The following is a 57,671-nucleotide window of genomic DNA, read 5'->3' as shown; positions in this document are numbered from 1 at the left end:
GCGGCGCACCGCATCCATAAACAGCTGGCCGGTGACGACCAAGGCTTCTTTGTTGGCCAGCAGCACTCGCTTGCCAGCTTCTACTGCTGCCAGTGTTGGGCGCACACCGGCAGCGCCGACAATGGCAGCGACGACCACATCCACGTCCGCATCGGCCGCCACCTGCGCCATGGCTGCTGCGCCGGACAAAACCTCGGTGTCTGACCCAGCGTCACGGAGATGGTTCCGCAGCGCCACCGCTGCCACGTCGTCTGCCAACACCGCAAACCGCGGCTGCCATTGCAGGCATTGCTGCGCCAACAGCTGCCACTGGCTTCCGGCCACCAACGCGAACACCCGGTACTGTTCCGGATGCTCCGCCAGCACTGCCAGCGTCTGGGTACCGATACTGCCGGTGGCGCCCAGGATGGTGACCGATTGCGCCGTCATGGCCTCACACTCCCGCCAGGCCTGCCCACAGCAGCGCCATGGCTGCCACCGGCAACGCGGCGGTGATGCTGTCGATGCGGTCGAGCATGCCGCCGTGGCCTGGCAGCATAGTGCCGCTGTCCTTCACGCCGCGCAGGCGCTTGACCATGCTTTCGAACAGGTCGCCGAGCACCGACGCCAACACCGTCACCAGCGCCACCGCCAACAACTTCGGCAGCTGCGCCTGCACCGGCGCAAAGTGATGCACCAATGCCACGATCACCAGCGCCAACAGCACACCGCCGATCAGGCCTTCAATAGTCTTGCCCGGCGATACCGCCGGTGCCAGCTTGTGCTTGCCAAGCGTGCGGCCAGCAAAGTAGGCACCGGTGTCCGCCGCCCACACCCAAAACAGGATGAACAGCAACGCCCAAGGGCCGGCCAGACCGAGTGCGCCTTGGTCCTGCACCGCCACCACCACCGCAAACGACGGCACCAGCAGCGCAACACCGATCAACGCCATCACCGGCGCTGCCGACCACAGGGCCGTGCTACGCGGGTAGCGCAGCACCCAGAACGCGGCCAACAACCACCACAGCGGCGCCCAATGGAACAGCCACAGCGGCTGATAGTGCTCTGCCGCCGCCAGCAATACTGCCATCAACGCCACATAGCCAACCCGCAGCAGCCGCGTCAAACCACCGACCAGCGCTGACCATTCCCAGGCTGCGGCCAAGAAGAACACGCCGGCCACCGCTGCGAACGCGGTGCGCTCCAGCAGGAACAGTGCGGCCAGCACGATGGGCAGCAGCACCAGTGCCGTGATCACCCGCAGTTTCAACATGTTGTGTCTCTCCCATTGAGCGCATCAATCTGGTCGCCACTGCGGCCGAATCGGCGTTGACGCCCAGCATAGGCGGTAATCGCCTCCGCCAGCGCCTGTTCGTCAAAGTCCGGCCACAATGCCGGACTGAAATAGAGTTCGCTGTAGGCGGCTTGCCACAGCAAGAAGTTGCTCAGGCGGTACTCGCCCCCGGTACGGATCAGCAGATCCGGCGGCGGCAGGTCACCGAGCTCGATTTCGGCTTGCATGGTGTCGGCGTTGATGTCGTCCAGTGCCAAGCTACCGGCCGCCACTTGCTCTGCTAGCCGGCGCGCAGCACGGGCCATGTCCCACTGGCCACCGTAGTTGGCAGCCACCACCAAGGTCAGCGCCTGGTGATCGGCGGTGGCCGCTTCAGCCACCGCCATGGCGTGCTGCAGGGGCTCACTGAAAGCACTGCGCTCACCAATGAAACGCAACCCCACCCGGTGGCGTTGCAACTCCCCGACTCGCTCGGACAAGGCATTGAGGAACAACGCCATCAGATGGCGCACCTCGTCTTCCGGGCGGCGCCAGTTCTCGGAGCTGAAGGCAAACAATGTCAGGATTTCGACACCTTGGTCGAGACAACCGCGGATCACCCGCTGCACCGCCTTCTCGCCGGCGCGATGGCCCTCATGGCCCGGTAGGCCACGGTGTTTGGCCCAGCGGTTGTTGCCATCCATGATGATCGCCACATGGCGGGGCGTGCCACCGTTGGCACTGTCTCCGACATCCGGCGCGCTGGAATTGGGTTGCTGCATGCTCTCCACCCCGGGCCGGGGTCCGTCGGTTGCGGATGTGAATTGAGATGGGACACGCCGTGCGTGCCCTGCCAAGGCTGTCAGCCTGCCACAGGCGCACGCACGGGTGAATGACCCTGGCCCGCAGTCGGCGGGCCGGCAGGGTCAGATCTGCATCAGTTCGTCTTCCTTCACCTTCAGCTGCTTGTCCACTTCCGCGATCATGCGGTCGGTGAGCTGCTGAATCAGGTCTTCGCCACGGCGGGCATCGTCCTCGGAGATTTCTTTTTCTTTGAGCAGGTCTTTCAGGTCGCCGTTGGCATCACGACGAATGTTACGGATCGACACCCGCGCCTGTTCGCCTTCGCCACGCACCACTTTCACCAGGTCACGGCGGGTTTCCTCGGTCAGCGCCGGCAGCGGCAGGCGGATCAGGGTGCCAGCGGTGGACGGGTTCAGGCCGAGATCGGACTTAAGAATGGCGCGCTCGATATCCGGCACCAACTGCTTGTCGAACGGCGACACCATCAGCGTGCGGCCTTCTTCCACGGTAATGTTCGCCAACTGCGACAGCGGCGTATCGCTGCCGTAGTAGGACACGTAGATGGTGTCCAGCAAGCTCGGATGGGCACGACCGGTACGCACCCGGCGCAGTGCGGTCTCCAGCGACTCCAGGCTCTTCTTCATGCGGCTTTCCGCATCTTTCTTGATATCGTCAATCACCTTCACAGTCCTCGTGCTATTCGGTGTCAGCGCGACCGGCTTCCACCAGCGTGCCTTCGCTGCCGCCCAACATCAGGTTGAGCAGCGCACCGGGCTTGTTCATGTTGAACACGCGCAGCGGCATGTTGTGGTCCTGGCACAGGCAGATGGCGGTCAGGTCCATCACGCCCAGCTTGCCGGCCAGCACCTCGTCGTAAGACAGGCGATCATACTTGATCGCTTGCGGGTTTTTCACCGGATCGCTGTCGTAGACGCCATCGACCTTGGTCGCCTTCAGCACTACCTCGGCATTGATCTCGATGCCGCGCAGGCAGGCGGCAGAATCAGTGGTGAAGAACGGGTTGCCGGTACCGGCACAGAAGATCACCACTTCGCTGTTTTTCAGGTAGCGGATCGCATGGCGGTGGTCATAGTGCTCTACCACACCGCTCATGGGAATGGCCGACATCAGCCGGGTGCGGATGTTGGAGCGCTCCAGCGCATCGCGCATGGCCAAGCCGTTCATCACGGTGGCGAGCATGCCCATGTGGTCGCCCGCAACGCGATCGAGGCCGGCCGCTTGCAGCGCCGCACCCCGGAACAGGTTGCCGCCGCCGATCACCAGACCGACCTGCACACCGATGCCGACCAGTTGGCCGATTTCCAGTGACATGCTGTCCAGCACTGCTGGATCGATGCCGAACCCTTCTTCACCTGCCAGCGCTTCGCCGCTCAGCTTGAGCAGAATGCGCTTGTAACGCGGTGACCTGTCCTTGCCTGCATTGACCATGTCCGCTGCTCCACCTGTCATTGTTCGTCAACTTTCGCCGTCATCGTGATTCGGAACCGACGCCTCGGCTCCACCGGATCGGTGCGCCCGTTCGGGCGCCGGTTACAAAAACGCCTTGCCGGGTTCCCGGCAAGGCGTTGTTGCGACGCGGAAAAACGCTGCTCAGCCCTTGAGCTGGGCCGCCACTTCAGCAGCGAAATCCACTTCTTCCTTCTCGATGCCTTCGCCCACTACCAGGCGCTGGAAAGCCACTACGTCGGCGCCGGCGGCTTTCACCAGAGCACCCACAGTTTGGTTCGGGTCCTTCACAAACGGCTGTTCCAGCAGGCTGACTTCCTTGAGGAACTTCTGTACCCGGCCAACCATCATCTTCTCGACGATTTCTTCCGGTTTGCCCTGCATGTCAGGCTGTGCGCGGATGATGTCTTTCTCGCGCTCCAGCTCTTCAGCCGGCAGTTCGTCCGGGCGCACCACGGCCGGCGCAATCGCCGCCACGTGCATCGCCACGTCCTTGCCCAGCGTCTCATCGCCAGCGGTCATGTCGACCAGCACGCCGATTTTGCCGCCGTGAACGTAAGCACCGATCACGCCTTGGCTGTCCACGAAGGCGCCACGACGAACCTGGATGTTCTCACCGATTTTCTGCACCAGCGCCTGGCGGGCGGCTTCCACGGTGGTGCCGTCAGCCATGGCCAGTTCGCCGATCTTGGCCGCGTCGCTTTCACCGGCTGCCAGCGCTGCAGCAGCTGCGGCTTGGGCGAAGTCGAGGAAGTTGCTGTCGCGGGCAACGAAGTCGGTTTCGGAGTTCACTTCCAGCAGCACACCGCGCTTGCGATCGTCGCTGACCAGAGCAATCACGGCGCCTTCAGCGGCGGTGCGGCCGGCTTTCTTGGCGGCCTTGGCCTGACCGGATTTACGCATGTCATCAATTGCACGCTCGATGTCGCCTTCGGCCTCTACCAGCGCCTTCTTGCACTCCATCATGCCAAGACCCGTGCGCTCACGGAGTTCTTTCACCAGAGCAGCGGTAATCGCAGCCATGAACTTCACCTCGTTATGCAGCACCGGGATGCGCTAAAACGGCACCCCGATATCAAAAGGAGCAAGGCGAGGTTTCCCTCGCCTTGCAGCGTGGATTACTGAGCGGCTTCTTCAACTTCAACGAAGCCGTCAGCGTCGGCAGAGCCCGGCGCTTGGGTAGCCGCGTATTCGCGACCTTCCAGAATCGCGTCAGCCATGGCTTGCACGTACAGCTGAATGGCGCGGATGGCGTCATCGTTACCCGGGATCAGGTAGTCAACGCCGTCCGGGTTGCTGTTGGTATCAACCACTGCGATCACCGGAATGCCGAGCTTGCGGGCTTCCTGAACAGCAATGTCTTCGTGGTCCACGTCGATCACGAACAGTGCGTCCGGCAGGCCGCCCATGTCCTTGATACCGCCGATGGAGCGCTCCAGCTTCTCCATCTCGCGACGACGCATCAGCGCTTCTTTCTTGGTCAGCTTGTCGAAGGTACCGTCGGCAGCCTGGGCTTCCAGGTCGCGGTAACGCTTGATGGACTGACGGATGGTTTTCCAGTTGGTCAGCATGCCGCCGAGCCAACGGTGGTCAACGTAGGGCATGCCGCAACGGGTGGCTTCTTCAGCAACTGCTTTCTGCGCCGCACGCTTGGTGCCGACGAACAGGATTTTGTTGTTGCTGGAGGCCAGCTTGTTCACGAACGTCAGCGCGTCGTTGAACAGCGGCAGGGTTTTTTCCAGGTTGACGATGTGGATCTTGTTACGCGCGCCATAGATGAAGGGCTTCATTTTCGGGTTCCAGAAACGGGTCTGGTGACCGAAGTGCACGCCGGCTTGCAGCATGTCGCGCATTGTGACTTTAGGCATGGTGTTGTCCTTTGATATTTGGGTTAGGCCTCCATGTTCCCGCACCCGCCAACCCCAGCGCGCCGAAGCACAAAGGGGGCACCCAGGAAGGTGTGTCGGAACATGTGTGGATTTCCCTTGCTCCGGCCCCTGCGAGTACACTGTCGTGCCTCGAGGCCGGTCAAGGCGCGCGCTTTATACCACAGCCGCCGCCCGACAACAATCTGTCAGCCCGCCCGCGATCGTTTGCCGCGCCCCTGTCGGAGCCCGCAAACGCCTGTAATCAATGGAGTTTCCGAACACCCATGGCTATCACACTGAAAACCCCTGAAGAGATTGAGCAAATGCGTATTGCCGGCCGCATGGCCGCGCAGGTACTGGAGATGATCGGCGAGCACGTGCGCCCGGGCGTCTCCACCGAGGAGCTGGACCAGCTGTGCCACGAGCATATCGTGTCAGTGCAGCAGGCCATCCCGGCGCCGCTCAACTACAACGGTTTCCCGAAGTCGATCTGCACCTCGGTCAACCAGGTGGTGTGCCATGGCATTCCCAGCCCCAAGAAGATCCTCAAGAAGGGCGACATCATCAATATCGATGTCACCGTTATTAAAGACGGCTGGCACGGCGACACCAGCAAGATGTTCTTTGCCGGCGAACCCTCAGTGTTGGCACGCCGGCTGGTGGAGATCACCCGCGAGTGCATGATGATCGGCATCGAGATGGTGAAACCCGGCGTGCGCCTCGGCGACATCGGCCACGCGATCCAGCAACACGCAGAAAAGAACCGCTTCTCGGTGGTACGCGACTACTGCGGCCACGGCATCGGCCGCATCTTCCATGAAGAGCCGCAGGTGCTGCACTATGGCAAGCCCGGCACCGGCACGGTGTTGGAAGAAGGCATGGTGTTTACCATCGAGCCGATGCTCAACGCCGGCAGCTACCACACCAAGCTGCTGCCGGACGGCTGGACTGCGGTCACCAAGGACCACAAATTGTCGGCGCAGTGGGAACACACCCTGGCGGTGACTAAGGATGGTTTCGACATCCTCACTCTGCGCGACGAAGAAATGAACGGCTGACGCCCCTCTAGGGCGTCGCCCCATGCAGGACCGGCACACCCGGCGCCGCCTGCATGGGCCACCGCGGTCGGGCTGCTAACACCCCACGGACCCCGATGCCCAACATCTTCTCCCCCGCATTCACCCTCGACCAGGCCTGTAGCGCGCTGGCCGAAGCGCCGTTCCCCGGCAAGGCCGCCCGCACCCTGCTGGCCGACGGTCAAGCGCGGCTGGAAGCACTGTTTCCGCAAGCCGATGTGCGCAAGCTGATTGCCGGCCGCGCGCGCTTGGTGGACCGGGTGCTGAAAGCCGCCTGGCGCCACTTTGGCCTGCACCAGTTGCCCGGCATCGCGCTGGTGGCGGTGGGCGGTTATGGCCGCTCCGAACTGTTCCCCCATTCCGACGTGGACCTACTGGTGCTGCTGAACGACAGCCCGGACGCTGACTGCTGCGGGCGTATGGAGTCATTCGTGGCGTTTCTGTGGGACACCGGACTGGAAATCGGCCACAGCGTGCGCACCTTGGACGAGTGCGTGGCGTTGGCGGCTGACGACCTCACCATCGCCACCAACCTGATGGAAAGCCGCACTCTGGCCGGCGACGACCAGCTGCGTGCCACGCTGATGACCCGCACCGGCCCCGATTGCATCTGGCCCACCGATGCGTTCTTCGCGGCCAAGTGGCAGGAGCAGCAGGCGCGCCACCGCAAGCACAACGACACCGAATACAACCTGGAGCCGGACCTCAAGAATGCCCCCGGTGGCCTGCGCGATCTGCAGATGGTGTCGTGGGTGGCGCGGCGCCATTACTACACCGAGGACGAACATTCCGGCCTCGCGCAGCTGGTGTCGGTGGGCTTCCTGCGCCAGCGCGAGTTCATCGCCCTGCAGCGCTGCCAGGTGTTCCTGTTCAAGGTGCGCTGGGCCTTGCACCAAGTCAGTGGTCGCAACGAAAACCGGCTGCTGTTCGATTACCAACGCCAGGTCGCCACCCTGCTCGGCCATGAGGATTCCAACGCCAACCTGGCAGTGGAACTGTTCATGAAGGAGTTCTATCTCGCCGCGCTGGTGATGTCGGTGATGAACGAAATGCTGCTGCAGGTGTTCGACGAAACCTTCCTCGAACAGGACACCGAGCAGGTGGTGAAGCCGCTCAACCGCCGCTTCCAGATCCGCAACGAATATCTGGAAACCACCCACGACAATGTGTTCGTCGAGCACCCGTCAGCGCTGCTGGAAATGTTCCTGCTGCTGGCCCAGCACCCGACTCTGAAGGGGCTTCGCGCCCATACCCTACGCGCCTGCATCGGCCATCGCCGGCTGATCAACAAGGCATTCCGCAATGACCCGGCCAACACTCACCTGTTCATGGAGCTGCTGCGCGCACCTCACGCACTGTTCAGCCAACTGCGGCGCATGAAGCGCTACGGCGTGCTCGGCCGCTACCTGCCCGAGTTCGGCGCCATTACCGGGTTGATGCAGTACGACCTGTTCCACCGCTATACCGTGGATGCGCACACATTGCTGGTGGTGAAGAACATGCGGCGGCTGTCGCGCGATGACCACCGCGAGAAATTCCCGCTCGCCTGCGAGGTGTTCTACCGGTTGCCGAAACCGGAGCTGTTGTATGTGGCTGGCCTCTACCACGACATCGCCAAAGGACGCGGCGGCGACCACTCAGAGCTGGGCGCCGAAGACGCGCTGGCGTTCTGCCAACGCCACGGTCTGACCAGCTGGGATGCCAAGTTGGTAGCGTGGCTGGTCCGCCATCACCTGATCATGTCGGTGACGGCGCAGCGCAAAGACATCGCCGATCCGGAAGTAGTGCATGACTTTGCCCGCCAAGTGGGCGACTTGGTGCACTTGGATTACCTCTATGCGCTGACGGTGTGCGACATCAACGCCACCAACCCGGCGCTGTGGAACACCTGGCGCGACTCACTGCTGCGCCAGCTCTACATGGAAACCAAGCGCGCACTGCGGCGCGGCCTTAATAACCCGATTGATAAGCAAGACTGGATCGATGACACCCGCCACGATGCGCTGAAAATCCTGCACTCACGGCAGCTGCCGCTGGAGCAAGTGGAAGCACTGTGGGCTGGGCTCGGCGATGAATATTTCCTGCGCGAGAACGCCCGCGACATCGCCTGGCACACCGAGGCGCGGCTGCGCAGCGACAGCGACCAGCCGCTGGTATTGATCAAGGAAACCGTGGGCAACCAATTTGCCGGCGGCACGCAGATTTTTATCTGCAGCCCGGACCGCGAAAACCTGTTTGCCAGCACCGTTAATGCACTCGACCAGCTCAACCTGACCATTGTCGATGCGCGCATCATCACCAGCACCACCGGCTTCAGCCTCGACACCTACGTGGTGCTGGATGAGCACGGCACACCGATCGGCGATGACCCGGAGCGCATTGCACAGATGGAAGCCACGCTGCTGGCGGCGCTGCGTGACCCGTCGGCGTTCCGCGACAGCGTGCAGCGACGGCTGCCGCGCCAAGTACAGCACTTCCACTTCCCGACGCGGGTGGTCATCAGCAACGACATCATTAACGACCGCACCGTGGTGGAGGTGCAGACGCTCGACCGCCCTGGCCTGCTGGCGCGTATCGGTGCGCTGTTCATGGAGTTCGATCTGGTGCTGCAAAACGCGCGCATTGCCACCCTTGGCGAGCGCGCCGATGACATCTTTTTCCTCACCGGACGTGGTGGCCAGCCGGTGTCTGACCCGGACCTGTGCCGCAGTTTGGAACAGCGTATGAAAGACGTGCTCGACGACGACAGCCGTGACCGGCTCACCGTTCAGCCGCAATTGATCTGACCCCGGCGCGGGCCGGCCCGCGCCCCGTACCAGGACTCACCGATGAACCCTGATCTGCAGCGGCTGCATCCGTACCCGTTTGAGAAGCTCAGCCAACTGTTCCACGGCCTGCCGGCCGCCACCCTGGAGCCGATCGCATTTTCCATCGGCGAACCGCAGCACGCGGCACCGGAGTGTGTGCGCGACGCGCTGGTGGCGGCACTCGATGGGCTGTCGCGCTACCCCACCACCGCCGGTATGCCAGCGCTCAACGCCGCCATCCGCGCCTGGCTGGAGCGTCGCTTCAAGCTGCCGCCGCTCAGCGCGGGCCACGTGCTGCCGGTGAACGGTACCCGCGAAGCGCTATTTGCCTTCACCCAAGTGGTGGTGGACCGCACCCAGCCCGGCGCACGGGTGCTGATGCCGAACCCGTTCTACCAGATCTATGAGGGGGCCACGCTGCTGGCCGGCGCTACCCCGACCTATCTACCGTGCCTGCCGGAACACGGCCTGCAACCGGATTTCGATGCCGTACCGGAGTCGGTGTGGCGCGAATGCCAACTGCTGTTTCTGTGCTCACCCGGCAACCCCACCGGCGCGGTGCTGGATCTCGCCACCCTGCAGCGGCTGATCGCACTGGCGGATCAGCATGATTTCATCATTGCTTCCGACGAGTGTTATTCGGAAATTTATGACCACACCCCGCCCATCGGTTTGCTGGAAGCCTGCGCCGCACTGGGGCGCCATGACTACCGCCGCTGTGTGGTGTTCCATTCGTTGTCGAAGCGCTCCAACCTGCCGGGGCTGCGTTCCGGCTTTGTCGCCGGCGACGCACAGGTGCTGGACGCCTTCCTGCGTTACCGCACTTACCACGGCTGCTCAATGAGCCCCTACCACCAGCTGGCCAGCATTGCCGCCTGGCAGGACGAGGCCCACGTTGAGCACAACCGCGCCCGCTACCGAGAAAAATTCACCGCGGTGCTGTCGATATTGGAAGAGGTGTTGCCGGTATCCGCCCCGCAGGCGGGCTTCTATTTATGGCCGCAGGTGCCCGGTTCCGATGAGGACTTTGCTCGCGCGCTCAAGCAGCGCCAGAATGTCACCGTGTTGCCGGGCCGCTATCTGTCGCGCCCGGTGGACGGCCTCGACCCCGGCGCCGGCCACGTGCGCATGGCGCTGGTGGCGACACTGGACGAATGCGTGGAGGGCGCGGAGCGCGTCCGCCGCTTTCTCAGAGCCGGCTGACCCGGCACTGCACTGACCAAGGACCTGACAGCATGACGGTAACCATTTACGGCATCCGCGCCTGCGACACCATGAAGAAGGCGTTCACCTGGCTGGATGAAAAAGGCATCGCCTACCAATTCCACGACTACAAGAAGTCCGGCGTGGACGCCCGGCAGGTGGCGCACTGGATCCAAGTGTGGGGTTGGGAGAAGGTGATCAACCGGCGCGGCACGACTTGGCGCAAGCTGCCAGAGGCACAGCGCGACGCCATGGACGCCACCAGCGCGGTAGACGCGGCGGTGGCGAACACCTCGCTGTTGAAACGACCGCTGGTGGAAATCAGTGGCACCCCGATTCTGCTCGGCTTCGATCCCGAGCTGTGGGCGGCCACCCTGTAAGCACAAGCGCCGCTGTCAGTCCTGCGCGTCGGACGGCGGCGTGGCATTCAGCCGCGCACGGCGATGACGCCACCGGCGGATACCCCACACCAGCAAGCCCACCACCACCAGCGTGCCGAGAATAGTCAGCTCGTAGCGCTTGATGTCGCCGAGCACCTCCTCCAGTACTGCACCGAAGATGTAGGAGGTGTAGCCCAGCACCGTGGCCCAGATCGCCGCGCCGATACCGTTGAGCACCAAATATCGCAGCGGTGGGTAGCCGGACATGCCGATCGCCACCGGCATCACCGTGCGCAGCCCATAGACGAAGCGGAAACTCAGCACCCACAGGTCCGGGTACTTGTTCAAGTAACGCAGCGCTTTGTCCGCCAGTAGCTTCAGCTTCGGCTTGCGCTCCAGCAGGCTGTTGCCCTTCCAGCGACCGAGATAGAACCAGGTCTGGTCACCGGCGTAGCTGCCGATGAATGCCACCAGAATCACCATCCACAGTTCCAAGTATTCGCGGTATGCGAGAAATCCCGCCAGCACCAGGATGGTCTCGCCTTCGAAATAGGTACCCAGGAACAAGGCCAAGTAGCCGTAATCTTCGAGCAAACGCTGCAGCATGGAAGGAGCCGATACACTGACGGGGCGCCAAGGATAACAACAGCACTCTTTACTGGCGACCTGCATGAAAGCCAAACCGCATTTGTGCCAATGGCACCGATCGCCTGTTCAGCCGCGCTCGACACTGTCCACAATGGCACGCAGCGGCCAGGCACTGGCCGGCCCTATCCACCGCCCGCCGGCTGCGGGCGTCTGCTGACAGGATGTCGCTATGGATATCACTCTCTATGGCTTTGGCAGTTGCCGCCATTTGAACAAAGCCCACCTTTTTCTCACTGCGGCCGGCATACGCCACCGTATCCACGACCATTACCGCGACGGTGTTGACATCGCGCAGGTTCAGCGTTGGTTCGATACTTTCGGCTGGCGTACGGTGATCTATCGCTATGGAACCGGGTGGCAATGCGTACCGCCGCTACATCGTATGGTGATGGATGAGCAGCGCATCATGCGCTGGATTCCTGAAGAGCCACGCTTGGTGCGCAGTCCATTGGTGGAGTTCGATGGCGAACCGGTACTGCTGGGCTTTCATCCCGATGCCTGGCGGCTGTTCTTCGGCCTCGATTCAATGCAAAAAAGCCGTCAACTGCCGGGTTAAACGCTGCCATGGCCGCCGCGCCACTGTCATACTGCACGTCCGTTTGAGCTGCTGCAGGAGGCACTACCATGAGCGCGCTGTTCGCCCTGGCATTGGGCTGTGGAACGCAAAACCGTGACGGCGACTGGCTGGAACTGTTCTTCCCAGCGCCGCTGCTGGAACCTGCTGCGGCGTTGGTCAAACCGGTGCGCGAACTGCTCGGCGAACGACGCGGCAACCAAGCGCTGGCGGTGACCACCCGCCAACTGCGTACCCTCGCCCGCGCGTGGCGTGAGGCCGGCCATGAAGACCAGGCCAGCTATGCCATCGCGTTGCAAGAGTCCGACCAGCCGTGCGTGCTGGTGGCGCTGCGTGAGGACCTGCCGCCGACCAGCACGCCGGAGGCCTACCTGAAATTGCACTTGCTGTCGCACCGGCTGGCGCGGCCACACCAACTGAATCTGGAGGGCCTGTTCGACCTGCTGCCGAACGTTGCTTGGACCAGCGACGGCGCCATCGACCTCGACGAACTGCCGGAGAAACAACTGTTAGCACGCCTGGACGGTCGCATGCTGACGGTGTTCTCGGTGGACAAATTCCCGCGCATGGTGGACTACGTGGTACCCGAGGGCGTGCGCATCGCGGACACTGCCCGCGTGCGCCTCGGCGCCTACCTGGGGGCTGGCACCACGGTGATGCATGAGGGCTTCGTCAACTTCAACGCCGGCACCGAAGGCCCGGCGATGGTGGAAGGCCGTATCTCCGCCGGCGTTACCCTCGGCCGCGGCGCCGACCTCGGCGGGGGCGCCTCGACCATGGGCACGCTGTCCGGCGGCGGCGAACTGCTGGTGCATATCGGCGACAACTGCCTGATCGGCGCTAATGCCGGCACCGGTATCCCGCTCGGCGATCGCTGCACCATTGAGTCGGGACTCTATATCACCGCCGGCACCAAAGTGGTGCTGGTGGACGCCGAAGGCCTGCCCAGCGAGCAGGTGAAGGCGCGCGATTTGGCCGGCCAGCCGGATCTGCTGTTCCGCCGCAACTCGCTCAGTGGCGCGGTGGAATGCCTGCGCAGCAGCCAGCACCACCTGCTCAACAGCAGCTTGCACGACCACAACTGAACGGACCGCTCATGTCTCTTACCGACCGGGTGCTGGCCCACGCCAGCGCCCTGATTGCCCGCCCCTCGGTCACCCCGGACGACCAGGGTTGCCAACAGTGGCTGACGGCGCGCCTGCAGGCGCTCGGTTTCCACTGCGAATCGATGCGCATCGAAGACGTCGACAATCTGTGGGCGGTACGCGGTGACCAGGGCCCGCTGCTGGTCTTCGCCGGCCATACCGACGTGGTGCCAAGCGGCCCGGAAGCGGCGTGGCAGAGCCCGCCGTTTGCGCCTCAAGTGCGCGACGGACTGCTGTATGGCCGCGGCGCCGCCGACATGAAAGGCTCGATCGCCGCATTCCTAGTGGCACTGGAGGAGTTTCTCGCCGAACAACCGCAGCCCAGCGGCCGCATCGGCCTGCTGATCACCAGTGATGAGGAAGGCCCGGCGCTGCATGGCACCCGCGCGGTGATTGAGCGCTTACAGCAGCGCGGTGAGCAAATTGACTGGTGTTTGGTGGGCGAGCCGTCTTCCAGCGCGCGCGTTGGCGATGTGATCAAACACGGCCGGCGCGGCTCGCTCAGTGCTCGCCTGACGGTGTACGGGGTGCAAGGCCATGTGGCCTACCCACAACTGGCCGACAACCCGATCCATCGCATCGCCCCCGCGCTGGCCGCCTTGGCGGCCGAGGTCTGGGACCACGGCAACGACGCCTTCCCGCCCACCACCTTTCAGGTGTCCAACTTGCATGGTGGCACCGGTGCCACCAATGTGATCCCCGGTGACTGCGTAGCAGACATCAATTTCCGCTTCTCCACCGTCGTCACCGCTGCGCAGCTACAACATCGTACCGAAGCACTGATTGCGCCGTGGCTGGACGACTACCAGCTCGACTGGACGCTGTCCGGCGAGCCGTTCCTGACTGCCCAGGGAGCATTGGTGGAAGCCGCACAGCAGGCCGTGCACCAGATCACCGGCCGCTGGCCGCAACTGTCCACCAGCGGCGGCACTTCGGATGGCCGCTTCATTGCGCCCACTGGCGCCCAAGTGGTGGAGCTGGGGCCGGTGAACGCCACCATCCACAAAGTGGACGAGTGCACCTCGGTGGCGGAGCTGGGCCAGTTGGCCGCCATTTATCACGCGCTGCTGGCGAATTTGCTCGACGCCTGACCGCAGCCCGCGGCCGGGTGTATCATGCAGGGTCCTGTGCCAGCCCGCCGGAGCCCCATGCCCAAGCCGCCGAAGGATTTTTCCTTCAAGTCCAGCCAGCGCGATCGGATTCAGCGCGAGATCGAGGACTTCCTGTCCCGCGGCGGGCAGATCGAGACGGTGGCGCCCGGCGCCAGCGGTGCCGGCAATCGGGCTCCCGGTGCATGGCGGCCCGGCGCCGCTGCCAATCCCACACCGCCGCGCGAACGGATACCGCTGGATCACCTATTGGTCGCCATCGACCAACGCCGCAAACCCGCGCGCCCAGCCGCCAAAACCAGCGCCCGTAAACGCCCGCGCAAGCGCCTGATCTACGACGATTTCGGTGAGCCGTTGCGGTGGGAATGGGTAGACGAATGACCCGGCGGGCGAACGGATATCAAAACCACGTGCTTGTTAGACGGCGACAGCACAGCTTTAGGCCCTGATCGCTACAGCGATCCCAATCGCTAACATAAGCGGTTTTTGGTTGCGGCTCGGGCGAAAAGTCGGTGGTTGCGTCTCAGACGAAAAGTCGGTGGTTGCGTCTCAGGCGCAAGGTCGGCGTCACTGCAGTGATCAGCACACAAAAATTCGCTGGCCCCGCGCCAGCAAGCAGTCTGCGGTCGTTCACCTCTTCTCGCTGCAACGCCAGGGTCGGCGCTGCCACAGAAACTCGCTCCCGCTCCGCCACGAGAGTGACGCGCCTAACCTAGCAACCCGCACCCCAGCCCGCTGCGGCACTGGCCCGCCGCACCGCCTCGCCGCCTCGCCGCAACAGTGTCGGTGCCGGCGCCGTCCATCGCGGCCCTCAATCACAGTACCGTTTCAGCATCAGCACGTTGCCGCTGTGTCTTCAGGGCCGCCGGTCGAAGCGCCCTGCCGCCACGCCGGCCGGCGCCGCTGCGTTGCTCCGCTGCGCGGGCTGTGCTCTCATCCTGCCATTGTTCAATGTCGATATTACATTTGGCGGAGCGCGCACCGATGCAAGCCCTCAACAACATCAATCCGGCCACCGGCCAAACCTTCTTCTCGATCATGGAAACCGATCTGGCACGGGTGCCGGACCTGATCGCCACTGCCCGCAGAGCGCAGGCCGACTGGGCCGCGCTATCGTTCAGCGACCGGGCACGTTATGTGCGCCGCATGCGCGATTACATCGTTGCCAACGCCGACCAACTGGCGCAGACGGTCTCGCAGAGCAACGGCAAAACCCGCATCGATGCCATGGCCGCCGAAGTACTGCCCTGTGCGCTGGCTTGCGACTGGTACGCGCGCAATGCCGCCAAGGTATTGAAGACCCGCAAACGCGGCGGCGGCAGCCTGCTGTTTTTCAACAAATGCAGCGAAATCCAGCAACTGCCGCTGGGCGTGGTGGGCATCATCAGCCCATGGAACTACCCACTGTCGATCCCGTTCGGTGAGATCGTCATGGCACTGATGGCGGGCAACGCGGTACTGCTGAAAGTGGCCGCTGCCACGCCCGCCGTGGGCCAGGCGATTGAAGACATTCTGCGCGCTGCTGGCCTGCCCAACGGCCTGTTCCACCACATCATTGGCAGCGGCAGCGAGGTGTCCACCGCGCTGTTCGCCCATGGCATCGACAAGCTGTTCTTCACCGGCTCGGTGAATACCGGCAAGCAACTGATGGCGCAAGCGGCCGCCACCCTGACCCCGGTGACGCTGGAGCTGGGTGGCAACGACGCCATGATCGTGCTCGAAGATGCGGACTTGGAGCGCGCCGCCAACGGCGCCGCGTGGGCCGGCTACCAAAACGCGGGCCAATCCTGCGGCGGTGTGGAGCGCATCTATGTGGTGGCGCCGGTCTACCAAGCGTTCATTGAGCTGCTGGCGGCCAAGACCCGGGCGCTGCGCCATGGTCCCGGCGACAGCGGTTTCACCGCCGACATCGGCAGCCTCACCACCGCTGGCCAGCTGCGTACCGTGCAGCAGCATTTGGAAGATGCCCAGGCCAAGGGCGCCACGGTGCTGGCTCAGTCACAACCGTCCGGCGCGCTGAGCGGCGGCTGGTTCCACCCCGCCACGCTGTTGGTGGACGTCACCGACGACATGCTGGTGATGCGCGACGAAACCTTCGGCCCGCTGCTGGCAGTGATGAAAGTGGCCGACGAGCACGAAGCACTGACCCGCGCCAACGACTCCGAGCTGGCGCTGACCTCTTCGGTGTGGACGCGCAATCTCAAGCGCGGCAAAGCGTTGGCGGCGCAGCTACAAACCGGTGTCACCACCCTCAACGACCACCTTTACACCCACGGCCTGTCGGAAACCCCGTGGGGGGGCTGGAAACAGTCTGGCATCGGCCGCACTCACGGCCCGGAAGGGCTGCTGGAGATGACCAATGCCAAGGTGGTGAACTGGGACCTGCTGCCGGCCAAGCGCAACCTATGGTGGTACCCGGCCGATAGTGCGGTATACCAAGCGCTGCAAAACGCCCTGCAGTTCGTGTTCCCGACCTCGCTGTCACAGCGGCTTCGCGCCAGCCTCAAGCTGACGCCGTACCTGCTGAAGAAAATGTTCACCAGCTGGAAGGCCTGAAACGAAACCGGGCAAGGTTCACACCTTGCCCGGTTGGCTGATGCAGCGTGCCACCAGTCCGCCCGGCCACTGCCGGGCGGACTGGTTTCAGGCGTCCGGCAGGCGGATTTCATGAGGCCCGAGCACAATGCGACGCTGGCGGTACAAGCCGCCGATGGCCTGGCGGAACGCGCTCTTGCTGACCTGAAACTCGGCCTTGATCGCCTCTGGATCGCTTTTGTCCCCAAACGGCAACACGCCGCCGGCTGCCACCAGCCGCGCATAAATGCGCTCGCCGATGTCATCCAGGCGCGCGGCGCCCAGCGGCTCCAGCGACACGTCCAGCCGGCCGTCCTCACGCAGACGGCGCAGGTAACCACCCACGCGGGTGCCGCGCGGAATGCGACGATGCACCTGGTCGCGGTACACCAGCCCCCACCAGCGGTCGTTGACCACCACCTTGAGACCCAGATCGGTGGCATGCGCCACCACCAGTGACAACGGCTGGCCCGGCGCCAGTTGCTCATCCTCGTCCAGCTCATCAGTGAGGAAGTCATCCAGCCGCTGGGATGCCGCCACCCGCCCTTCGGCGTCGCGGAACACCATCACCAACACCTCTTCGCCCACTTCCGGACGCCGACGCTGTTCGCCGTGGGGCAGCAGCAAGTCCTTGCTCAAGCCCCAATCGAGGAAGGCGCCCGGACCGCTGACATCGACCACTTTCAGCAGCGCCACCTCGCCAACTTGGGCGCGCGGACGTTTCTGCGTGGCCACCCAGGTGCCGTCGCTATCGCGCAGCACGAACACCTCCAGCGTGGCGCCGGGGGCGATCTCTTCTGGTGCTTCACGGGCCGGCAGCAAGACCTCACCGTCGCTGCCGCCGTCGAGCCACAGCCCGGCACGGCCGTGGCGTAGCGCCACCAGCCGATTAATGCGTCCACTTTCCAAGCTGCGGGCTTCAGCCACGTTCATCACCACATCAGGTCGTCGGGAATGGGGAAATCTTTGTACGGATCGTCTTCGTCGCTGACAGCCTTGTCGCGGTGCCAGGACAAAATCCAGTGCGGCAGCCGCTCTTCGATGCGGGCGGCCACGTCGGCCGGCACCACATCCGGGCTGTCGGCCAGTCCTACCACCGCCATCTGGCCACGCGCCAGTGGCGTCACCAGTGCTGCCGGCAGGTACAGCTTGCGGATGCGGCTCTCATGCACGAACTGATAAGGCGCATCGCCGCCGTCACGTGGCACGCGGTGGGCTTCGATCAATTGGCGCACTTCCGCCAACAGCGCACGCTCGCGACCTTCTTGCTCACGCTGGGCATTGAGTTCGCGCGAGCGCGCAGCCTGTTCCTGCTGGCGCTGGCGCGCCTGCTCGGCTGCCGCCGCTGGCGCGCCCTGACGCGACTCCTGCCGCTTCTGGTGGGCCACTTGGCGGGCGCGCTTGGCATCCACCAAGCCGGCTTTCATCAGTTGATCCTTCAGCGACATCGGTCAGTCTCCTTGCGGTGCATCAGGACTGCAGCAACGCCGCCAGTTCCGCCTCGGCGGGCAGGAACCAGTAAGCGCCAGTCTGCGGTTCGGTGAACGACAGCATGTGATCACGCACGTTGTCGTCGGCCACGCCGTACATGCGGCGCAGCAGATAATCAAAGCGGCTCAGCTCGCAGGAAAAGGCGAGGAAGTAGAGCCCGTGTTCGCGCACACCGCCGTAAGGTACGCTGCGGCGCCAGATTTTCTGCGGCACCCCATCGCGGTCGACATCGGTGCGGCCGACGTGGGCGTCATCGGGCATGCGCTCGTCATCAAACTCCACCGCATCCACCTTGGTGCGGCCAAATACATTCTCCTGCTGCGCCACTGACAGTTTGGCGAAAGCGTCCAGGTTATGACGCCATTTCTGGGTGAACACATAGCTGCCGCCGGCGCCGGGCTGGCCGGCGGGAATCAGCGCCGCCTGGCGGCCGCGCTCGCCTTCCGGGTTACCGATACCGTCGACAAAGCCCATCAGGTCGCGCAGGTCGTGGTAGACAAAGGCATCCACTTCCAGCGTCAGATCGCACAGGCTGGCGAGCGCACCGTGCACGCTGCGTCCCAGATCAAACGCGGTGCCGCGATCGGCCGCCTGCACCCAGATCCACAGCTCACCTTGGGTGCTGGGCACCAGGCCATCGAGATCAAAATCGTCGAAGCTGTGAGTGCCGCCCAGTGCCGCCAGCAAACGCGGCCCGAAACCGACCAACACAAAGCTGCGCTCCGCCGCCGCATCGCGGGCTGCCAGCACCGTGCGCAATGCACTGCGCAGTGCTGCCACATCGCCGGATGGCGCCCAGCGGTATTCCAGCAACAGGTGGTCGCGGTAACGTTTGTCGAAGATACCTGCCTGATGTTGTGTCATGTCGATCTCCCCGGATGGCACCAGCGCTTAATGGCCGGTTGGCAGTCAATTGCAGCCGGCAAGTGTCCCATGAAACCGCGGTGCCCGCAGCAAAACGGCGACGGCCCCGGCATCTTGCGATGACGGGGCCGTCGGGTGTGGCCGGGTTCGATCAGAAGCGCAGGCCGAGTGCCAGGTAAGGCCCCTTGGCAGAGAAGTCGGCGTCCACTTTGCTGACGTCATCCAGCTTCACATCCAACTGGCTGTAACCCAGTTCCACGCCGAGCAGGAAATCGGAGGTCCAGCCGACGTTGACGGTGTAGTCGGTCAAACGGCTGCCGCTGTACGCCACGCCGTTGAAAGCACCGCCGGCATAGAAACCGGTGAACGGCAATTCAGCGCGGGCGCCGACGTGCAGCATCGGCAGCGTTTCGTTGACCTTGCGGTAGGCGTGCTCGCTGGCGCTGAGGATATCGAATTCTGCTTTGAACTGGCGGATGGTCAGACCCAGATCCAGCTTCAGCCAATTGTTGAGCGGGCTGTAGTAGAGCGTGGCATCGGTCATTTCCAGGTCGATCTTGGAACGCACCTGCGAGCCTTGAGTAAACACGTGGCCATCGAAGTTGATGGCGGTGTTCAGGTTACGGCGCGCGGAGTCCGACACCTTGGCATGGCTCAGGCGCACATTCGGCAGCACCGGCACAGCGTGTTCAATGCCGACATACAGCACGTTCTCGCGAGCCTTGTCGAAACCAAGGGTGCGGTCGAGGCTGATGTCGTTCTGGTGTTTGGTGGCTACATCACCGGAAATTTCCGGGTTCCAGGCCCGCGCACCGGCATAAATGTCGATCAGCGGCAAGCTGTGGGCGGCCGGGGCAGCCGACAACAGGACGGCGGTTACAAGCAACTTGCGCATTCGGTTGTTCTCCTTGTCATGGTGGCCGCGGGCCGGCCGGTGCGACGCTGCCCCTGCGGGCGCTCGGCGGCATCATACCCAGCGTCCCGATGGCCAGCCAGCGGCGCAGTGCTGAAGCGGATTCAATCAGCGTCCACTGTTACATCCTGAAATAGGTGGTCGCTGTCGCATCCTGAAGCACTTTATTACACTTTCGCGACCTTACTCTGTGGGATCGGCCCCTGTTCATGAATTTCTGGTTTGGCTTTGACCGCCTGTTCTTCTTCTTCGCGCGTCTGTTCCTGAAGTGGTGCACCCGCGTTACCCGGCTGCACGAGGATGACGACAGCACCCAGCTCGACCCTCGCCGCCCCATTATCTATGTGCTGCGCGAAGCGTCGCTGGCGGACCTCGCCGTGCTCGACCGCGAGACGCGCCAGCTTGGGCTGCCCAGCCCGCTGGAAAAATGCGCGCTGCCAGACCGCCAACTGCGGCGCAGCTTCTTCTATATCTATAAGCGCAAACCGCTGGTGGGCCGCGAGCGGATCGCCGGCAACAGCCGCCGACTGCAGGATGTGGTGGCATCGCTGGCGGCGCATCCAGATCAAGATGTGCAGCTGGTGCCCGTGGCGCTGTTCTGGGGCCGCCGCCCGGAAAAAGAAAATTCGCTGTGGCGCATCATGTTCTCCGACAACTGGTCGGCGCCGGGCGTGATCAAGAAGTTCTTCATCATCCTTACCCAAGGCCGGCAGCTGTTCATCCGTGTCAGCCCGCCGATGTCGCTGCGCCAATTGGTCGATGAAAGCAGCTCGCCGGAGCGCGCCACGCGCAAGGCCCAGCGTATCCTGCGCGTACACTTCCGCCGCCAGCGCGAAGCGGTGATCGGCCCGGACTTGTCGCACCGCCGCACGCTGGTCAACACGCTGGTGGACAGCGCGCCAGTGCGCGAAGCGATTGCCCGCTGCGCTGCCGAGCACGGCGACAGCTACGAAAAGCACGAGCAGAACGCGCGCCGCTACGCGATGGAAATCGCCGCCGACTATTCCCACACCGTGATTCGCTTCCTCGAGCTGCTGTTGGACTGGGTCTGGAACCGGCTCTACAGCGGCCTGCGCGTGTACAACATGCAAAAGTTGCAGGACATCGCCGAGAACCACGAAATCGTCTACGCGCCCTGCCACCGCAGCCACGCCGATTACCTGTTGCTGTCGTTCCTGCTGTACCGCAACGGTCTGGTGCCGCCGCACATCGCCGCCGGCATCAACCTCAATCTGCCGGTGGTGGGCACCATCCTGCGCCGTGGCGGTGCCTTCTTCATGCGCCGCAGTTTCAAGGACAACCCGCTGTACGCCACCGTGTTCAATGAATACATCCACGTCATGCTCACCCGCGGTTATCCGGTGGAATACTTCGTCGAAGGCGGCCGCAGCCGCAGTGGACGCATGCTGTCACCGCGCCCGGGCATGTTGAAAATGACGGTGGAAAGCTTCGTGCGCGACAGCCACAAACCGATCGCGCTGGTGCCGGTCTACATCGGCTACGAAAAGCTGATCGAAGGCCAGACCTACATCGGCGAACTGCACGGCAAGAAAAAACAGAAGGAAAGCGTGTTCGGACTGCTCAAATCACTGTCGATCCTGCGCAGCCGCTTCGGCCAGGTCCACGTGAACTTCGGCGATCCGCTGCTGCTGAAACCGTTCCTCGATGACGCCGCCCCGCTATGGCGCGACACCGACCTGAGCCAGCCACTCCCGGCGACTATGAAGCAAGCCATCACCACGCTCGGACTGGATGTGGTCACCCGCATCAACGCAGCAGCGGTGGCCAACCCGATCAACCTGCTGGGCCTGGCGCTGCTGGCCACCCGCAAGCACACCATGGACGAGGCGCAGCTGCGCCGGCAGTTGGAGCTGTACATCACGCTGCTGCAACAGGCGCCCTACAGCGATGGCAGCGCGCTGGCGTCCAACGATGCCGCCGCCATCATCGAATACGGGCTCGACAATGACTTCCTGCACCGCATCGAACACCCAATGGGCAACCTGCTGCAGGTGGACAACATCACTGCGCTGCAAATGGCCTATGTGCGCAATAACAGCTTGCACCTGTTTGTGTTGCCGGGGCTGCTGTGTGCGCTGGTGAAGGATGCGCGCTCGATCCATGAGAGCCATTTCCACCGCCTGGTGGAGCTGCTCTACCCGTTCTTCCAAAGCGAATACTTCCTGCCGTGGAATTCGCCGCAAGCGCTGCGCGACGCCACCGACGCCACGTTGGCAGTGCTGATCAAGCAAGGGCTGATCGTCAAGGACGAGCAATTCCTGCGTGGCGCCACGCTGCACTCCATGGAAAGCGACCTGCTCGACCATCTCGGCCAAACCGTGTCGCAGGCGCTGGAGCGCTACTACCTCACCATCCGACTGTTGGTGCAGCACGGCGTGGGGGCACTGTCCGCGGAAGACCTGGAAGAGTTGGCGCAGCAAACCGCACAGCGGTTGTCGCTGCTGTACGAGTTCAATTCGCCGGAATTTTTCGACCGCGTGGTGCTGCGTACTTTCATCCAGCAACTGCAGCGCTCGGGCATGATTTCAGTGGATGACGATCAACGACTCGGCTTCGATGATCGACTGCTGGCGCTCGATGATGAAGCGCGGCGCATCCTCAGTCCGTCACTACGGCAGGCAATCGTGCGCTTGACCCAGCGCACTCAATGACACAATTACCGGCGCGCGCTCTTTCGGGAGCCCGCGCCGGTATGTTAAAAGGCTTATTTTTTGGCACTGTGCGCGCTTACGCCTAGTTGGGGTGTTGTTGTTTGACGCGCGGGCAGTGCGCCGGATTCAGCGCGGACGGCTGACCGTCGCGCGCACAAGGAGCCCGCTCATGAGTACCGCCCCACGGCGCCCTACCCCGCGCCCTGCAGCCACCGCCCCGGCTGCCCCGCTGTTCAACCGCCGCCAACGGTTGATCCTTGCCGTACTGGCCACCGGCCTCGGCATCAGCTCCCTGGCGCTACTGCTGCGTCCTGATAGCGCTCCGGATACCGCCACCGCCCTGCCCGCCGGCGTCACCGCCACCGAGACTGGCACTGCCCCCACCCTCACTGACGAACTACTGCCGCTGGATGAGCCTCTGCTGGATGTGGCCGAGACCGGCCCGTTCCTGCATACCATTGCGCCCGGCGAGACCCTCAGTGAACTGTTCTCCCGCCACGAGTTGGACCGCGCCACCATGCAGGCGGTGTTGGCAGCGGACGAAGAACTGCTGGCGCTGGATATCCTGCGCCCCGGCCAGATGCTGGTGTTCGATATTGATGAACAAGGCAGCCTGCAACGGCTGACGCTGCGGCTACGGCCCGGCCATGTGGTGCACTACCAGCGGGTCGACGGCGACCACTTTGAGTTCGAGGACGTGCGCAGCCCCTCAGAATGGCGCGATTACGTGTTCACCGGCGACATCCAAGGCAGCTTCTTCCTATCCGCTCGCCGCGCTGGCCTCAGCGACGCCGAAATCGCCCGCGCCCAGCGCATCCTCGGCGAGAAGATCGATTTCCGCCGCGACCTGCGCGCCGGTGACCGCTTTGAAATGGTGGTCGGCCAAGAAGTGACCGACGAGGGCCCCACCGGCCACACCCGCGTCGAGGCACTGCGGTTGCAGCTGGGTCGCCGCACCGTGGCCGCCTATCTACATGACGACAGCAATTACTACGACGAGGACGGTGACAGCCTCGGCCGCGCCTTCCTGCGCCACCCGATGCAGAGCCAACACCGCATCAGTTCGCCGTTCAACCTCGGCCGCCTGCATCCGGTGACCGGGCGCGTGGCGCCGCACCACGGTGTTGATTTCGCGATGCCGGTGGGCACCCCGGTGCTGACCACTGGCGATGGTGTGGTGACGCGGGTCGGTAACCACCCGTTTGCCGGCCGCTATGTGGAAATTCAGCATCCCGGCCAGTTCAAAACCCGTTACCTGCACCTAAGCCGGGTGCTGGTGCGCCAAGGTGAGAGCGTCAGCCGCGGCGCACGCATTGCACTATCCGGCAACACCGGCCGCACCACCGGCCCGCACCTGCACTTTGAGCTGCACATCAACCAGCGCCCGGTGAACCCAATGACCGCGCACATCCCCACCGCCCACAGTGTGCCTGCAGCGCAGCTGGCCGAATTCCGCCAGCGGGTGGAAAACTTGGTGGCCTCAATGGATTACGCCGAGCAGTTCTTGGCGCTGCATGAAGTGGATACCAGCGGCAACGACAGCTGAGCTCAGCGGCGCGGCTGGTGGTAGACGTCGAAGCGCACCGTCTTGCCGGTGACGCGGTGAGTCGGTAGCGCCGCGCCTAGGTCCGGCGCCCGCAACGGGCGCTTGACCACCACCTTGCGCGCTTGGCTGCGGGCGGCCGCCAGCAGCGCCGCGCCTTCTTCCTCGCCCGCCGGTGGCATCAGCCACTGCAACCAGGCCAGTTCTTTTTTTACCGCCGCTGATTTGTCGCGCGCCGGGAACATTGGATCGAGGTACACCACCCGCTCTTCCGAGCTCGGCTGAGCCAGCCAGGTGGCGCTGTCGGCGCACAGCAGGCGGATCTGCCCGGCCAGCGCCGCCGGAGCACGCGCCAAGCCATCACTGAGCAATGCATGCAGCACCGGGTTGCGCTCGATCAGCACCAGCGGCCACCCGGCCATCGCCAACAACGACGCATCGCGGCCGAGGCCACCGGTGGCGTCTATCAGAACCTGGTCTGGCTGCGGTAGGCCCACTGCCTTCACCAGACGCTCATGGCGCACCCGGTCAGCAGCCAACCGGTAACCAAGCTGGCCGCTGCCGAAATCGACACTCAAGGGGGTTTCGCGACCGCCGGGACGCCACAGCGCCAAGACCCCGTCGCGGCGACCAAGCACCAGCGCAGCGCCGGCCTGCTCAGCGTCTGCTTCCGACGCCACCGCCGTGCCCGGCACCGTGTCCGGCGCCTCGGGCAGGCAGGCGAGCATCACAGTTGGGTGACGGGCCACAGCACCATCAGCAGCAACACGCTGCCCAGTACCAGCCGGTAGATCGCGAACGGCACCATGCCGACGCGGGTCACCAGCCGCAGGAAGAAGCCGATTGAGGCATAAGCCACCAGCGCCGACACCAAACAGGCCATTGCCAGCTGCGCGTTGCTATAGACCTGCTCCAGATGCACCAGGTCGCGGCTCATCAACACAATGGCGCCGAGGATTACCGGAATCGACAACAGGAATGAGAAGTGGGCCGCGTCATCGCGGCGCAGTCCCAGCAGCAGTGCTGCGGTGAGGGTAATGCCGCTGCGCGAGGTGCCGGGAATCAATGCCAGCGCCTGCGCCAGCCCCACCAAGGTGGCGATACCGAGCCCCACCGCCGCCAGTTGCAGCTGCTTGCTGCCGCGCCGGTCGGCCCACCACAGCAGGCCACCGAACAGGATGGTGGTGGTGCCGATCACCGCCGCCGAGCGCGCATACTGCTCCACCATGTCCTTGAACAGAAAGCCGAAGATCACCGCCGGGATGGTGGCCCAGACGATCATCAGGCCCAGGTGCAGGTCCGGGTTCATCTGCCGCTGGCTGACGCCGCGTAGCGCGCCGCCGACCATGGCGCCCAAAGTATTGCGGTAGTACCACAGCACCGCGATCAGGGTGCCGAGGTGAATCGCCACATCGAAGGCCAGTCCCTGGTCCTGCCAGCCGAGCAACTGCGACGGCAAAATCAGGTGCGCAGAACTGGATACCGGCAGAAATTCGGTCAGTCCCTGTATCACTGCCAGTACAACGGCTTGAATCCAATCCATGATCAGCTCTCTTTTTGGGTAAGCGGGTAACCGTCAATGAACTCGTGGGGCATGCGACGCGGTTTGCCGGAATCCATCGCCACACATACCCAGCGGGTGTTGCCACGCAGCAGGGTGACGCCGTCTTGCTCACGCACCACCTGGTATTGGCGCACCATGCTGATGCGGCGGTCGTTTTCCACGATCCAGGTGCCCAATTGCAGGCGCTCGCCTTCGAACGCCGGCGCCAGGTATTCCACCTCGGTGCGGCGCGCTACAAAACAGCGGTTAAGCTGGCGGTAAACGTCCAGCCCCAATCCCAGCGCTTCGGTGTGCGACCATGCCACCTGTTCCAGCCAGCGAATGTAGGCCGCGTTGTTGGCATGGCCCAGTTCGTCGATGGCTTCCGGTTCCACCATCCAGGACAGGATGTGGGGAGTGGGCAAATCCCATTCGATCATTGCTGACCTCCTTGCACGATCTGGTCTCTCAGGTACACCGGTCGCGCCTCGCGCGCCGGCACCGCCGCCTCGGCAAAATCAGACAGCGCCAGCCGCAGCAAGGTGCCAGCACGGGGATGGCCGTCACCAATCCAGTGCAGGCGCTGGCCCAGCGCTTCACTGAGCGCCGGCTCCAGTGCTTGGCCAGAACCGGTGGCGCAGCGGAGGCCGGCCGGCAGCGCTGGCAGCTGTGCCGGCGCCACCAGCGCATCGGCCAGCAGCGGTTGCAGCAACTGCGGGCCGTCCACCGCCTGGTACACGGCCAGGTACAGCTCGCCCATGCGGGCATCGAAGGCGGTCAGCACTGGGCCGTCTGCTCCGGCATCCATGGCCGCCAACGCCGCGGAGGCCAGCGTCGATACGCCGAGCACCGGGCGGTTCATGGCAAACCCCAGTGCCTGCGCCACCGACACCGCGATGCGCACGCCAGTGAAGGCACCCGGGCCACGGCCAAATACCACGCCATCCAGCTGCGACAGCGCGACGCCGGCCTCGGCCAGCAGCGACGCCACCATCGGCAGCACGCGTTCAGTCTGCCGGCGCGGCGCCAACTCGAACTGCTCCAGCAGCTCACCCTGCCAGCGCAACGCGACCGAACAGGTCTCACCGGCAGTTTCAAGGCTGATCAGATTCATGGTCACTCGATTCGGTTGCAAGCATATGGAAGAAGCGCTGCACCACATCCAGTTTGCGGGTGCGCGTCATGCCCGGCAGGCTGCCGAGGAACAGACGCCCATAGCTGCGCTGCACAATGCGCGGGTCGGCCATTACCAATAGCCCACGGTCGCGGTGATCTCGAATCAAACGACCGGCGCCCTGGCGCAGCGTCAACACCGCTTCCGGCAATTGGAACTCCCAGAACGGTTGGCCACCGGCGGCGCGGATGTGATCAATGCGCGCCGCCGCCACCGGGTCGCCGGGCGAGCCGAACGGCAGTTTATCAATGATCACGCAACTCAGTGCGTCACCGCGCACATCAATGCCTTCCCAAAAACTGGCAGCACCGAGCAACACCGCGTTGCCCTTAGCGCGAAAATCATCCAGCAGCTGCCGGCGCCCGGCCTCGCCCTGCACCAACAGTGGGTATGGCAGCGACAGACTCCGCAGCTGCTGGGCGGCTTCACGCAACGCGCGATGGCTGGTGAACAGGAAAAAAGTGCGGCCCTGAGCGGCTTCGATCACCGGCACCATTTTGTCCACCAATTGGCGGGTATAGTCCGGCGCATCCGGCATCGGCAATCCTTCCGGCACATACAGCACCGCCTGGCGCCGGAAGTCGAACGGGCTCGCCACATGCAGCGTGCGCGCCGCGCCGAGCCCAAGCCGTTCAATGAAATGGCTGAAATCACCAGCCACCGACAAGGTGGCAGAGGTGAAAATCCAAGCGCATTGGTGGCGAGCACGGTGGGCCTGGAACGCGTCGGCGACCGTGAGCGGGGTGGCATGCAGCATCACCGAGCGACGGAAGTTCTCGAACCAATAGACGCTGCGCGCATCGTTGGCGCGGATCAGTCGCCGCAATGTGTCGAGCAACTTGCCGGCGCGACGCAGGCAGTTGTCCATGCCGCGCGAGGTTTTCTGGAATGGCTGCAGCGCCTCTTCCAGCAGCGCCAGTCGGGTAATCAGCTCGGCTGCACTTTCCTGCACTGCCTTGGCATCGCTGACGTCCTTCCACGGCGCCCGACGACCGTCCTCACCCAGCGCCAGCCTAAAATCTGCTGCCGCCCGTTCCACGGCGCTGGTGATGTGCACTAGGCCGGGCACGTCGGCGCCGCTCTGGCCGGCCTCACTGACCGCATCACGGCACAGGTCCGACAGCTGGCGAGTACTGAGAGATTCTCCGAAGAAGCTGGCGGCCACATCCGGCAGCTGGTGAGCTTCATCGAAGATCACGGCATTGGCGCTGGGCAACAGCTCGGTGATGTCTTCATTACGCAGCGCCGCATCGGCAAAGAACAGGTGATGGTTGACCACCACCAGATCGGCCTCTTGCGCCGCTTGGCGTGCTTTCATCACCGGGCACTCGGCCAGTTTGGGGCAGTCCTGGCCGATGCAGTTGTCCGCGGTGCTGGTGACCCAAGGCCACACCGGCGCATCTTGCGGCAGCTGTTGCAGCTCGGCGAGATCACCGGTGCTGGTGCGGCCAGCCCAGTGCGCAACGATCTGCAGCTGCTCGGCGGTCTCGCGGCTGAGGAAGCGACTCTCCTCCTCGTTGAGCTCCAGCCGGTACGGACACAGATAGTTGGCGCGCCCTTTCAGCAACGCCACCCGGCGCCGCACACCGAGCGCTTTGAGCACCACCGGCAGGTCTTTGAAAAATAACTGGTCCTGCAGGCTCTTAGTACCGGTGGACACGATGGTGGGGCCATCGCTGAGCAGCGCGGGCACTAGATAGGCAAGCGTCTTGCCGGTGCCGGTTTCCGCTTCTGCCACCAGCACCGCACGATCTGCCAGCGCGCTTTCTACCGCCTCAGCCATGTCCAACTGCGGCGCACGCGCACGGAAGCCGGGAATAACGGCGGCAAAGCGCTCCGGCTGCTGCAAGATGTCGCGGACCTGGCTCAACGGCGGCTCCCTGATACCGCCTGGGGCGGGGATGACGTAAGGCAGCGCAAGCATAGCGGAAGGGGCTGCGCGGCCCAAGCAGACCAGAAACAAAACACCCCGCCGAAGCGGGGTGTCAGGGCACTGCGGCAGGCAAATCAGTCGTTCTGATCAGCCGCCGGCGTAGCTGCCGGTGCAGCCGGTGCGGTGGGCGCCGCCGGGGCCGGTGCCGCAGCAGGTGCGGGGGCTTTAGCCGCGGCTTTCTTAACGGCCGGCTTGGTCGCCGCTTTCTTCACTGCCGGTTTCTTAGCAGCCGGCTTGGCCGCTGCTTTGGCGGTGGCCTTAGCGGCAGCGGTGGCCTTGGTTTTAGCCGGAGCCTTGGTCGCTGCTTTCTTGGCGGCGGCTTTGGCCGGGGCCTTTGCCGTGGTTTTGGCAGTGGTCTTGGCCGCCGCTTTAGCGGCCGGCTTCGCAGCGGCCTTCTTCGCCGCTGACTTGGCGGCAGTGCTCTTGGCAGCTGCTTTCACCGGTGCTTTTTTAGCGGTCGCCTTCACCGGCGCCTTGGTGGTCTTAGCAGCCGCTTTGGCAGCCGGCTTGGCCGCCGCTTTAGCAGTGGCTTTTTTCGCAGTGGCTTTCACCGGCGCTTTCTTGGCGGCTGCCTTGCTGGAGGTCTTGGCCGCGGCGGTGCTCTTGCCGCTGGCCTGGGCCTTAGCGGCTTCGCGCGCCTCGCGGGCTTTTTCCTTGGCCGCAGCTTTACGCTCTTCGGCTTTGGCCTTAGCGGCAGCACGCTTCTCGGCGGCCAGCGCTTTGGCTTCTGCTTTCTTCTCTTCCTGCTTGGCCTTGCGCAGTTCCTTGCGCTCGAACTCACGCACCTTGCTGGTCAGGTAGCGCTGCACCGCTCGCATCTTGCGGTTCTCACGCACCACCTGCTTCTTGGCGGCGGCTTCTTCTTGGCGCAGGGCTTTCACCTCGGCGCGGAACTCTTGGATCTTGGCGCGCTGGGCCGCCACTTTATCGCGGGCAGTAGCCAGCGCACGTTTGGCAGCAGCGGTGCCGGCGGTGCGAGCGCGTTCCCGTTTGGCACGGGAGTCGTCCATCATTTTTTCCAGCCGTGCGACTTCGGCTTCCACTTTTTTCCGAGCGCGTTCAATTTGCGCGAGGATTTGCGCCACAGTCTTCTTGGCGGCATCCACCACGGTGTCCTGCTGCTGGACTTTCGCTTCGGCGTTGAGAATGGATTTGGGTGCTGCTGCCACCTTCACAGCAGGTGCTTTGCGGGCGCCTGCCGAAGTGCGGGGGGCGGCCGCCTTTTTCGCACGGGCCATGATAGATCTCCTAAACCGTCAAGAATGTTTGGGTACTGCAACGGCAGGAAATTAACATAAATAAAAATAGGGTGGTACATAATTTAGCCAGCTGAGATGTTTTTTCACGACCGTTTCAATTTCGTTTCGCCGGACTGCGGCAATGCAGCTGCCACAGCTTGCTACTGCACGCCTTCCGCACCGTCTCTCCGCCACTGGGAATACAAAGATCACGCATAAAAAAAGCGGCCACTGGCCGCCTTTTTTACACTGCTGCATTCATTGTTCCGGCAGCGTGATATTGAGTTCGAGAATGTCGCAGCCGGTATCGCGATCCACCTGCAGGCTCACCGCATCCGGATCTACTGGCACATATTTGCGCACCACTGCCAGCAATTCTTCCTGCAACTGTGGCAGGTAATCTGGGCCGCCACGGGTGGAACGCTCGCGGGCGACGATGATTTGCAAACGTTCTTTGGCCACCGATGCGGTGCTTTGTTTGCGCGGCAACAGATAGCTGAAAATACTCATCCCTGACCTCCAAACAAACGGCCCAGCAGGCCCTTCTTCGGCGCCGTGATGAAGCGATGCGCCACGTCCTCACCCAGGAAGCGCGCGACACCGTCCAGATACGCCTGACCGGCATCGGACTGGGTATCGAGAATCACCGGCGTACCGGCGTTACTGGCGTTCAATACTGCTTGAGATTCCGGCACTACGCCCAGCAGCGGAATGGCGAGAATGTCTTGCACGTCTTCCACTGACAGCATTTCACCGCGCGCCACTCGTTCGGCGGAGTAACGGGTGAGCAGCAGCCGCGCAGGAATGTCGCCCTTGCCCTGTTCGGCATGACGAGTCTTGCTGGCGAGGATGCCGAGAATGCGGTCGGAGTCACGCACACTGGATACTTCCGGATTCGACACCACGATCGCCTCGTCGGCGAAATACGCCGCCATCAGCGCGCCGCGCTCAATACCCGCCGGGCTATCACAGATAATGAAATCCATCGCCATATCGTCACGCAGCGCGTCCAGCACTTTGCCCACGCCTTCTTGGGTCAACGCATCTTTATCGCGCGTCTGCGACGCCGGCAGGATGTAGAGATTCTCCACGCGCTTGTCTTTAATCAGCGCCTGGCGGATGTTGGCATCGCCATTGATCACGTTGACCAAGTCGTACACCACGCGCCGCTCGCAGCCCATAATCAGGTCCAGGTTGCGCAGGCCCACATCGAAATCGATCACGGTGGTTTTAAAGCCACGCAGCGCCAGGCCGGTGCCCAATGCTGCACTGGAGGTGGTCTTGCCTACGCCGCCTTTGCCCGACGTCACCACGACAATCTTTGTCACGCGCATTTCTCCTTTCAGGGACGCTCTAACGCTGCTGCTTATTTGGATTTGAGCGGAGAGAACAGCATCGCCTCTCCGTCCAGGGTCAGTTGCACTGCTTCACCCTGCCAGCGTTCCGGCAGGTCTTCCGACACCCGGTAGTGGCCGGCAATCGACACCAACTCAGCATTAAGCTGTTGGCAGAAGATGCGCGCCCGAGTATCACCGCGCACGCCGGCCAGGGCCCGCCCGCGCAGATTGCTGTACACATGGATATGGCCTTCGGCCATCAGTTCCGCACCGGTGCCTACCGGCGCCAGCACCACCAAGTCTCCGCGGCTGTAAATTTGTTGGCCGGAACGCACCGGTTGGTCGATCACCAACGTTTCGCGGGCCGGCTCTGCGGCCGTCGCTTTGGCATCGCTATCACGCGGCACCGGCACTGCGCGGCCGCCGGCCGACAGCACCACACTGCCGATGCCGAGCATGCGCAGGTCTTGCTCATCAATGGCGGCATGACGCGCCACCGCCACCAAGTTCATATCACGGTCGCGCAGTGCTTCCATGGTGAGGGTCAGATCCACCACCGAGATGTCTTCAGCATCGTCCGGGAACGACAGCACGATCGGCACATCCCGCAGCCAGTCGGGGGAGTCGGTCAGCTGCTGATCGAGATGCGTGCGCAGCAGCTCTAAATCGAGGGTGTTGAGTTGCAACACCGTCATCATCAGCATGCGGCCACGGAATTCGACCACATTGAGATCTTCCATTACGGCTGTCATCGCGTACCTGTTCAGGGAGGTGTCCGGCACCGGCGGACGATCAATCGGGGATTATCCGGCCTGCGTCGCCCGGGAGCAAAGCCGGTCTGCGGGGACCCGGCGCTTATGGTGCCAATAAAACTATCGGCGCGGGTCGCCGCAACCGAGCGGAAATGTAAAACTCTCGCGGTCTGCGACTGCCGCGCCATAAAAAAACCCCGGCAAGCCGGGGTTTTTATGCTGCCGTGCCGCTCAGGCGGTCAAGGCAGTGGCGATCGCGTCGCGGATCTGCTCCAACGAACCGACCCCTTCCACACGCACATACTTGGGCGCGCGGCTGCCGGTCAGTTGCTGATAGAAGTCCACCAGCGGCCGCGTTTGCTGCTGGTACACCTCAAGCCGGTGGCGCACGGTGTCTTCACGGTCGTCATCGCGCTGCACCAGCTCATCGCCGGTCACATCATCGCGGCCCGGCACTTTCGGCGGGTTGTACTTGAGGTGGTAGACGCGGCCAGAAGCCGGGTGTACACGGCGGCCGGACAGGCGCTCGATGATCTCGGCGTCGTCGACGTTCAGTTCGACCACGTAATCGATGTCGATGCCGGCATCCACCAGAGCTTGCGCCTGGGGAATGGTGCGCGGGAAACCATCGAACAGGAACCCGCCTTTGCAGTCGTCTTCCTTGATGCGTTCCTTGACCAGACCGATGATCAGGTCGTCAGACACCAGACCGCCTGCGTCCATCACTTTCTTGGCTTCGATACCCAGCGGGGTACCGGCCTTGACGGCCGCACGCAGCATGTCGCCGGTGGAAATTTGGGGAATACCGAACTTGTCCATGATGAACTGCGCCTGGGTGCCTTTTCCGGCCCCGGGCGCGCCCAGGAGGATGACGCGCATAGCTTTCTCCAGCAGTGAGAATCGGACGCCCGGCAGGTTCCCGGCGCGAGAAAGAGCGGTGTCCGCACCTCGAAAACGGAGCACTTTACCGCGCAGACCCTACACCGACAAGCGAAAACGGTAACCGGCCGTGTCGGGCCTGCCGCAGATTAGGACTGCGGCGGCAACAGCTCCAAGGTCACCGACGCGCCCGGCCGCCACGGCTGCGGGGCGGCTTGGTATTGCGCTTCACCGACGCCGGCAGCGGCGGACGGCGCATAGCGGGCGCCCACCACCAGCTCGGTATCCGGCGCGGGATAAGCTTGCAGCCAGTCTTCGGCGCGCAGGCTGACTTGCTGCGGCAGGTGCTGCACCAGCAGTCGCCGCGCCGCCAGCGGCTGACCGCTTTCACCAGCGCGCTGCAAGAACACAAACAAGGTGCCGCCGTCGGCCACCGGCGTGGCACTGGTCACGTCCACACTCAACTCAGCAAAGTATTGCTGCGCCGCACCTTGGCTGCGCGCCTGCTCTAGATTCTGGTTGAGCATGGTGGCGATCTGACTGTCGCCATGGCGCTCTAGCAACGCTTCCCACGCTTGTTCAGCGCGCTTGAAATCTCCGCTCTGCATGGCGCCGAGCCCGACCATCAGCCACGCGCTGTCATGCTGTGGATAGCGAGCCAGAATACCGTCCAGCAGGTCGCCGGCCTCGTCAGTGAGACGGCCGCCAGCTTCCCCCATCAGGCCCTGCGCCAGCAGCAGTTGGTTCGACAGTGAGTCCGGGTCCAACCGCAACGCCTTGCGCGCTGACTCCACCGCCAGCTGCGGCACTTCCAGTTCACCGTACAGTACGCCGAGCGCATACCAGCCGTCGGCGCTCGGGCTGCGCGCCAGTTCGCGCTGCAGCACCCGTGCCAAGCGCGGCGCGGTGACGCCTTCCGCCACGCTGTCCGGCGTTTCACCGGCGGCCAACTGGCGGGCCATCGGCTCAAGCGTCCGCACGTCGTCCACCCACTCCGCGGTGTCTGGGTGGAAGCCGCGCACGCCATACAAACCCACCGCCAAGATTGGCACTAGCAACCCGCTGGCCAGCAGCGCCGGCGACAACCGGGTGCCTTCACGACGGGCTTCGCGCGCCCACATCCACATCAGCCACAGCGTGACCAGAGCAACAAAAGCAATCAGGACTGGCCACAACATCAGTGGGTCTCCTCGTTGTCATCCTCAAGCGGCGCGCGGTTGGCGCGGCGCAGTGCGCGCACCACTAGCACCCCACCGATCAGCAGGATCAGCAGCGGGCTGAACCACAGCAACGCAGTGTTGAGCGCCACCGGCGGCCGGTAGGACACAAAGTCGCCATAGCGAGCGCGGAAGTAATCCACCACTTCTCGGTCGCTGTGGCCTTCACGCAGCATCAACGCGGTGCGGGCGCGCATGTCGCCAGCAATGTCGGCATCGGAGTCGGCGATGCTCTGGTTCTGGCATTTCGGGCAGCGCAATTCCTGGGTCAGCGCACGAAAGCGCTGCTCCTGCTCAGCGGTCTCGAACTCATACACATCGATCACCGCCGCCGCACCGAGCGGCAACACCAGCATCAGGCACAGCAACAAGGAACGCATCATGGTGCGCCCTCCCCGGCTTCGATCAGCGGCAGGAAACGCTCCTGCCACACGCTCTGATTAAACTCCCCGGCAAAGCGCAACACGATGCGCCCTTGCGGGTTGATGAGGAAGGTTTCCGGCGCACCGTACACCCCCAAATCCATGGCGAAATCACCGCGCTGATCGACGATCACTTCGCGGTAGGGATTACCCAAATCGGCCAGGTATTGCAGCGCCTTATCGCGCTTGTCCTTGTAGTTAACACCGATGATACGCACGCCCTGCTGGGCCACATCCACTAGATAGGGATGCTCCACGTAGCAGGTCGGGCACCAGGTGGCCCAGACATTGAGCAGCGTCCACTCACCTTTCAGTAGTGCCGGATCAAGCTGGCGTTGGTCATCAATCAGCGACGGCAATGAGAACGCCGGCACCGGCTGGCCCACCAACGCCGAGGGCAGGGTTTCGGTATCACGGCCCAGGCCGCGATACAGCATCACCACCAGGGCAACAAAAATCAGCAGCGGGATTACCCCCCAAAGCGACTTCTTCATGCCAGCGCCTCCGCGGATTCTGCATTCTTACGCGACCGGTAGCGGCGGTCGGACACCGCCAGCAAACCACCCAGCGCCATCATCAGCGCTCCCAGCCACAACCAGCGCACGCCCGGCTTGTAGTAGATACGCACCGCCCAGGCATCAGGCCGGTCGAGCGGTTCCCCAAGTGCCACGTAGAGGTCGTTGAGCAGGCTCGGCCGCAACGCCACCTGGGTCATCACCATACCGCTGACGTGGTAGGTGCGCTTTTCTGGGTGCATGACCTTCACCGGCTTGCCATTGCGGGTCACTTCGAAGGTCGCCTTGACGGTGTCGTAGTTGGGGCCAACACCATCCTCCAGCTGCGTGAAGGCAAAATCGTAGCCGCCCACAGACACCTGATCACCAGGCATCATGCGCACATCGCGCTCGATCTCGTGATGGGACACCAACACAATGCCGGCCACCATCCACGCCAGACCGAGGTGGGCAAACACCATGCCGTAGTAGCTGCGGCCGAGGCGCCGCAGGCCCTTGAACAGGCCGCTCCGGAACGCCAGCGCCTTGCGCACCAGATCATCCAAATGGCCGATCACCACCCACGCCACTGCGATCAGACCCAGGGTGCCGGACCAATGGGTGCCGCCCGGCAGCAGTGCCGCCCCTACACCACCGAGGATGGCCGCTGGCACCAACGGCAGCACCCGGCTGCGCAGGCGTTCGACGCGCTGACTTTTCCAGTTCGACATTACACCCAGCACCACCAACGCCATCAGCGCCAGCGTCAGCGGGATGAAGAACATATTGAAGTACGGCGCACTGATAGAAATCTTCAGATCAAAGGCGTCGCCGATCAGCGGGAACAGCGTGCCGGCCAGCACTACAAATGCCGCAGTCAGCAGCAACAGGTTGTTGCCCAACAGCATCGACTCACGAGACAGCAGTTGGAAACCGGCGGTGTTGCGCAGTTGCCCCGCCCGCAGCGCAAACAGCAGCAATGAGCCGCCGGCCACCAACGCCAAAAAGATCAATACAAAGGTGCCGCGCTCCGGGTCATTGGCGAACGCATGCACTGACGTAAGGATGCCGGAGCGCACTAAGAAGGTGCCCAACAGGCTCAACGAGAAGGTCAGGATCGCCAGCAACACCGTCCAAGCACGGAACAGGTTGCGCTTTTCGGTGACCGCCAACGAGTGAATCAAAGCGGTACCCGACAGCCACGGCATCAACGAAGCGTTTTCCACCGGATCCCAGAACCACCAGCCGCCCCAACCCAGTTCGTAGTACGCCCACCAGGAGCCGAGCGCGATGCCCACCGTCAGAAACGACCACGCCACCGTGGTCCACGGCCGCGCCCAACGCGCCCATGCTGGGTCCAACCGGCCCGCCATCAGCCCGGCCACCGCAAACGCAAACGCCACTGAGAAGCCGACATAGCCCATGTACAACATCGGTGGGTGCACGATCAGCCCCGGATCCTGCAGCAGCGGATTGAGATCGCCACCATCCAGCGGGAACCACGGCAGGTTGCGGTCAAACGGGTTGGAGGTGAGCAGCATGAACGACATAAAACCAATGCCGATCATGCCCATCACCGCCAGCACCCGCGCTGAGATCGCGTCCGGTACCGAGCGGCTTAGCAGCGCCACTGCTGCGCCCCAGCTCGCCAGCATCCACGCCCACAGCAACAACGAGCCTTCATGACCGCCCCAGATGGCGGACAGGCGATAGCCCCACGGCAGCGCCGAGTTGGAGTGGTTGGAGACGTAAGCGATGGAGAAGTCATTCACATAGAAGGCATAGCCGAGGGTGATGATGCCCACCGTCACCAGCAGCCACTGCATCACGGCCAGCGGCCGGGCGCTGGCGATCCAACCACCGTGCTGGAGACGTACACCGATGAGGGGCAAAAAGGCTTGCAGGACCGCCAGTAACAAGGCCATCCAGACTGCAAAGTGTCCTATTTCCGCTATCACAACACGCTCCCGCGGCCGAGGTTGTCATTGAAGGTAGGCAGACCGCGCATACCCTCGCACGACCCTGCGGCCATCCCGGCCGCCTGACGGATACAGGCTTGGCGGCGACGGCAGCTGTGCCCCGCTCCGCCATCCCTGTCGGTGGAGAAGAGCCCTGACCCGGCCGCCACTGCGCGGCGACGCAGCCGGCTGGAACCGGGCCGCATAGCTTCCGCGAGGGCGGCGTTGATTTCAAGTTTTACACTGCCCCAGCACCGTCCTGCAAAGACTAAAGTAGTTGAGACAAAAGGGCTTTTTTTGATACACCCGGCGTTGCAGCCTGCAACACCTTGACATAATTCAGACCCGGTCGCGTACATGCCTGTCACACTCGCTTTGTTATGATAGCGGCGCCTGAGATGGCCATGTGACCGTCTTGCGACAGAAGCGTTCAGTGATGGAGTCTGTGACCTTGGATCCAGTGCGGAAGAATAGTTTTGACCGGGACGAGCTGTTGGCCTGTGGCCACGGTGAGTTGTTCGGCCCGGGGAATGCGCGGTTGCCGTTGCCGAACATGCTGATGATGGACCGCATCATCCGCATCAGTGAAGAAGGTGGCCGTTACGGCAAGGGCGAGATCATCGCCGAACTCGATATCCGCCCTGACCTGTGGTTCTTCGATTGCCATTTCGAATCCGACCCGGTGATGCCGGGCTGCCTGGGCCTGGATGCCATGTGGCAATTGGTCGGCTTCCACCTCGGCTGGCTTGGTCACCCGGGCCGCGGCCGCGCCCTCGGCGTTGGCGAAGTGAAGTTTTCCGGGCAGATCCTGCCCTCTGCCAAGCGCGTCACCTACCGCCTCGACGTGAAGCGAGTGATCGCACGCAAGCTGATCCTCGGCATCGCCGATGGCACCGTGTCCGTGGACGGGCGCGACATCTATCAAGCCAATGACCTGCGGGTCGGCCTGTTCACTTCTACGGACAGTTTCTAAACGAAGGAAACCACCGCAATGAGACGAGTCGTCATCACCGGCATCGGCATCACCTCCTGCCTGGGCAACGATCCGGCCACTGTGACCGAATCCCTGCGCCACGGGCGCTCCGGTATCCGCTTCAACGACAGCTACCGTGAACACGGGCTGCGCAGTCAAGTCTCCGGCCGTCCGGATCTTGATTTGGATGCACTGATCGACCGCAAGGCGCGTCGCTTCATGGGCGACGCCGCGGCCTATGCCTACTTGGCCATGCAACAGGCCATCGACGATGCCGGCCTGACGCCGGAACAAGTTTCCAACCCACGCACCGGTCTGCTGGCCGGCTCCGGCGGCGCGTCCTCGGCCAACCAAGTAGAAGGCATCGACATCGCCCGCGAGAAAGGCGTCAAGCGTGTTGGCCCTTACATGGTCACCCGCACCATGGCCAGCACCGTGTCCGCCTGCCTGGCCACGCCGTTCAAGATCAAGGGGCTGAACCTGTCAATCGCCTCCGCCTGTGCCACCAGTGCCCATTGCATCGGCGCCGCCATGGAGCAGATCCAGCTCGGCAAACAGGACATTCTGTTCGCCGGCGGCGGCGAGGAAGAGCACTGGACCATGAGCACCTTCTTCGATGCCATGGGCGCGCTGTCGAGCAAGTATAACGACACCCCGGAACTGGCCTCCCGCGCCTACGATGCCAACCGTGATGGCTTTGTCATCGCCGGCGGCGGCGGCATCGTGGTGGTGGAAGAACTGGAGCATGCTAAGGCCCGCGGCGCCAAAATCTACGCCGAGTTGGTCGGTTACGGCGCCACCTCCGACGGCCTCGACATGGTCGCCCCGTCCGGCGAAGGCGCCATGCGTTGCATGCAACAAGCGCTGGCCACCGTCGATGGCCCGATTGATTACATCAACGCCCACGGCACCAGCACCCCGGTCGGCGACATGGCCGAGCTGAAAGCCATTCGCGATACCTTTGCCGAGGGCAAGGTGCCGCCGGTCAGCTCCACCAAGAGCCTATCCGGCCACTCTCTGGGCGCGGCCGGCGTGCACGAGGCAATCTACTGCCTGCTGATGATGCAGCACGGTTTCATTGCCGGTTCCGTCAACGTCGAGCAGCTCGACGAAGGCGCCGCAGGCATCCCGATCCAAACCACCACTGAAGAACGTCAACTGGAGCGGGTGCTGAGCAACAGCTTCGGCTTCGGCGGCACCAACGCCTCGCTGGTGTTCCAGCGTTACCGCGACTGAATGCCGGTAAGGCGATAAAAAACGCCCCGCTAATGCGGGGCGTTTTTTTGCTAACCGGACAATGTCTCACAGCATCCAGCTTTCACCTGGGTCGCCTAAATAGCCAGATTGTTGCGCTAACAAGAGAGTGCCACCGGCAAGCTGAGCGTCATTAAATTGGGTAATAACCCGGGGCCCCATTGTGATGTTCCTGGCTTATTTCAACCTGTTGCCCTGCACAAAAAATTTATGCCCAACAGGTGACCTGGTGCCCATCAATCACCGGCAGCCCATTGCACGGCAGTGGCCTTTAGCATCATAAAATCAGAACCGTAACTGGAGAGCTGATCCGCCCAGCGACCACATCAGACACCCGCGGCGGCAAGCGATAATTAGACTATTAGCACCTGCCGGAAACATTCGTCTGTGCCGACTTTTCTCCGCTTCTGCAGGTCGCTTCAGCTGTCAGGGCACCAGCCATTTATCACTTCCGCTTTGCCGATTCTGGTTAGGCTTACACGCCCGGCTAACGGTGTTTACCAGTCACTGCGGCCGAGGCCACTGTCATTGCCACCAGTCCGTGACGGTTCTCCTGACCGGCTTAAAGACGTTCTTCAACTCTCACTGCAGGACGAACAATCTGGGGCGGCTACTTCTCCATGGAGACCACCACAGAAGGTCTCTCGTCTACCCGCTCAGGAACAAGCTTCCCTAGCAGCCACACCGATCACCAGTCGATGTTATTGCGCACATAAAAAAAACGCCGGCTCACGCCGGCGTTTTTCACTTCACGACTGCCTTGATCAGAAGTCGTAACGCATACCCAGGGACAGGCCTTGAGCGTTTTCACCTGCAGCGCCGCCCACGTTGGTGGTGCGGGCTTGCTGCCATGGGGTCAGAGCTGCCAGGTCATCGTTCATCACGATGGCGTAGTTGGCGTACACGCGCAGGGCCTTGTCGAGGCGGTGCTCAACACCGACGGCCACCATGTCGGCGCTCATATCCTTGGCGTCGGCGTCCATCATCATGTACATGCCTTTGACGTAAGTGGCCGGCGCAACTTGGAATTCTGCACCCAGGCCCCAGGTATCAGAATCGAATTGATCGTCGTCATGGTTGGCGTTCTGGTAGAAGGCGACCAGTTTCACCGGATCAGCCACTTTGTAGGCACCCGCCAGACGCACGGCTTTGCGCTTGCCGTTGCTGGTATCACGGCCGTACTGCTCATAGGCCAAAGCGCCTTGGAACGGGCCGTTGGCGTAGGTCACAGAAGCGCTGACGGCGTCTTGTTTCTCATCGTCCTTGGCCGCCGTGCCTTCGTGGATGGAGTAGCCCAGGTTGAACTGCAGACCGTTGTAGTTGGGGGTCTGGTAATGGATGGTGTTCGGCGTCCGCTCGTCAAAGCGGGCATCGCCCACACGGGTCAGGTTGCGCATGTCGCCGAGCTGGTCGCCGAACAGGTTGGCCGGATCGCGGGCTGCTTTGAACGGGCTATCGAACTGACCGGCGCGGACCATACCGAAGTCGCCTTTCAGGCCGACGAAGGTGTCACGGCTGGCCCAGCTGCTGCCTTTGCCTTGTGCAAAGTTGATCTCGGTTTCGACCTGGAAGAACGCGGTCAGATTGCTGTCAGCGATCTTGGTGTCGCCGCGGAAGCCCAGACGGGATGAGTTGGAGGACAGGTTGGTCTCGTTGTAGTCACCACCATCGTCGAGTTGATCCAGCGACACGTGCGCACGACCGTAGATGGACACATCGGCCAGCGCCATACCCGGTGCCAGTACCGCTACCCCAACAGCCATCGCCAGCAACTTCTTGTTCATTCACGATCTCCCATAAGGCTCAGTCATTGATGACGTAACAAGTTAGCTACGACTGGCGCGCAGTATGGAAAGCCAAGATGACAGCCAAGTTGCCTCAACATGAAGTTTTTATGAATGCCGGCAACGGCGGGAACTTTAGGCGGGAGGCTGTGATTTACGGGGGATTGGCACGCTGCGCCGCAGTAGCGGCGGTGACTGGGATCTGGATTGGTACGCCTGCCACTGTCAATGTCAGCAATGGCAGCGGCGCCGGGTCAGCAGTCGCCTTGGCTGCGCAGAAGTTGTTTGGCCTGCTGCCACAAGTGTTCTAATTCGGCCTCATCGAGAGCGCTCAGCGGCGCTGGCGACAGCGCTTCCACCTGCCGGAAACGACGTTCGAATTTATGGGTGGCGGCGCGCAGCGCCTGCTCCGGATCGGTCTGCACATGGCGGGACAGGTTGGCGACGCTGAACAACACATCGCCAAGTTCATCGCTGATCGCGGCCGGATCAGCGCCACTAATGGCCTGCTCCAGCTCATCCAGTTCGGCGCGTACTTGCGCCAGCACCGGCGCTAACTCACGCCAGTCAAAACCGACCTTAGCAGCGCGACGCTGGATGCGGGCGGCACGGACCAACGCTGGCAGCCCGTTAGGCACGCCGTCCAATGCACTACTGCGGAGGGTGCCGGCGGCGGCCTGCTCTGCGGCTTTGATTGCATCCCACTGGCCCGCCGGCGGCGTCGCACCTGGCGTCTCGAACACATGGGGATGGCGCCGTACCAACTTGTCAGCCAGGCCGTCCATCACCGCGTCCAGATCGAAATCGCCCTGCTCCTGGGCCAACTGCGCCTGCAGCAGGACCTGCAACAGCAGATCACCGAGTTCCTCACGCAGCCCGGCGCGGTCACCGGCGGCAATGGCGTCGGCCACTTCGCAGGCTTCCTCTAGCGCATAGGGCGCCAGCGAAGCGGGAGTTTGCGCCCGGTCCCAGGGACAGCCGTGCTCAGGATCGCGCAGCTGCGCCACCAGCGCCTGCAAGCGTTGCAACGCCGCCGCGCTCACTTGCGGTGCCGCCGCACGTCCTGCACGCCGGGCAACTGGTCAAGACGCGCCAGCACGCGGCCGAGGTTACCCAACGAGGCGATTTCCACCGTCATCGTCATCACCGCGCTGTTGTCATCCTGCTGCGACTCAGTGTGCAGCGCGGTGACATTGACCTTCTCGTTGGCAAGCAGCGACAAGATGTCGCGCAACAACCCCTGACGGTCCCAGGCCCGCAGATGAATATCGACCGGGTAAGTGACTCGCTCGGCTTGGCCCCAGTGCACATCCACCACCCGGCGTGCGTCGTCGGCCTGCATCGCCAACACGTTCTTGCAGTCAGCACGGTGCACACTGACACCGCGGCCTTGGGTGATGTAACCCAGGATCGGGTCGCCCGGCAGCGGCTGGCAGCAGGACGCAATTTGGGTCAGCACATTGCCAACGCCTTCGATCACCACTTCCGGCGAATCACGGCGCTGCGGACTCGGTTTGCGGGGTACGAATTCCAGTTCTTGCTGGCCGTGGTCGCCTTCCAACAACCCGTGGATCTGATTGACCACCTGCGCCGGACGCAGGTCGCCGGCGCCCAAGGCGGCGAGTAGATCTTCGCCGGTCTTGAGGTTGAATTGCGGCGCCACCCGGTCGAGATCCAGCTGACCGAGCGCCAGCCGCGACATTTCGCGCTCCAGAATGGCGCGCCCCTGAGTGAGATGGGTGCCACGATCCTGGCGTTTGAACCACTGCTGGATGCGTGCCCGCGCCGAACTGGTGCGCACATAACCGAGCGATGGCGTCAGCCAATCGCGACTGGGGCCCCCTTCACGGGCGGTGAGAATTTCCACCTGCTCGCTGGTTTTAAGCGGGTAGTTCAGCGGCACGATACGGCCGTTGACCTTGGCGCCCCGACAGCGGTGCCCCACTTCGGTATGGATGTGGTAGGCAAAATCCACCGGCGTGGCACCGGCTTGCAGGTCGACCACATGGCCGTCTGGGGTGAACACATACACCCGCTCGCTGCTGGCATCGGCCGCGCGCAAATGGTCGACCATGTTGTGCACACTGGCTTCGCCGAGTTCGTCATGCCATTCCAGCACTTGGCGCAACCAGGCAATTTTGTGGTCGTCGCCGCCGCGGCGTTTACCGCCTTCCTTGTACTGCCAGTGGGCGCACACCCCCAGCTCGGCGTCGTCATGCATGTCGAAGGTGCGGATCTGCACCTCGAGCATCTTGCGCTCCGGCCCGATCACCGCCGTATGCAGGCTTTGGTAACCGTTTTCCTTAGGCGTGGCGATGTAATCGTCGAATTCCTTCGGCACGTGCTGCCACAGCGAGTGCACCACACCGAGCGCTGCGTAGCAGTCGCGCACCTCTGGCACCAGCACCCGCACCGCACGCACGTCGTAGACCTCGTAGAAGTCGAGGTGCTTCTTCTGCATCTTCCGCCAGATGCTATAGATGTGTTTGGCGCGGCCATCCACTTGCACCCGGCCGATGCCGAACTGTTCCAAGTGGCCCTTCAGTTCAGCCACCACGTTCTGGATATAAGCCTCACGGTCAAGGCGCTTTTCATCCAGCAGCCGCGCCACTTTCTTGTAGGCGTCGGGCTGCAGGTAGCGGAACGACAGGTCTTCCAGCTCCCACTTGATCTGGCCGACGCCAAGCCGGTGTGCCAGCGGCGCGTAGATGTCGAACACCTCGCGCGCCACCTTGATGCGGCTGTCGGGGTCGGAGTCTTTCAGCGCACGAATAATAACGGTCCGCTCGGACAGCTTCAGCAGCGCCACGCGCACGTCATCGACCATCGCCACCAGCATTTTGCGGACGTTGTCGAGTTGGTCACCCTGCTGGCCTAGCACCGCCTTGCGCGACGGATTAAGCACCGCGCTGATGGCCGCCATGCGCAGTACGCCCTCCACCAGCTGGGCGATGGCGTCACCGAATTCCTTCTGCACTTCCAGCAGCGACAGGTGGCCTTCGCGCACTGAGCGGTACAGCACCGCCGCCGCCAGCGCATCGGCGTCCGCATGCAGGTCGGCGAGGATCTCGGCCATTTCCAGGCCGATGCGGAAGCAGCCGATGCCGTAATGCCAACGGCTGCCGGCCTGGTTACCCGCCCGTTCGCAGCCCTCGGCCCGCGCGCAGGCCGCCGCCAGCACGCTGGTGTCGGCCAGGTTGCAGCGGCTGCCGACACTGCTCAGCCAAGCGGGCAAATCGTTGAACTGTCCCTCCAGGGTGACCTGGCGGCGCACAGTGACCATGCTGGTCTCCTTGCTTGCGATCGCTTACTGGCGCACGAACAAGGCGATGGATTCCACATGCGTGGTATGGGGGAACATATCCATCACCCCCGCGGCTTCCAGCCGGTATCCGAGCTGGGCCAGTTCGCCCGCATCCCGTGCCAAGGTGGCCGGGTTGCAGGACACATAGACCAATTTTTCCGCCCCAAATTGGGGCATCAACCGCACCATTTCAAGCGCACCGGCGCGCGGCGGATCAATCAAAATGCGGTCGAAACGTTGCTGTGCCCAGGGCTCGCCGTCCACCGACTGGTTCAGGTCCCAGGCATGGAAGCTGACATTGGACAGCCCATTGCGGCGGGCGTTCTCTTCGCCCCGTTCCACCATCGCTTGGCTCAGCTCGACGCCGATCACCTCGCCGGCGCGACGCGCCAGTGGCAGCGTGAAATTGCCGAGTCCGCAGAACAGATCAAGCACCCGGTGCTCTGGGGACAGGTCTAGCAAATCCAGTGCCAGCGGCACCATGCGGCGGTTGATGTCAGCGTTGACCTGGGTGAAGTCGGTGGGATGGAATGCCATGTCTAGCTGGTCAGCTGGCATGCGGTAGTGCAGCCGCTCCGGGCCGTCTTGCGGCCAGATGCGGTGCACGCTCTGCTCGTTGCCGGGCTGCAGGTAGCAATGCCAGCCGCGTTGCTGGCAGAAGCCCACCAGCGCCGCACGGTCGCCATCGGTGAGCGGGTCCATATGGCGAAACACCAGCGCCAATTCGTCGTCGCCGGCGGCCACCTCGATCTGCGGCAAACGCGCGCGGCATTCCAGCCCATTGATCAGCTCACGCAGTGCCATCAGCGCATGGCCGATGTCTGGCACCAAAATTTCACAGCGCTGGATGTCAGCGAGGAAGTTATTGCGTTTCTCACGGAACCCCACCAGCGAGGTTTCGCGGGCATCCACATAACGCACGCCAAGGCGCGCCTTGCTGCGGTAACCGGTGGTGGGACCGGTCAGCGGCGCCAGCCAGCGCTCGGGCTCCAAGCCGCCAAAGTGGGCCAGTTGTTCCGCCAGCACCTGCTGCTTGAGTTGCACTTGGGCATCGCTACGGTAGTGCTGCAGGCTGCAACCGCCACACAGCAGTGCGTGCTCGCACGGTGGCTGAGCACGTTCCGGCGCCGCCACGTCGATGACGTCAGCGCGGCCTTCGTCATACTTGCTGTGCACCATGGTGTAACGAAACTGCACCTGCTCACCGGGCAGGGCGTTGTCGATAAACAGGGTTTTGCCATCCGGCCGGGCAATGCCGCGGCCGTCGTGGCTGAGACTGAGGATCTGCGCCGGGAAGATTCCTTCCGGCAACGGCTTGCGCCGCGGACGTCGGGCCATGCTGAACTCGGGTGTTGCGGGTATTCAGCCGCGATCAGCGGTGAACACCCCGGTGGACAGGTAACGGTCGCCACGATCACAGACGATGGCAACGATGACGGCATTTTCGACGCGCTCAGACAGCTGCAACGCAGCCGCCACCGCGCCACCAGAGGAGACACCGCAGGAAATGCCTTCCTCGCGCGCCAGTCGGCGCATGGTGTCTTCGGCCAGTGACTGGCTCATGTCCACCACCTCATCCACGCGGCTACGATCGAAGATCGACGGCAGGTAAGCCTCCGGCCAACGGCGGATACCGGGAATGGCTGAACCTTCTGACGGCTGCAAACCAATGATGCGCACCTCAGGGTTTTGCTCTTTGAGGTAGCGAGAGGTACCCATGATGGTGCCGGTGGTGCCCATGGACGACACGAAGTGGGTAATACGGCCTTCAGTGCCCTGCCAGATTTCCGGACCGGTGGTTTCGTAATGGGCCGCCGGGTTATCCGGGTTGGAGAACTGATCTAGCACGATGCCTTCGCCGCGCGCTTGCATGGCCAGCGCCAAGTCGCGGGCGCCTTCCATGCCTTCTTCCTTGGACACTTCGATCAATTCGGCACCGTAGGCGGCCATGGCGTCTTTACGCTCCTGGCTCTGGTTGGCCGGCATGATCAACTTGATACGGTAGCCGCGCATCGCCGCCGCCATCGCCAGTGCGATGCCAGTGTTACCGCTGGTGGCTTCCACCAGCGTGTCACCGGGACGGATCTCGCCGCGTTGCTCGGCTTTGAGGATCATGTTCAGCGCCGGGCGGTCCTTGACCGAACCGGCCGGGTTATTGCCCTCCAGCTTCACCAGGATGATGTTGCTGGTGTTGCCGGGCAGGCGCTTGAGACGCACCAGCGGCGTATGGCCCACAGTGTGTTCAATAGACGGGAAATTCATGCTCGGCCTCGCTGACAGAATGGGGGCGATTGTACCCCATGCATCGGGCAGCACCAGCGGATGCTGGCCGCTGCTTGCACCAAGTCGGCATAATCCGGGCATTGTTGCCACCGGACCGACCGATGCCTTCACTTTCGTTGCGCACCCGCATGCTGCTGATGACCGCCCTGCCGACGCTGTTGGCCGTGCTGGCGCTGGGCGGCTACCTGCTGGTCACCCGCCTGACCGATATCCACAGCCACAGCGAACACCTGCAGCGGCTGGTGGTAGACAGCTACAGCGCGCGTCTGCAAGCGCTGGCCGCTGACAGCAGTGACTTGCTGCCGACATTGATGCAGCAGCTGCTGGACGAGCAGGATGTGCGCGCTGCGCGCTTCACTCGCCCGGGCCAGACGGCGCTGCACGTCGGCCCGCGCATGCAGACGGCCACCGCCGCCCGCGGCGTGCTGCAGCATGGCCAAGAAACCGTGCGCTGGCAGCGCGAGCTGGCGCCGCCGGCACTGGGCACGCTGGAGGTCGAGTTCTCCACCGCTCGCCAGCAGATTCAGGTGCTAAAAACCCTGCTTACACTACTGGTGGGCACCGGCTTGTTGCTCGGCCTGGCGGTTATTCCGGCGCTGCGTTACAACCAGCAACTCACGGCGCAACTGACCGAGTACGGCCGCACCCTGCGGCAAATCCGCGCCGGACAACTGGGGGTGCGTCTGCACACCGGCGCACGCGGCGAACTGGCGGTCTTGGAGCGCACTATCAACCAGATGGCGGCAGCGCTGGAGGAACAGCAAAACGAACTGCGGCAGAACGTGGACCAGGCCACCGAGGACTTGCGTGAAACGCTGGAAACTATCGAGATCCAGAACATCGAGCTGGACATGGCGCGCAAACAGGCGGTCAAGGCAAGCCAGATTAAGTCCGAATTTCTCGCCAATATGAGTCACGAAATTCGCACACCGCTGAACGGCATTATCGGCTTCACCCGGCTGTTACTGCGCTCTAGCCTCGATCCGCGCCAGCGCGAATACCTGAGCACCATCCGCAAATCATCAGAGTCGCTGCTGGCGATCATCAACGACATTCTCGACTTTTCCAAAATTGAAGCCGGCAAACTCAGCCTCGACCGGGTACCGCTGCATCTGCACGACCTGATCGAGGAAGTGCAGACGCTGTTAGCGCCGCTGGCGCAAGAAAAAGGCTTGGAACAAGCAGCGATCATCTATTCCGACGTGCCGCTGCAACTGATCGGTGACCCGCTGCGGGTGCGGCAGGTACTCACCAATTTGATGAACAACGCCATCAAATTCACCGACCAAGGCTCGGTAGTGGTGCGCGCGATGCTGGAGGAACTGCGCGATCAGCAAGCAACGCTGAAAATTGCCGTCACCGACACCGGCACCGGCATTGATGAGGCGATGCAGAAAGAGCTGTTCCGCGCCTTCACTCAAATCGACCAAAGCGCCGCGCGGCGGCTGGGCGGTTCCGGGCTGGGGCTGGCAATCAGCAAACGCATCGTCGAGGAGATGGGCGGCGAGATTGGCGTGGAAAGCGACAGCGGCCAAGGCGCCACCTTCTGGTTCACGCTGCGCTTGGAGGTCGACCCGCACCCGTCGGCCCTGGATGGCTTCCGGGCCTTCCGCGGCCGCCGGGCGCTGCTGGCCGAAGCCAACGAACACGCCCGCCTCGGCCTCTACCACATGCTGCGGGCCTGGGGCATGGAGGTGGACACGGTGCAGTCGGTGGAGCATCTGGGCAACGCCTTGTCTGACCCGCAGCGGCCCCAGGCTGACTTCGTGCTGGTGGGGCTGCCGCCACAACCACTACCCGGCGCTCAACTCAGCGCGTTGGTGGAACGCCTGGATCACTACGCGCACCAAGGCACGGTGCTGCTGAGCAACTACCGCGACCGGCTCCAGACCCTGAGCAGCGAGCACCGCTATCTGCGCACGCTCGGCAAGCCCGCCACCCGGCTGCGGCTTTACGATCTGCTGCTGGATCTCAGTGGTCAGTCGCAACCGCGACTGCCGGCACCGTCGGACCCGCGCACACTGTCAGTACTGGTGGTGGACGATCACCCTGGTAACTTGCGTTTGGCATCGGTGTTCTTGGAAGAAATGGGCGTCAAAGTCACCGCCTGCGCCAGCGGCGAGCAGGCGCTGACCGCCCATCAGCAGCAGCCGTTCGATCTGGTGTTCATGGATATCCAGATGCCCGGTCTGGATGGGCTGGAAACCACCCGCCGCCTGCGCCTGCAAGATCAGACTGGCCGCCATTTGCCGATCATCGCCCTCACCGCCCACGCGCTAGAGGACGAGCGCCTGCGGCTGCTTAAAAACGGTATGGATGACTACCTCAGCAAGCCGGTCAGCGAAGCGCATCTGCGTCACATGCTGGACAAATGGGTGCCGCGCAAACAGGACAGCGGTCCGGCTTTCTTTGATCGCCACCAGGCGTTGTCACGCGCTGGCGGCCGCGAAAGCCTGGCCGAAGAACTGCACGGCATGCTGCTGAGCGCACTGGAAGAAGACCACGAGGTGATCCATCACGGGCTCGGCGAGGAACTCGGCCAAGAAGACTGGCCGCGGCTGTTGGAAGCGGTGCACAAGCTGCACGGTGCCACCCGCTACTGCGGCTTCCTGCGGCTGGAGCAACTTACCCGGCAGGCCGAGGAAGCACTGAAATCCAACGCTCAGCAGGCATCACGCCGACGTGCAGTAGAAACGCTGCTGGTGGAGGTGCGGCGGGTGCGGGAACAGGCGCCGGATTCATTGCTGGGGCTGGATAACTAAGGCAACCGGCCGCACGCGGGCAGCCCACAACAGTGACGCATTCCAGTTGCCGCCCGCTCAGCCACATAGCCCGCTCCGACAGCAGCACCTGTCTCTGGCATAGGACGGTGGGGGCAAGGATGGCACCCTGCCCGCCACCCAAACATCGGTGCAGCAAACGCTGCTACCGGTGACAGGAAGGCGGGCCTCGCTGCCGTTGTACGTGCTGCAATCCATTCTGATCTTCAAACCGGCGCTGGCAGACAGTGTCCGGTCGAACTGCCGAGCCGCCAGCGCGGCCGCTAACGCCGGATTGGTGATGGCAGGCAAACTGATGAAAGGCGCCAGCACTGCAGCGCCTTTTCAACCGGCTTGCCGGCGTCGACGACTTGGCCTCGGTGGGGCTTTAAGAGGCACCGACACTAGGACGGCACGGCAGTCCGCTCACGCGCTCTTGCGGCTGGCTTCGCGGATCAACACTTTCATGTCATGCACCGCTGCATGCAGGCCGCTGATTACCGCCCGGGCCACGATCGCGTGGCCGATGTTCAGTTCATGGATGCCTGGCAGGGCCGCGATCGGCTGGGTGTTGTGGTAGTGCAGGCCGTGACCGGCGTTGACGATCAGGCCGTTTTCCAGCGCTAGGTCGAGACCGTGGCGGATGCGGCGCAGCTCTTCCTGCTGCGCCGCCGCAGTGACTGCATCGGCATAATGGCCGGTATGAATTTCGATGGTGCTGGCACCACAGGCTGCGGCGGCTTCGATCTGGGCTGGCTCGGCATCAATGAACAACGACACTTCAATGCCGGCATCCATCAGTTTCGCGCACACGGTTTTGATGTGCTGGAAGTGGCCCACCACATCTAGGCCCCCTTCAGTGGTCAGCTCCTCACGACGCTCCGGCACCAAACAGCAATAAGTGGGTTTCAAACGGGTGGCGATGGCGACCATTTCGTCGGTGGTGGCCATTTCCAGGTTGATGCGGGTCTGTACCGTCTGCATCAGCAGTTCCACATCGCGGTCGTTGATGTGGCGACGGTCTTCACGCAGATGCACGGTAATACCGTCGGCACCGGCCTGCTCGGCCACCAACGCTGCCTGCACCGGCTCCGGATAACGGGTACCGCGTGCCTGGCGCAGGGTGGCCACGTGATCGATGTTCACACCGAGCAACACTGACATGGTCTGACTTCCTTCTGGCTAAGAGGGGTCGAAACGGGGAGCCGAGTATAGCGGCTAAGGCGCCGCGCTGCTGCGCTTCAACGGAACAGCTCACGGCTCAGCAGCGGCCGATCACCAAGATGGGGCGCCAAGGCGCTGCGCAACAAGCGCTTGGCGGCCTGCCGCGCGCTGGCGTGCCAATCACCGGCTGCCATCGCCAGCAGGTCGGCACCGGTCAGGCCCTGATCGCAAAGCTGCAAGCCGGCCTCGGCGTCAAAGCAGTAATGCTGCTGCGGCTGCAGCGGGCGCCCGTGATTATCCTGCTGCAACGAAAAGCCGTAACCGAGCACCGTCAGCATGGTGTATTCGAAACGGCGCAATACCACATCCTGGGGCCAATCACTGCCGCTCAAGGCGGTCAGCGCATCGTCGTAAGGCTGCGACAGGTCCGGTACCGGCACGTCGCGGTGCAGCACCCGCACCATCAATTCGTTGACGTAAAGCCCGCAGAACAGCGCGCGGCCTTGCAGTGCTAGCGGCGCTGCCAGCGGCTCGTAATGGTGGAGTGCCAACAGTTCGCCGCGCCCACCGAACTGGCCGGTGAGCGGTTGGAACGGTTGCAGGGATTTACTTTTTCGGCCACCACGGGCGATGGCACCGAAACGGCCACGGCGGGCACTGAACAACTCCAGCAAGGCGCTGGTGTTGCGGTAGGGGCGGGCATGCAACACCCAAAAGGGCTCCAGCACCGCCCCGGTCATGGCTCAATCGCGCTCGTCGTAACCGAGCGAACGCAGGGCGCGCTCGTCATCGGACCAACCGGAGCGAATTTTCACCCACAGATTGAGCATTACTTTGCGGTCGATCAGCTGTTCGATGTCGTGGCGGGCCTCGGTGCCAATGCGCTTGATGCGATCGCCGCCAACACCGATGAGGATTTTCTTCTGACCCCGGCGCTCCACCAGGATGGCTGCAGAAATAGTGGTGTGGCGCGGGCCGTCTTCCCACAGCTCTACTTCCACCGCCACTTGGTGCGGCAGTTCCTGACCTAACTGGCGCACCACTTTCTCGCGCACAATCTCCGCGGCCATGAAGCGCAGGCTGCGGTCAGTGATCTGTTCCTCATCAAACCAGAACGGGCCGGGCGGCAGGAATTTCGCCAGCACGCCTTCCAGTGCGGTGAGGTTATGGCCACCCAACGCTGACACCGGCACCACTTCAGCAAAGTCGAACTGTTGGCCGAGGAACGCCAAGTGCGGCAGCAAGCGCTCCTTGTCTTCCAGGCTGTCGACCTTGTTCACCACCAGCACCACCGGCGTGGTGGTGACGCGGCGCAGCAGCTTGAGCACGTGCTCGTCTGCCTCAGTCCACTTCAACGCGTCAACCATAAAGCAGATCGCATCCACGTCTTCCAGCGCACGCACGGCGGCCTGGTTCATGGCGCGGTTTAGAGCGCGGTCTTCGCCACGGTGGATACCGGGGGTGTCGGCCAGCACGATCTGGTACTCATCGCGGCTGAGGATGCCGTGGATACGGTGCCGGGTGGTCTGTGGCTTGCGCGAGGTGATACTGATCTTTTGGCCGATCAGGTGGTTCATTAGTGTCGATTTGCCCACGTTGGGGCGGCCGACGATGGCCACCACGCCGCAGCGGGTGTCGACAGCAGCGCTGTCTGTCATGGCTGTTCCTCCAGCCACGCCAGTGCCTGCTGGGCGGCGGCTTGTTCCGCCCGGCGCCGGCTGGTGCCTTGGGCGACGAACGTCTGTTGTTGGTCGGGCAGATGGCACTGCACATCAAAGCGCTGGTCCGGTGCCTGACCGTGGATGGCCACCACCTGGTAGTCCGGCAATGGCTGTTGAAACGCTTGCAGGTGTTCCTGCAGGCGGGTCTTGGCATCTTTATCGGCGGTGTCCGGCGAGACCTGAGCGAGCCGCTCGGCAAACCAGTCCAGCACCCGCTCGCGGCATTGTTGCTCGCCACCCTCCAGCAGGATCGCTCCCACCAGCGCTTCCAGCGCATCAGCCAAGATCGAGTCGCGGCGGTGACCGCCGCTCTTCATTTCGCCGCCGCCGAGCACCAAGTGATCGCCCAGCGCCAGTTCACGTGCCACTTCGGCCAGTGTGGCGCCGCGCACCAGCAACGAGCGCATGCGCGTCAGCTGGCCTTCGCCGGCTTCCGGAAAACGTTCAAACAACCAGCGCGAGACAATACGGCCGAGCTCGGCATCGCCGAGAAATTCCAGCCGCTCGTTGTTGTGGCGCCGGTTGGCACTGCGGTGAGTCAGTGCCTGCTTGAGCAGGCACGGATCGGTAAAGGAGTAGCCCAAACGCTGGCAGAGCCGTGACAGCTCAATGGCTTCCATAAGTCTGTTCCCGGAGGGCCCCGGTGGCCCACCGGTGGATGCCCTGTTTAACGAATGTCTTTGGCAAAGTCGTCGCTGAACGTAATCAGCAAATCCACGTTGGCCAGCAGTGGTTCACGCACTTCGTAATCGACGCCGACCACCACCCGGGTGCCCTCGCGCCGGATCACCAGTTCATCGGCGCGGATGCTGGTCACGTTGTTGACCGTGAAGCGACGCAGCACGCCGTCACGGATGTCGCGCTCCGACAGCAAATTGGTGTTGTTGTCGGCCAGCACGTTCTGGACCGCGGTGCGCACCGAGCTGTACTCGAGATACACCGGAATCAGGCGGATCGCCACCAGCGCCAACAACCCGCCGATCAGCAACACCACCAACCACCCCAACAATGACAGCCCGCGCTGCCGTGATGCCGATGCCCCCCGCATCCTGCTCTCCCCCATCACATCAATCGAAATGCCAGCGCGGTTCAGCGGCTGGCACGTTGCTGCAACAGCGCCTGAATATTGTCTTGTTTGTCGATGGCACCGTTGCGGTGAAACTGTGGCAGGTTGAACAGCGGCTGCCAATGCATCCAGATGTAGAACGCCTTACCGACAATATGATCTTCGCTGACCATGCCCCAGTAACGGCTGTCGTTGCTGTTGTTGCGGTTATCACCCACCATGAAGTACTCGCCTTCCCCAACGGTCCATTCACGGTCAATGCTGTTGGACATGAACTGCCCGGTGAGCGGATTCAGCTCAGCTTCGTGGCGGATCAGGTGCGGTTGCTCGCCCAACGTCTCGACGAACAGAGTTTCCTGCAGCCGCCCACGGCGCACGGTATCCAGGCCCACGCGTTGTACCGGTTCGCCATTCACATACAGCTGCTCATGGCGCTGCACGATGTGGTCACCGGGTACACCCACTACACGCTTGATGAAGTTCTGGGTCGGCTCCTTGGGATAGCGGAACACCATCACATCACCACGCTGCGGTTTGCCCAGATCCACCACCAAGGTGTTGGTGAGCGGCAACCGCAGTCCGTAGGAAAATTTGTTGACCAAGATGAAGTCGTTCACTTCCAGCGTCGGCAGCATGGAACCGGACGGAATTGTGAACGGCTCAACGATGAACGAGCGAATGACCAGCACCACCATCAGCACCGGCAGCAGCGAGTTGGAGAACTCCACCACTTCGCGCACCACGCGGCCGGCACGGACACGCAATTTCAACACACGGTCCAGCAACCAGATGGCGATTGCCACCAGCACCGCCACCGGCAACCAAAAGCCGATATCGATATCCATCAATCACCCACCTTGAGTACGGCGAGGAAGGCTTCTTGGGGAATTTCCACGTTGCCCACCTGCTTCATGCGCTTCTTGCCGGCTTTCTGTTTCTCCAGCAGCTTTTTCTTCCGTGACACGTCACCGCCGTAGCACTTCGCCAGTACGTTTTTGCGCAGCGCTTTGACCGTTTGCCGGGCAATGATCTTGTTGCCGATGGCGGCCTGGATCGCCACATCGTACATCTGACGCGGCACCAGATCTTTCATTTTTTCGGTCAGCACCCGACCGCGATAAAGCGCCTGATCGGCGTGGCAGATGATCGCCAGCGCATCGACTTTGTCGCCGTTGATGAGCACATCGACGCGCACCAGCTTGGCCGGTTCGAAGCGGTCGAAGGCGTAATCCAGTGAGGCGTAACCCCGGCTGCAAGATTTCAGCTTGTCGAAGAAATCGAGCACCACTTCCGCCATCGGAATGTCATAGGTAATCGACACCTGACTGCCGGCGTACTGCATGTTCTTCTGCACGCCCCGACGCTCCACCGCCAGCGTCATCACCGAGCCGATATACTCCTGTGGCACCAAAATATTGACCCGCGCGATCGGCTCGCGGAATTCTTCCACCTTGTTCGATTCCGGCAGTTTGGACGGGTTGTCCACGTGCAGGATGCTGCCGTCCACCAACAGCAGTTCGTAAACCACAGTAGGGGCGGTGGTGATCAGATCGAGGTCGTATTCGCGCTCCAGCCGCTCCTGGATGATCTCCATGTGCAGCATGCCGAGGAAGCCGAGACGGAAGCCAAAGCCCAGCGCATCCGAGGTTTCCGGCTCGTAAAACAGCGAGGCGTCGTTCAGCGCCAGCTTCGACAACGCATCGCGGAAGTCTTCGTAGTCATCGGCGGTCACTGGGAACATGCCGGCGTACACCTGCGGCGTCACCTGTTTAAAGCCCGGCAGCGCGTCCACTTCCGGGGTTTTGGCGTGGGTCAGGGTGTCGCCCACCGGCGCGCCGAGAATGTCTTTAATGCTGGCAGTGATCCAGCCCACCTCGCCGGCCTCGAGCAGCGGGCGGTCGGTGCGTTTGGGGGTGAACACGCCCATCGCATCCACCACGTGCACCTGGCCAGTGCTCTTTACCAGAATGCGGTCGCCTTTTTTCAGGCGGCCGTTGGTGACCCGCACCAGCGACACCACCCCGAGGTAGTTGTCGAACCAAGAGTCGATGATCAGCGCTTGCAGCTTGCTGTCGCGGTCACCTACCGGCGCCGGGATCTTGGCCACCAGCTGCTCCAGCAGATCGTCAATGCCGACCCCGGTCTTGGCGCTCACCTTGCACGCTTCGGTGGCGTCGAGGCCGATAATCTCCTCGATCTCGGCACAGACGCGGTCTGGATCGGCCTGCGGCAGGTCGATCTTGTTCAGTACCGGCAGCACTTCCAGATCCTGCTCGATGGCGGTGTAGCAGTTGGCCACCGACTGCGCTTCCACGCCTTGGCCAGCGTCCACCACCAGCAGCGCCCCTTCACAGGCCGCCAGCGAGCGTGACACTTCGTAGGAGAAGTCCACGTGCCCGGGGGTGTCGATGAAGTTGAGCTGGTATTCGATGCCGTCACGGGCCTGGTAATACAGGGTCACGCTGTGGGCTTTGATGGTGATGCCACGTTCGCGCTCCAGGTCCATGGAGTCGAGCACCTGCTCGCGCAGTTCACGCTCGGACAGCCCGCCGCACACCTGAATGAACCGGTCGGCGAGCGTGGATTTGCCGTGGTCGATGTGGGCAATGATGGAGAAGTTGCGAATATGGCTGATATCAGTCACAGGGATGCCGCAGGTCAGTCATGGGAAGCGGCGATTCTAGCGGATTTGCCGGCCAAGGGCGATGGGCGCACTGGCCCAACGCCCGCCGACGGCGCCCTCGGCTCAGGGGGTTTCCTCAAGCCGCAGCGCCAAGAAGCGCGGTTGGTCGCCCCGCTGCACCAGTGCCGAAATGAACGTGTCCTTTGGCAGCTCCTTAGCCACCGACGCCAACTGCTGGGCAGAGTCGATCTGCACGTTATTGAGCGTGCGCAGGATATCACCGGTCTGGATACCCGCCTTTTCTGCCGGACCTTTCTGCACCGCGGTCACGCGCACACCGTTGTTGAGGCCGAGCTTGCGCTTGTCCTCGGCGCTGAGCGGCTCCACCGTCAGGCCCAGCGGATGCGGGCTGGCGGCGGGTGTTGCCGGCGTATCCGCGTCGCCATCCTGTGGCAGCTCGCCGATGGTGACCTTGATACGTTTGCCCTTGCCGTCGCGGATCACCTCAAACGTAGCTTCGTCACCCGGCGCCAACCGGCCAACCAGCGGCGGCAGGCCGGCAGAACGATCCACCGGGGCGCCGTTCATGGCAATGATCACATCACCCACTTGCAGGCCGGCTTTGGCCGCCGGGGAATCATCCTGCACTTGTGCCACCAGCGCGCCAGCCGGCTTGGGCAGCCCAAACGACTTGGCCAGGTCACGATCCACCTCTTGGATCATCACACCAAGCCAGCCACGGGTGACGCGGCCGTTCTCCTTCAGCTGCTTGACCACATCCATGGCCATGTCGATCGGAATCGAGAACGACAGCCCCATGAAGCCACCGGATTGCGACACGATTTGGGCGTTGATGCCGACTACTTCACCATTGAGGTTGAACAGCGGTCCGCCGGAGTTACCCGGGTTGATCGCCACGTCGGTCTGGATGAAGGGAATATAGTTTTCGCTCGGCAGACTGCGGCCCAACGCACTGACGATGCCAGCGGTGACAGAGCTTTCGAAGCCGAACGGCGCGCCGATCGCCAGCACCCACTCACCCACCCGCAAATCGTTGGAAGAGCCGATGGTGACCACCGGCAGGTCATCTTCTTCGATGCGCAGCAATGCCAAATCAGATTGCGGGTCCTGCCCCACCAACGTCGCTTCCAGCTCGCGGCGGTCCTGCAAGCGCACCAGAATACGCTCCGCCTGACGTACCACGTGGTAGTTGGTCAGCACGTAGCCGTCCTTGGAAATAATGAAACCGGAGCCTTGCGACTCAGCCTCCTGCTCGCCGCCGCCACGCTCATCGAATTCCTCGAAAAAGCGGCGGAACATTTCCGGCAGATGCTGGCTCGACAGCGCACTGCGGCGGGCACTGACCTTCTGGATGGTGCTGATATTCACCACCGCCGCGCCAT

Annotated in this window: 53 protein-coding genes (2 of these 53 cut by a window edge); 14 read left to right on the top strand and 39 right to left on the bottom strand. The window is 63.1% G+C overall.

All coding sequences use genetic code 11. The annotated features are described in order from the left end of the window. The 7 genes from ispC to rpsB all read right to left on the bottom strand — a co-directional run. A protein-coding gene (gene ispC, locus AB5I84_RS04865; RefSeq protein WP_369454734.1) for a 1-deoxy-D-xylulose-5-phosphate reductoisomerase crosses the window boundary here: on the bottom strand, nt 1–429 show its 5' end (the start). It extends 762 nt beyond the left edge of the window; the window shows 429 of its 1,191 coding nt (coding positions 1–429); the start codon lies at nt 427–429; its stop codon lies off the left edge, out of view. A 4-nt stretch (nt 430–433) separates the two neighbouring features. Further along, nucleotides 434–1,252, bottom strand: a complete 819-nt coding sequence (locus tag AB5I84_RS04860; protein WP_369454733.1) for a phosphatidate cytidylyltransferase — start codon at nt 1,250–1,252, stop codon at nt 434–436. Continuing rightward, nucleotides 1,246–2,034 (bottom strand): polyprenyl diphosphate synthase, encoded by a 789-nt coding sequence (gene uppS / locus AB5I84_RS04855; protein ID WP_369454732.1) that lies wholly within the window; start codon nt 2,032–2,034, stop codon nt 1,246–1,248. Before uppS ends, AB5I84_RS04860 begins: the two co-directional genes overlap by 7 nt. A gap of 144 nt (nt 2,035–2,178) precedes the next feature. Further along, complete coding sequence (frr, locus tag AB5I84_RS04850; protein ID WP_369454731.1) at nt 2,179–2,736, bottom strand: ribosome recycling factor; 558 nt, start codon at nt 2,734–2,736, stop codon at nt 2,179–2,181. A 16-nt stretch (nt 2,737–2,752) separates the two neighbouring features. After that, entirely contained in the window at nt 2,753–3,526 is a 774-nt protein-coding gene (pyrH, locus tag AB5I84_RS04845) for a UMP kinase (protein ID WP_369454730.1), read from the bottom strand. 141 nt (nt 3,527–3,667) lie between these two features. Then, nucleotides 3,668–4,546 (bottom strand): translation elongation factor Ts, encoded by an 879-nt coding sequence (gene tsf / locus AB5I84_RS04840; protein ID WP_369454729.1) that lies wholly within the window; start codon nt 4,544–4,546, stop codon nt 3,668–3,670. A 95-nt stretch (nt 4,547–4,641) separates the two neighbouring features. Next, nucleotides 4,642–5,391 carry a 30S ribosomal protein S2 gene (gene rpsB, locus AB5I84_RS04835; protein WP_369454728.1) on the bottom strand — a complete coding sequence of 250 codons (750 nt, stop codon included), beginning with the start codon at nt 5,389–5,391 and terminating at the stop codon, nt 4,642–4,644. 284 nt (nt 5,392–5,675) lie between these two features. On the opposite strand from rpsB, the gene map reads away from it, so the two are divergent. The 4 genes from map (at nt 5,676) to AB5I84_RS04815 (ending at nt 10,857) form a co-directional block, all read left to right on the top strand. Then, nucleotides 5,676–6,449: a type I methionyl aminopeptidase gene (gene map, locus AB5I84_RS04830; RefSeq protein ID WP_369454727.1), complete on the top strand. Its 774-nt coding sequence runs from the start codon at nt 5,676–5,678 to the stop codon at nt 6,447–6,449. 95 nt (nt 6,450–6,544) lie between these two features. Next, nucleotides 6,545–9,253, top strand: coding sequence for a [protein-PII] uridylyltransferase (locus tag AB5I84_RS04825; protein ID WP_369454726.1), 2,709 nt, complete (start codon nt 6,545–6,547; stop codon nt 9,251–9,253). 42 nt (nt 9,254–9,295) lie between these two features. Beyond that, nucleotides 9,296–10,477: a succinyldiaminopimelate transaminase gene (gene dapC, locus AB5I84_RS04820; protein ID WP_369454725.1), complete on the top strand. Its 1,182-nt coding sequence runs from the start codon at nt 9,296–9,298 to the stop codon at nt 10,475–10,477. A gap of 32 nt (nt 10,478–10,509) precedes the next feature. Beyond that, on the top strand, nt 10,510–10,857 hold the full coding sequence (locus AB5I84_RS04815) for an ArsC family reductase (RefSeq protein WP_369454724.1): 348 nt from the start codon (nt 10,510–10,512) through the stop codon (nt 10,855–10,857). A 15-nt stretch (nt 10,858–10,872) separates the two neighbouring features. Here AB5I84_RS04815 and AB5I84_RS04810 read toward each other — a convergent pair whose 3' ends face one another. Continuing rightward, nucleotides 10,873–11,463, bottom strand: a complete 591-nt coding sequence (locus AB5I84_RS04810; protein ID WP_369454723.1) for a DedA family protein — start codon at nt 11,461–11,463, stop codon at nt 10,873–10,875. A gap of 211 nt (nt 11,464–11,674) precedes the next feature. Between AB5I84_RS04810 and AB5I84_RS04805 the strand changes: the two genes are divergently transcribed. The 5 genes from AB5I84_RS04805 to AB5I84_RS04785 all read left to right on the top strand — a co-directional run bounded on the left by AB5I84_RS04805 (nt 11,675) and on the right by AB5I84_RS04785 (nt 16,889). After that, the gene (locus AB5I84_RS04805; protein ID WP_369454722.1) at nt 11,675–12,061 is read left to right on the top strand and encodes an ArsC/Spx/MgsR family protein; all 387 of its coding nucleotides are present in this window, start codon (nt 11,675–11,677) and stop codon (nt 12,059–12,061) included. 77 nt (nt 12,062–12,138) lie between these two features. Then, complete coding sequence (gene dapD, locus AB5I84_RS04800) at nt 12,139–13,164, top strand: 2,3,4,5-tetrahydropyridine-2,6-dicarboxylate N-succinyltransferase (protein WP_369456061.1); 1,026 nt, start codon at nt 12,139–12,141, stop codon at nt 13,162–13,164. Nucleotides 13,165–13,175: 11 nt separating this feature from the next. Next, on the top strand, nt 13,176–14,315 hold the full coding sequence (dapE, locus tag AB5I84_RS04795; protein WP_369454721.1) for a succinyl-diaminopimelate desuccinylase: 1,140 nt from the start codon (nt 13,176–13,178) through the stop codon (nt 14,313–14,315). A gap of 57 nt (nt 14,316–14,372) precedes the next feature. Continuing rightward, nucleotides 14,373–14,714: a hypothetical protein gene (locus tag AB5I84_RS04790; protein ID WP_369454720.1), complete on the top strand. Its 342-nt coding sequence runs from the start codon at nt 14,373–14,375 to the stop codon at nt 14,712–14,714. Nucleotides 14,715–15,317: 603 nt separating this feature from the next. Then, nucleotides 15,318–16,889, top strand: coding sequence for an aldehyde dehydrogenase family protein (locus tag AB5I84_RS04785; RefSeq protein WP_369454719.1), 1,572 nt, complete (start codon nt 15,318–15,320; stop codon nt 16,887–16,889). Nucleotides 16,890–16,976: 87 nt separating this feature from the next. Here AB5I84_RS04785 and AB5I84_RS04780 read toward each other — a convergent pair whose 3' ends face one another. From AB5I84_RS04780 to AB5I84_RS04765, 4 genes are all read right to left on the bottom strand, one after another. Beyond that, nucleotides 16,977–17,834, bottom strand: coding sequence for a CvfB family protein (locus AB5I84_RS04780; RefSeq protein ID WP_369454718.1), 858 nt, complete (start codon nt 17,832–17,834; stop codon nt 16,977–16,979). 5 nt (nt 17,835–17,839) lie between these two features. Further along, nucleotides 17,840–18,355: a DUF2058 domain-containing protein gene (locus AB5I84_RS04775; RefSeq protein WP_369454717.1), complete on the bottom strand. Its 516-nt coding sequence runs from the start codon at nt 18,353–18,355 to the stop codon at nt 17,840–17,842. Between the two features lie 22 nt (nt 18,356–18,377). Continuing rightward, complete coding sequence (locus tag AB5I84_RS04770; RefSeq protein ID WP_369454716.1) at nt 18,378–19,262, bottom strand: Dyp-type peroxidase; 885 nt, start codon at nt 19,260–19,262, stop codon at nt 18,378–18,380. A 151-nt stretch (nt 19,263–19,413) separates the two neighbouring features. Beyond that, nucleotides 19,414–20,157 (bottom strand): TIGR04219 family outer membrane beta-barrel protein, encoded by a 744-nt coding sequence (locus tag AB5I84_RS04765; RefSeq protein WP_369454715.1) that lies wholly within the window; start codon nt 20,155–20,157, stop codon nt 19,414–19,416. A gap of 227 nt (nt 20,158–20,384) precedes the next feature. Between AB5I84_RS04765 and plsB the strand changes: the two genes are divergently transcribed. Both plsB and AB5I84_RS04755 read left to right on the top strand, forming a co-directional pair. Further along, complete coding sequence (gene plsB / locus AB5I84_RS04760; protein WP_369454714.1) at nt 20,385–22,847, top strand: glycerol-3-phosphate 1-O-acyltransferase PlsB; 2,463 nt, start codon at nt 20,385–20,387, stop codon at nt 22,845–22,847. 169 nt (nt 22,848–23,016) lie between these two features. Next, complete coding sequence (locus AB5I84_RS04755; protein WP_369454713.1) at nt 23,017–24,393, top strand: peptidoglycan DD-metalloendopeptidase family protein; 1,377 nt, start codon at nt 23,017–23,019, stop codon at nt 24,391–24,393. Between the two features lie 2 nt (nt 24,394–24,395). On the opposite strand, the gene AB5I84_RS04750 is transcribed toward AB5I84_RS04755, so the two are convergent. The 14 genes from AB5I84_RS04750 to AB5I84_RS04685 form a co-directional block, all read right to left on the bottom strand. Continuing rightward, on the bottom strand, nt 24,396–25,139 hold the full coding sequence (locus tag AB5I84_RS04750; protein ID WP_369454712.1) for a class I SAM-dependent methyltransferase: 744 nt from the start codon (nt 25,137–25,139) through the stop codon (nt 24,396–24,398). Continuing rightward, on the bottom strand, nt 25,118–25,933 hold the full coding sequence (locus AB5I84_RS04745) for an undecaprenyl-diphosphate phosphatase (protein WP_369454711.1): 816 nt from the start codon (nt 25,931–25,933) through the stop codon (nt 25,118–25,120). The genes AB5I84_RS04750 and AB5I84_RS04745 overlap by 22 nt, the downstream gene beginning before the upstream one ends. Nucleotides 25,934–25,935: 2 nt before the next feature. Then, nucleotides 25,936–26,373, bottom strand: a complete 438-nt coding sequence (locus tag AB5I84_RS04740; protein WP_369454710.1) for an acyl-CoA thioesterase — start codon at nt 26,371–26,373, stop codon at nt 25,936–25,938. Beyond that, the gene (gene tsaB / locus AB5I84_RS04735) at nt 26,370–27,047 is read right to left on the bottom strand and encodes a tRNA (adenosine(37)-N6)-threonylcarbamoyltransferase complex dimerization subunit type 1 TsaB (protein ID WP_369454709.1); all 678 of its coding nucleotides are present in this window, start codon (nt 27,045–27,047) and stop codon (nt 26,370–26,372) included. Before tsaB ends, AB5I84_RS04740 begins: the two co-directional genes overlap by 4 nt. Next, on the bottom strand, nt 27,028–28,977 hold the full coding sequence (gene yoaA / locus AB5I84_RS04730; protein WP_369454708.1) for a DNA repair helicase YoaA: 1,950 nt from the start codon (nt 28,975–28,977) through the stop codon (nt 27,028–27,030). Before yoaA ends, tsaB begins: the two co-directional genes overlap by 20 nt. Nucleotides 28,978–29,114: 137 nt before the next feature. Next, nucleotides 29,115–30,278, bottom strand: a complete 1,164-nt coding sequence (locus AB5I84_RS04725; RefSeq protein ID WP_369454707.1) for a hypothetical protein — start codon at nt 30,276–30,278, stop codon at nt 29,115–29,117. A 258-nt stretch (nt 30,279–30,536) separates the two neighbouring features. Beyond that, entirely contained in the window at nt 30,537–30,788 is a 252-nt protein-coding gene (gene minE, locus AB5I84_RS04720) for a cell division topological specificity factor MinE (RefSeq protein WP_369454706.1), read from the bottom strand. Further along, nucleotides 30,785–31,606 (bottom strand): septum site-determining protein MinD, encoded by an 822-nt coding sequence (minD, locus tag AB5I84_RS04715; protein ID WP_369454705.1) that lies wholly within the window; start codon nt 31,604–31,606, stop codon nt 30,785–30,787. Before minD ends, minE begins: the two co-directional genes overlap by 4 nt. 38 nt (nt 31,607–31,644) lie before the next feature. Then, nucleotides 31,645–32,355, bottom strand: coding sequence for a septum site-determining protein MinC (minC, locus tag AB5I84_RS04710; RefSeq protein ID WP_369454704.1), 711 nt, complete (start codon nt 32,353–32,355; stop codon nt 31,645–31,647). A gap of 243 nt (nt 32,356–32,598) precedes the next feature. Continuing rightward, nucleotides 32,599–33,246 (bottom strand): adenylate kinase, encoded by a 648-nt coding sequence (gene adk / locus AB5I84_RS04705; RefSeq protein WP_369454703.1) that lies wholly within the window; start codon nt 33,244–33,246, stop codon nt 32,599–32,601. A 149-nt stretch (nt 33,247–33,395) separates the two neighbouring features. After that, a complete protein-coding gene (locus tag AB5I84_RS04700; protein ID WP_369454702.1) occupies nt 33,396–34,424 on the bottom strand; it encodes a tetratricopeptide repeat protein in 1,029 nt (342 codons plus the stop codon). After that, nucleotides 34,424–34,846, bottom strand: a complete 423-nt coding sequence (locus tag AB5I84_RS04695; protein WP_369454701.1) for a cytochrome c-type biogenesis protein — start codon at nt 34,844–34,846, stop codon at nt 34,424–34,426. Before AB5I84_RS04695 ends, AB5I84_RS04700 begins: the two co-directional genes overlap by 1 nt. Then, nucleotides 34,843–35,379 carry a DsbE family thiol:disulfide interchange protein gene (locus AB5I84_RS04690; RefSeq protein ID WP_369454700.1) on the bottom strand — a complete coding sequence of 179 codons (537 nt, stop codon included), beginning with the start codon at nt 35,377–35,379 and terminating at the stop codon, nt 34,843–34,845. Before AB5I84_RS04690 ends, AB5I84_RS04695 begins: the two co-directional genes overlap by 4 nt. Further along, on the bottom strand, nt 35,376–37,337 hold the full coding sequence (locus AB5I84_RS04685) for a heme lyase CcmF/NrfE family subunit (protein ID WP_369454699.1): 1,962 nt from the start codon (nt 37,335–37,337) through the stop codon (nt 35,376–35,378). Before AB5I84_RS04685 ends, AB5I84_RS04690 begins: the two co-directional genes overlap by 4 nt. 460 nt (nt 37,338–37,797) lie before the next feature. On the opposite strand from AB5I84_RS04685, the gene fabA reads away from it, so the two are divergent. Both fabA and fabB read left to right on the top strand, forming a co-directional pair. Continuing rightward, a complete protein-coding gene (fabA, locus tag AB5I84_RS04680) occupies nt 37,798–38,310 on the top strand; it encodes a 3-hydroxyacyl-[acyl-carrier-protein] dehydratase FabA (RefSeq protein ID WP_439650205.1) in 513 nt (170 codons plus the stop codon). A gap of 18 nt (nt 38,311–38,328) precedes the next feature. Beyond that, complete coding sequence (fabB, locus tag AB5I84_RS04675) at nt 38,329–39,546, top strand: beta-ketoacyl-ACP synthase I (RefSeq protein WP_369454697.1); 1,218 nt, start codon at nt 38,329–38,331, stop codon at nt 39,544–39,546. Nucleotides 39,547–40,328: 782 nt separating this feature from the next. Here fabB and AB5I84_RS04670 read toward each other — a convergent pair. The 5 genes from AB5I84_RS04670 to cysM form a co-directional block, all read right to left on the bottom strand. Next, nucleotides 40,329–41,348: a porin gene (locus tag AB5I84_RS04670; RefSeq protein WP_369454696.1), complete on the bottom strand. Its 1,020-nt coding sequence runs from the start codon at nt 41,346–41,348 to the stop codon at nt 40,329–40,331. Between the two features lie 254 nt (nt 41,349–41,602). Continuing rightward, nucleotides 41,603–42,376 (bottom strand): nucleoside triphosphate pyrophosphohydrolase, encoded by a 774-nt coding sequence (gene mazG / locus AB5I84_RS04665; protein WP_369454695.1) that lies wholly within the window; start codon nt 42,374–42,376, stop codon nt 41,603–41,605. 11 nt (nt 42,377–42,387) lie between these two features. Continuing rightward, complete coding sequence (gene relA / locus AB5I84_RS04660; protein WP_369454694.1) at nt 42,388–44,631, bottom strand: GTP diphosphokinase; 2,244 nt, start codon at nt 44,629–44,631, stop codon at nt 42,388–42,390. Between the two features lie 24 nt (nt 44,632–44,655). Continuing rightward, the gene (gene rlmD, locus AB5I84_RS04655) at nt 44,656–45,990 is read right to left on the bottom strand and encodes a 23S rRNA (uracil(1939)-C(5))-methyltransferase RlmD (protein ID WP_369454693.1); all 1,335 of its coding nucleotides are present in this window, start codon (nt 45,988–45,990) and stop codon (nt 44,656–44,658) included. Between the two features lie 24 nt (nt 45,991–46,014). Further along, a complete protein-coding gene (gene cysM, locus AB5I84_RS04650; RefSeq protein ID WP_369454692.1) occupies nt 46,015–46,914 on the bottom strand; it encodes a cysteine synthase CysM in 900 nt (299 codons plus the stop codon). 122 nt (nt 46,915–47,036) lie between these two features. Here cysM and AB5I84_RS04645 point away from each other — a divergent pair, with 122 nt between their 5' ends. Next, on the top strand, nt 47,037–49,697 hold the full coding sequence (locus tag AB5I84_RS04645; RefSeq protein WP_369454691.1) for a response regulator: 2,661 nt from the start codon (nt 47,037–47,039) through the stop codon (nt 49,695–49,697). A gap of 423 nt (nt 49,698–50,120) precedes the next feature. On the opposite strand, the gene pdxJ is transcribed toward AB5I84_RS04645, so the two are convergent. From pdxJ to AB5I84_RS04605, 8 genes are all read right to left on the bottom strand, one after another. Further along, nucleotides 50,121–50,858, bottom strand: coding sequence for a pyridoxine 5'-phosphate synthase (gene pdxJ / locus AB5I84_RS04640; RefSeq protein WP_369454690.1), 738 nt, complete (start codon nt 50,856–50,858; stop codon nt 50,121–50,123). A gap of 77 nt (nt 50,859–50,935) precedes the next feature. Next, nucleotides 50,936–51,568 (bottom strand): DNA repair protein RecO, encoded by a 633-nt coding sequence (recO, locus tag AB5I84_RS04635; protein ID WP_369454689.1) that lies wholly within the window; start codon nt 51,566–51,568, stop codon nt 50,936–50,938. Nucleotides 51,569–51,601: 33 nt separating this feature from the next. Beyond that, nucleotides 51,602–52,516, bottom strand: a complete 915-nt coding sequence (era, locus tag AB5I84_RS04630; protein ID WP_369454688.1) for a GTPase Era — start codon at nt 52,514–52,516, stop codon at nt 51,602–51,604. Next, a complete protein-coding gene (gene rnc / locus AB5I84_RS04625; RefSeq protein WP_369454687.1) occupies nt 52,513–53,199 on the bottom strand; it encodes a ribonuclease III in 687 nt (228 codons plus the stop codon). Before rnc ends, era begins: the two co-directional genes overlap by 4 nt. 47 nt (nt 53,200–53,246) lie before the next feature. After that, a complete protein-coding gene (locus tag AB5I84_RS04620) occupies nt 53,247–53,627 on the bottom strand; it encodes a DUF4845 domain-containing protein (RefSeq protein WP_369454686.1) in 381 nt (126 codons plus the stop codon). 41 nt (nt 53,628–53,668) lie between these two features. Then, on the bottom strand, nt 53,669–54,490 hold the full coding sequence (gene lepB / locus AB5I84_RS04615) for a signal peptidase I (RefSeq protein ID WP_369454685.1): 822 nt from the start codon (nt 54,488–54,490) through the stop codon (nt 53,669–53,671). Beyond that, nucleotides 54,490–56,289 (bottom strand): translation elongation factor 4, encoded by a 1,800-nt coding sequence (gene lepA, locus AB5I84_RS04610; protein ID WP_369454684.1) that lies wholly within the window; start codon nt 56,287–56,289, stop codon nt 54,490–54,492. The genes lepB and lepA overlap by 1 nt, the downstream gene beginning before the upstream one ends. Before the next feature lie 102 nt (nt 56,290–56,391). Then, nucleotides 56,392–57,671, bottom strand: partial view of a DegQ family serine endoprotease gene (locus tag AB5I84_RS04605; protein WP_369454683.1) — the 3' portion only. 172 nt of this gene lie beyond the right edge of the window; 1,280 of the gene's 1,452 nt are visible here — the last part of the coding sequence; the start codon falls outside the window, past its right edge; its stop codon occupies nt 56,392–56,394.

It is taken from the genome of Alcanivorax sp. REN37, from assembly GCF_041102775.1.
In the GTDB taxonomy this organism is placed as follows: domain Bacteria; phylum Pseudomonadota; class Gammaproteobacteria; order Pseudomonadales; family Alcanivoracaceae; genus Isoalcanivorax; species Isoalcanivorax beigongshangi.
This window is presented reverse-complemented; position numbering and strand designations above follow the sequence as displayed.

Excerpts from the sequence above, each read along its gene's own strand:
- AB5I84_RS04810 (WP_369454723.1), bottom strand. The coding sequence starts at position 11,463 with ATGCTGCAGCGTTTGCTCGAAGATTACGGCTACTTGGCCTTGTTCCTG.
- AB5I84_RS04815 (WP_369454724.1), top strand. The coding sequence starts at position 10,510 with ATGACGGTAACCATTTACGGCATCCGCGCCTGCGACACCATGAAGAAG.
- dapC (WP_369454725.1), top strand. The coding sequence starts at position 9,296 with ATGAACCCTGATCTGCAGCGGCTGCATCCGTACCCGTTTGAGAAGCTC.
- AB5I84_RS04725 (WP_369454707.1), bottom strand. The coding sequence starts at position 30,278 with ATGGCCCGTGCGAAAAAGGCGGCCGCCCCCCGCACTTCGGCAGGCGCC.
- dapE (WP_369454721.1), top strand. The coding sequence starts at position 13,176 with ATGTCTCTTACCGACCGGGTGCTGGCCCACGCCAGCGCCCTGATTGCC.
- AB5I84_RS04645 (WP_369454691.1), top strand. The coding sequence starts at position 47,037 with ATGCCTTCACTTTCGTTGCGCACCCGCATGCTGCTGATGACCGCCCTG.
- pdxJ (WP_369454690.1), bottom strand. The coding sequence starts at position 50,858 with ATGTCAGTGTTGCTCGGTGTGAACATCGATCACGTGGCCACCCTGCGC.
- era (WP_369454688.1), bottom strand. The coding sequence starts at position 52,516 with ATGACAGACAGCGCTGCTGTCGACACCCGCTGCGGCGTGGTGGCCATC.
- AB5I84_RS04670 (WP_369454696.1), bottom strand. The coding sequence starts at position 41,348 with ATGAACAAGAAGTTGCTGGCGATGGCTGTTGGGGTAGCGGTACTGGCA.
- lepB (WP_369454685.1), bottom strand. The coding sequence starts at position 54,490 with ATGGATATCGATATCGGCTTTTGGTTGCCGGTGGCGGTGCTGGTGGCA.
- uppS (WP_369454732.1), bottom strand. The coding sequence starts at position 2,034 with ATGCAGCAACCCAATTCCAGCGCGCCGGATGTCGGAGACAGTGCCAAC.
- pyrH (WP_369454730.1), bottom strand. The coding sequence starts at position 3,526 with ATGACAGGTGGAGCAGCGGACATGGTCAATGCAGGCAAGGACAGGTCA.
- relA (WP_369454694.1), bottom strand. The coding sequence starts at position 44,631 with ATGGTCACTGTGCGCCGCCAGGTCACCCTGGAGGGACAGTTCAACGAT.
- AB5I84_RS04765 (WP_369454715.1), bottom strand. The coding sequence starts at position 20,157 with ATGCGCAAGTTGCTTGTAACCGCCGTCCTGTTGTCGGCTGCCCCGGCC.
- AB5I84_RS04740 (WP_369454710.1), bottom strand. The coding sequence starts at position 26,373 with ATGATCGAATGGGATTTGCCCACTCCCCACATCCTGTCCTGGATGGTG.
- AB5I84_RS04745 (WP_369454711.1), bottom strand. The coding sequence starts at position 25,933 with ATGGATTGGATTCAAGCCGTTGTACTGGCAGTGATACAGGGACTGACC.
- fabB (WP_369454697.1), top strand. The coding sequence starts at position 38,329 with ATGAGACGAGTCGTCATCACCGGCATCGGCATCACCTCCTGCCTGGGC.
- AB5I84_RS04790 (WP_369454720.1), top strand. The coding sequence starts at position 14,373 with ATGCCCAAGCCGCCGAAGGATTTTTCCTTCAAGTCCAGCCAGCGCGAT.
- AB5I84_RS04860 (WP_369454733.1), bottom strand. The coding sequence starts at position 1,252 with ATGTTGAAACTGCGGGTGATCACGGCACTGGTGCTGCTGCCCATCGTG.
- AB5I84_RS04770 (WP_369454716.1), bottom strand. The coding sequence starts at position 19,262 with ATGACACAACATCAGGCAGGTATCTTCGACAAACGTTACCGCGACCAC.
- AB5I84_RS04755 (WP_369454713.1), top strand. The coding sequence starts at position 23,017 with ATGAGTACCGCCCCACGGCGCCCTACCCCGCGCCCTGCAGCCACCGCC.
- AB5I84_RS04775 (WP_369454717.1), bottom strand. The coding sequence starts at position 18,355 with ATGTCGCTGAAGGATCAACTGATGAAAGCCGGCTTGGTGGATGCCAAG.
- minE (WP_369454706.1), bottom strand. The coding sequence starts at position 30,788 with ATGAGTATTTTCAGCTATCTGTTGCCGCGCAAACAAAGCACCGCATCG.
- minC (WP_369454704.1), bottom strand. The coding sequence starts at position 32,355 with ATGGAAGATCTCAATGTGGTCGAATTCCGTGGCCGCATGCTGATGATG.
- AB5I84_RS04620 (WP_369454686.1), bottom strand. The coding sequence starts at position 53,627 with ATGCGGGGGGCATCGGCATCACGGCAGCGCGGGCTGTCATTGTTGGGG.
- cysM (WP_369454692.1), bottom strand. The coding sequence starts at position 46,914 with ATGAATTTCCCGTCTATTGAACACACTGTGGGCCATACGCCGCTGGTG.
- rnc (WP_369454687.1), bottom strand. The coding sequence starts at position 53,199 with ATGGAAGCCATTGAGCTGTCACGGCTCTGCCAGCGTTTGGGCTACTCC.
- AB5I84_RS04690 (WP_369454700.1), bottom strand. The coding sequence starts at position 35,379 with ATGAAGAAGTCGCTTTGGGGGGTAATCCCGCTGCTGATTTTTGTTGCC.
- AB5I84_RS04700 (WP_369454702.1), bottom strand. The coding sequence starts at position 34,424 with ATGTTGTGGCCAGTCCTGATTGCTTTTGTTGCTCTGGTCACGCTGTGG.
- adk (WP_369454703.1), bottom strand. The coding sequence starts at position 33,246 with ATGCGCGTCATCCTCCTGGGCGCGCCCGGGGCCGGAAAAGGCACCCAG.
- AB5I84_RS04805 (WP_369454722.1), top strand. The coding sequence starts at position 11,675 with ATGGATATCACTCTCTATGGCTTTGGCAGTTGCCGCCATTTGAACAAA.
- AB5I84_RS04785 (WP_369454719.1), top strand. The coding sequence starts at position 15,318 with ATGCAAGCCCTCAACAACATCAATCCGGCCACCGGCCAAACCTTCTTC.
- plsB (WP_369454714.1), top strand. The coding sequence starts at position 20,385 with ATGAATTTCTGGTTTGGCTTTGACCGCCTGTTCTTCTTCTTCGCGCGT.
- AB5I84_RS04695 (WP_369454701.1), bottom strand. The coding sequence starts at position 34,846 with ATGATGCGTTCCTTGTTGCTGTGCCTGATGCTGGTGTTGCCGCTCGGT.
- tsaB (WP_369454709.1), bottom strand. The coding sequence starts at position 27,047 with ATGAATCTGATCAGCCTTGAAACTGCCGGTGAGACCTGTTCGGTCGCG.
- map (WP_369454727.1), top strand. The coding sequence starts at position 5,676 with ATGGCTATCACACTGAAAACCCCTGAAGAGATTGAGCAAATGCGTATT.
- tsf (WP_369454729.1), bottom strand. The coding sequence starts at position 4,546 with ATGGCTGCGATTACCGCTGCTCTGGTGAAAGAACTCCGTGAGCGCACG.
- AB5I84_RS04825 (WP_369454726.1), top strand. The coding sequence starts at position 6,545 with ATGCCCAACATCTTCTCCCCCGCATTCACCCTCGACCAGGCCTGTAGC.
- rpsB (WP_369454728.1), bottom strand. The coding sequence starts at position 5,391 with ATGCCTAAAGTCACAATGCGCGACATGCTGCAAGCCGGCGTGCACTTC.
- rlmD (WP_369454693.1), bottom strand. The coding sequence starts at position 45,990 with ATGGCCCGACGTCCGCGGCGCAAGCCGTTGCCGGAAGGAATCTTCCCG.